This is a genomic window from Synergistes jonesii, from assembly GCF_000712295.1.
GTDB classification, from domain to species: domain Bacteria; phylum Synergistota; class Synergistia; order Synergistales; family Synergistaceae; genus Synergistes; species Synergistes jonesii.
In genome coordinates, this window is the sequence record NZ_JMKI01000008.1 from 1 (window position 1) to 57,671 (window position 57,671).

Below are 57,671 nucleotides of genomic sequence, written 5' to 3' on the forward strand. Positions count from 1 at the left end.
TCTCCCCTTTGTATGATATGGTATTCCCCCCGCCGGCCCTTCTCGTGTCCCTTATGGAGAAAACAAGTCCGAGATCGATGCTTCTGTCAAAAGGCATGCAGGCGCTACCGTCCTCATGCGGCAGCACTGCAAACCTGCGGTTATAGTCGCTGATAAAACCTTCCGCTATCATCTTATTAGCGTCAGCGATGTTTGTGATGGATGAAAACCTCAATTCGGCGATGAGCCTGTCCTGAAATGTATTCCAGAGCCTTTCTATACGTCCCTTGGCCTGAGGGCTGTGCGCCGTTATCTGCTTTATACCAAGCTCATACAGCGCCTTGCCGAAGTTTGACAGCGGCAGCTCCGTTCCGCTCAAAATCTCATCGTCGGTCAACTCCTTGGGCGAACGGAATATAGTATGGCGGTCGCTGTATATGGACAGAGGCAATCCATATGCAAGCATCCCTTGTTCCAGCGCCGCGGCATAGCCGCGCATACATTCAGTTTCAGTAAAGAACGCCCCTGTAACGACCCCTGTCGCATCGTCTATATATGCGTGCAAAGTTGCATATCCGTGTTCTTCACCAAACCACTTGTGTCTGCTTGCATCGGTCTGCCACATAATACCGGCGGTCGTCTTCCTTGGACACGGCCGGTGCTGTTTTGCTTTATGCTTCACTGCCTTCTTGCTCTTTATACCAGCTCCTTTAAGCACACGGAACACCGAAGAACGGCTCACAGACATTCCCTCCGCTTCGTTCAGGCGTTCAGTGAAATGAGAGAAATTATAGTCAAAATACTTCCACTCAAACAGCTCAACAATCCTCGTTTTGACCTCATCTGAAAGAGCGTGCCTTGGCTTCCGTCCCGCGTTTCCATGCACCATCCCCCTTGCACCGTTTCTGGCAAAGCTGGCTTTTAGCCTTATGATTTGTCTTATAGAAATACCAGGCTGTTCAGATGCCTCACCATTAGTCACTAAGCCTGATGACGCGGCTCCTATAATCCTTACCCTTCTCGCTTCATCGTTTGTCATACTCATCATGATCTGCCTCATAGTGACATTATCTCAGAACGATTAGAGGGTGACATTATCACAGAACAACAACAGACTCCAAATATTTTTCTTGCAATTACGCGTCGATGATATTAAACTCTTCTTACTTTACGACGTCGTTACACGGAAGGGACGTGAGACGAAAATTGAAAAAAAGCACTGGTGTCTGGTGTGTCAGACATGGAGCGAAACTCCGAAACTTCTGCATCTCTTTTATTCCCCGAACGACTTCCGGCATGACAGCCTTTGCCGCCAATTACGCGGCTAATTATTCCTGCGGCGGATATCTCCGCAGATGATACGCGCGTCTCTCTTCTTGCATATTTAATAATACGTTGGGGGGAACGTGTCATGAATACTGTAAACAAACCGCTTATTGTAATTGAGAATCTCTGCAAGAGCTACGAGGATGCCGAGGTTCTTAAAAATATCAGCTTCACGATCCGCGAGGGCGACCTTGCGTCGATAATAGGACCTTCCGGCTGCGGAAAGTCAACTTTTCTGCGCTGCATAAACTGCCTTGAGCTGATGGATTCCGGCTCCGTCACGGTGGCCGGCGTCACGGTGTCGCGCACAAAGGGGGAGACTCCGTCCGACTCTTTGATGCAGAAGGTCCACGCGCTTCGCACCGAGGTCGGTATGGTCTTTCAGAGCTACAACTTATTTCCGAACAAGAATCTGCTGCAGAACACGATACTCGCTCCGATGGTCGTTAAGCATATGGACAGGGAAGAAGCTGAGGAGCTGGGATTGAGAATGCTCGAAAAGGTCGGGCTTAAGGGGCTCGCGCTCAAATATCCGTCGACGCTCTCCGGCGGCCAGAGCCAGCGCGCGGCGATAGCGAGGGCGCTCGCGATGAATCCGCGCGTGATGCTATACGACGAGCCGACGTCGGCGCTCGATCCAGAACTCGTCGGCGAAGTCCTGCAGGTAATGAAGGACCTCGACTCGGAGGGTATGACTCAGATAATCGTAACTCACGAGATGAAGTTCGCGAAGGACGCATCCGACTACATAATATTCATGGACAAGGGCGAAATCGTCGAATACGAAGACGGCGACATACTCTTCGCCCATCCGAAAAACGACAGGACGCGCGCGTTCCTGCGCCACTTCGTAAACGCGGGGGTGACGTGCTGATGAAAAAATATATAGTTATTTTCGCGCTTATTGCGGCGATCTTCGCCTCGCCGACGGCGCTCTTCGGCAACGAAGCCGCCGGAGAAAAGATTCTGCGCTGGGGGGGCGACTCCGAGGGCGGTTTCCCCTACATGTTCCCCGACCCGCAGGACCCGAAGAAGCTCATCGGCTTCGAGGTCGACATCGTCGACGCGCTCGCGAAGGAGATGGGGCGCAGACCGATTTACGTCAACAACGCGTGGGACAACCTCATCCCCGGACTCGACCGCAACCTTTACGACATCGCGATAAACGGGCTGGAAGTCACGCCGGAGCACGAGGAACAGATAAACTTCTCTATCCCCTATTACAAGACATACCTGCAGCTCGCGGTGCGACGCAGGGACAACTCCGTAAAAAAGCTTGACGACCTCAAGGGAAAAACGGTCGGCACGCTGAAGGAGAGCTACGCGCAGCAGGTGCTCGAAGAAGTCGGAGATATAAAGATACGCACCTACATCGTAGAGGCGAACACCTACGAGGACCTCGCGAACGGGCGCCTGGACGCCGCCTTCTTCGACCAGCCGATAGCGCTCTACTCCGCCGGCTTCAACCCCGAGATAAAATTCGTTGGGCCTCCCGTCGGAGAGCTCAAATACGCGATCGCGTTGCGCAAGAAGGACAAGGAGCTTCTCGCCGAGGTGAACCGCGCGATAGTGGCTCTGCGCGACAGCGGCAAGCTGCGCGAGATATACGACAGATGGAACCTCTGGACGCCGGTCATGGCGGCCGAATTCAACGACTTCGACCCGCCGAAGGTTGAGCCGGAGCGTTACAACGAGTGGGCCGAATCGCACCGCCCCGCGCTGACCTTCCATAAGCGCATGAACCGCTACATGGAAGTCATGCCGCTCTTCGCGAAGGGCGCTCTCGTCACGATGGAGGTCTCCGTCGTCGCGATGATAATAGCTATCTCGCTCGGCCTCGTGCTCGCGGTAACGCGCGTATTCGCGCCGGCGTGGATCGCGTTCGCCGCCACTCTCTACGTGGAAATAGTGCGGGGCACGCCCGTACTGATACAGCTCTTCTTCATCTTCTACGGGCTGCCCTCCGTCGGAATAAAGTTCTCGCCCTTCTGGGCCGGCGCCATCGGCCTCGGGCTGAACTACGCGGCGTACGAGGCTGAAATATACAGGGCGGGGCTATTCGCCATACCGCGCACTCAGTGGGAGTCGGCGCTCGCTCTCGGCATGACGAGATGGCAGGCGATGCGCGAGGTGATCCTTCCGCAGGCCGTGCGCGTCGTCATACCGCCGATAACGAACGACTTCATCTCTCTGCTGAAGGATTCCTCACTTGTTTCGATAATCACGATGGTCGATCTGACGAAGGTCTACGGCCAGGTATCGGCGACCTATTACGACTACTTCGGGCCGGGCATCATCGTCGCGGTCATCTATCTGCTGCTCGGGCTGCCCTTCGTCCGCTTCGCACATCACACGGAAAAGCGTCTCGCCGAGGTCGAAAAAGAAGGCAGACATGGACGCAGGGAAAATATTTACCGAAGCAGCACAAGATACGTCAGATAGCGCAAATTTATGCGGAATCGGCCGGAGCTTTCAGTCTTCGGCCGCTTTTTCCCGTCAAATCATCGGAAAATAGTTGCGGTCGTTAATAATTCCCTTGCTATCGCTTGTTTTTGTACTTCAATTAAGCTATTTACAAAGCAAGCGGCGCGGAATGGTTTCTACGGAAGGCTAAAAAAATGTATCAGCCGAAATTAAAAGCTAACACGCCGGCTAAGCCTCTTTTTCTCCGGGCACTTTCCTTTTTCAGGCTATTTTACAAGGGGAACTACAGGGCGATCGTTGAAAACAGCGACAGGCTAGTCGGGCACTACTTCATCCAGGAAAAGACCATTCGCCTGCAAAACCGAGCGGCATGGCCCGTCAAAATGCCCAGCGTCATCGCCGATGTACCGGAAAGCCTTGTAAAAAGCGGCGCAATTCTGCCCGAAAGCGCAGAGGATTTTCTCGAATTCTACCGCGGCATACGCGAGGGCAGACCGTGCGGGCAGAGCTTGATAACAAAGAGAAGGGGCTCAGGCGGCACGGCTTACGTCAAAGAGCGCTACGTCATCGTCGACGGCGGAGAGGGAAAGCCGCGCTTGGCGATCATCTACCTTGACGACGTAACGGCTGAACGACAGCAGATGGAACGCCTGAAGGAGTTCGCGGAGCGCGACGGACTGACCGGCGTTTACAACCGCGCGGCCGCCGAGGAAAGGATTCGCGGGGCGCTTGACGAAAGCGAAGCCGGGGCGCTGCTGATATTCGATATAGACAACTTAAAGAGGATAAACGACACGGCCGGGCACGCGGCCGGAGACAGAGCGATAAAGCTGGCGGCGGATTCGCTTTCGTTCCACTTCCGAGGGCGGGGCGTCGTAGGGCGCCTCGGAGGAGACGAATTTATCGTATTCCTCAAAGGTCCGCACGACGACGTCATGATCTGCAATTTGCTCTCTTTCTTGACGGCCGAGCTATCTGGCGCCGGTATGGACGAATATGGAAATTTGCGCGTGACGTGCAGCGCCGGCGCCGCGTTCAAGCGGACGCGCCTCGACGACTTTGAGACGCTATATCATATAGCCGACGCGGCGCTCCGCCAAGCCAAGCGCAACGGCAGTAAACGCTGCGCCGTCTACGCCGGCTCCGGGGAGCTTATATTCTGCTGAAAATATTTTTCAACGAAAAACCCGCCGCCGTAGTCGCAGGAGGCGGTCGTCTGCGGCGAACGTCCTCCGAGACCTTCGCGCCCTGCGCAAGGCAGAGCGACGCCGTCGGCTGCGAGGGATGCGCCGCTCTCAGGTCAGGCCGCCAAAAGTCCGACGGCCTGACATTCTAAACCTGCACGCTTCAGTCGAGAAGCTGCGTCTCTATTATTTGACTCATATTGAAGCCGCGCACGCGCAGCGAATGGCGCACCACCTCTTCGAGCGCGGCGAGCGGAAGGGGCCCGACCAGCTCCGCGTCGGCTATACCAACGCCGTAGCTGTCGGCCAGCGTTTTGACCAGATCATATACCACGGGTATCGGTGTCTTTTCAAAATTGGTGAGGTTCATCGAGACTTGAACCATCTTCCTCTCTTCGAGCGCAAGGCCTATGGCGCGGCAGTAGCGGAGGCCGCCGGAGGAGAAGCGCATGCGCTTGGCGATCTCTTTGGCGACGCCTATATCGTCGGTGCGCAGGTTGACGTTGTAAGCTACAAGCGGAAAACGGACGCCTGTGACGGTCGCTCCCGATTTGGGCACGAAGGCGAAGGGGCCTTCGTCCGGACGCCACTCTTCATCGCGCATCTTTTCCGCAAGAGCTTCGTACTGCCCTTTGCGGATGTCGACGAGGTTCTGCCGCGACGGCTTCGTGGCCGCTTCTTCGTAGTAGTAGACCGGCACTCCGAGCCCGCCGAGGAACTTCCCGTATCTGCGGGATATCTCCAGCGCTTCGTCCTTCTCAACGTTACGCACCGGCACGAAGGGTACGACGTCCACGGCGCCCTGACGCGGATGGCTGCCGTGGTGCTGAGTCATATCTATCTCTTCGACGGCCCGTCTCGTTATGTTCACGGCGCCGGCTAAGACGTCTTCCGGCTCGCCTATCCACGTGTATACGGAACGGTTGTGATCCGCGTCGGAGTCGACGTCCATTATCGTGATGGACGGCGTCGAGGTAAGCGCTTCCGTGATTCTCTTTATCTTAGCCTCGTCGCGCCCTTCGCTGACGTTAAGTTCGCAGAGCAATATTTTTTTAGCCATATTCTCTCTTCCTTTCTTTATCCGCGTTCAACGGAATTTTTAAGTTCGAGGGCCGCGGCGGCAAATTCTGCGTTGACCTCTGCGCTCTTTATCAGCGGCAGGTTGGCCTCGACGTTGAGCGCCGTATCTACCACCGCCATCTTCGCCAGCATCACCCCGGCCTCCATGTCGGAGGCGGCCGCGGCGTTGATTTTTCCTTCAAGCTCGCGGCACAGTTCGAGTATGCGGATCGCGGCGCGCCCGTTTTCCAACGGCACGGAGGCGGCTTTTATCGCAGCCGCCTCCACCGCCGCGCGGCGCGCGCTCTTCTCCGCGTCGGTCGATTTAGGCAGCGCAAAGGCGGCCTTGATGCCGAGGTAAGACTGCGTGTCCTCCACGGCCCCTCGCTTCAGGCGCGCCGCGATATCGTCAAGCTCGTCCGCTATTTCCAGGTATCGGGCGTCGGAAAGCCCGTATCCTTTGCCCGTGGAGAGCCTCGCCACCATGCCGACAAGGCCGGCGGCCATAGCGCCGGCCACCGCCGAAGCGGAACCGCCGCCGGCGGTGACGTCTCTGCTGTCCATTATCTTTTCCATCACTTCGTAAAACATATTTTTTACTCCTCTTATGCGACTATCGCGTTGTTCCGTACGCTTATTTTCCCGCTTTTTATGACCGTCTCCACCGGATTGTCTCCGAGGCGGTAGGCGATGTCTTCGTAGGTCGGTATCCCGAGGATGAGTATATCCGCCTGTTTGGCGACCTCCAGAGAACCGACTTCTTTCTCGCGCCTTAGCGCGCGGGCTCCGCCGTATGTGGCCGCCCGCAGGGCCCTCGCCGGCGACATGCGGTGCTGCCGGCAGGCGAGCGCGATTATGAACGGCATCGAGGTACACCAGCACCCCGGGCAGCAGTTCGTCGCCATGCCGAGCTCGAGGCCCGCCTCATACATAGGGCGCGGATCGAAAAACAGCGGATGGTTCACGGCGAAGTCTATCCCGGGGAGCACGACTCCCGCGACTCCGGATTTTGCAAGTTTCTCCAGCGCTGAAACGGGCGTGTAGTTGAGGTGGTCGGCGGAGTACATCTTCATCTCGGCGGCGAGATCCTCGCCCCCTATATAAGAATAGGCGCCGGCGTGTATCTTAGGCTCCATACCGTGTTCGCGCCCGGCTTCAAGTATTTTCCGACATTCTTCCGCCTCATAATGTCCGGCGTCGCACCAGATGTCGCAGGCTTCGGCGAGGCCGCTTTTCCCCACTTCGGGGATCATATCTTTGATCAGCATGTCCATGTATGATTCTTTAGTCATCTCGGGCGCCCATCCGTGCGCTCCCAGGAATGTCGAGGAGATGTCGATAGGGAACGCCTCCGCAAGGGCTTTGTTGATTCTCAGCTGGCGCATCTCGCCCTCAATGTTGAGGCTGTATCCGCTTTTACTTTCAAGCGTGGTCGTCCCGCTTATAACCATACGGCGCACGCGCTCCGCGGACTGTTCAAAGAGTATGTCCTCCGGGAGCCCGCGCGTCGCGGACAGGGTCACCATGATGCCCATAGGCACCCCGCGGCGCCTCAGCTCTTCAAGGTCGTCCGTCTCCAGCCTGGCGCAGTATTCTTCCGCGCGCGTGCCTCCGAAGACTACGTGAGTGTGACAGTCGACGAAGCCGGGCATGACGACTTTGCCCGCCGCGTCCAATACGGTCGTCCTTTCGGTCATATATGGACGGACGTCCTTTTCTCCGCCTATAGCGACGATTTTATCCTTCCCGACAGCTACCCACCCGTCGGGTATAAGGCCGATCAAATCGCCGGCGTCCCGGGAACAGGTCAAAAGCTGCCCCGCATTCTTTATTATCAGATCCGCCGAAGCTCTGGGATCTTCCATCGCGCACCACTCCCTGCCTGAATGTAAGCGGGCGCGGGAGGACAAAGCTCCGTCCCGCGCCCATTTGTCAGCTTTAGTTAGCCGCCCGCGGCGCGAATCAAACTGACGCTATGTCTTTTAGCTCTTCTCCGCGGAGCACTTTTACTACATTTTCCGCAGTGCGGGTCTTGAGCTCCTTAAAAGACTCAACGGAGAGATAAGAAACGTGCGGCGTCACCGCTATCCCGGGGCAGTGAAATATAGGCTCGTCGAAAGAGGGAGGCTCGACCGCTACGACGTCTACTATCGCGCCGGAAATAATATGATTAGTCACAGCTTCTACAAGGTCTTTTTCTCTGACGATTTTGCCGCGGGCCGTGTTTATGAGGAGCGCGTCCGGCTTCATCCTGCTCAGCTGCTCTATTCCTATCATTCCTTCGGTCTCTGAGGTCAGCCTCGCATGTACGCTTACATAGTCCGCTTCCCCGAGCCCCTCCTCTAAGGAGTCGTATTTCCTTACCCCCATAGAGTCCATGGCCTCCTCGTTTACATACGGGTCATAGGCCGAGACCTCCATTTTGAGCGCTTTAGCTTTAGCGGCCGCCGTCCTGCCTATCCTTCCAAGGCCGATTATGAACAGCCTGCTGCCCTGAATGCGATGGCGCAGCTTCCCGGCCGCAGGGAGCCCCCAAATCCTGTCGTTGAGCGCGCTCCCGTAACTGTCGATCGGTTTGTTGGCCCTGAGTATACAGCTCATGACATAGTCGGCAATATCGTCCGTGCAGTACCCCGGTACGAAGGCGATCGCGATGCCTCTCTTGTTTGCGCTGAGGACGTCGACCCTGTCGTATCCTCCGCCATAAACGGAGATGACTTTACATTTCTCCAGCTTTGAAATGGCGCCGGCGTCCAGTTTCACGTATATCTGGGATATTATCGCGTCGGCCAAGTACCCGAATTTGTCGAGGTCGCCGCGATAATCGTACCCTGATTTTTTGATCGCACAGGAGGGGAAGGCCTGCTCCAGAACCCTAATCTCGTCCTCATAATCCAGCCATTCTTCGTCGATTATCCAAATCAGGGGGCCCATTTTTCCCTCCCCCTGCGCCCTACAGTTTATCGCTTCCGTCAGGCCCGAAGGTCACTTTATCCGCGGGCTGCCACCAGAGGGGGACCTTGATGCTCTCTTTGGTGAGTTTGCCGTTGCCGTTTGCCACCTCTTTGGCGGATTCATAGCCGGCCTGGGCATGGCGGACGACGCCGATCCCCGAGTCCACCGTCATCGCCACTTCGAGGCGCACGTCGGCGTCGGCCGTGCCGTCCGCTATCTGCGTCACGCCGGTGTGGACAGCTTCGCCCATCGAATAGTTGGCCTGTATGGCGATAAGGTCGCACATGCCGCAGGCGTTGAGCAGTCCGTTGAGCATCGGCCAGTCGGAGATAAGGTCGCCGCCGTCCGGCATCCTCTCGGATTCGAATGTCGGATTGACGATCGAGCCTGAGTCGAGGTTGTCGCGTGAGAAGGCCACGGGGCCCTTTATCTCGCCCTTTTTGATGAGCTCGTTTACAGCGAGGGCGAATTTTTTTCTTTGACCGAAGCCCATGTAGCAAATGCGCGCCGGCAGCGCTTCGATGGGAAGATGTTTGCTCGCGAGCGGTATCCAGCGTCCGACGATCGGGTCGTTTCCGAAGAGCTCCATCGCAAGTTCGTCCGTCCTCTTGAGATCCGCGGGGTCGCCGGAGATGCAGGTCCAGCGGAAGGGGCCGCGCCCCTCGCAGAAGAGTGGACGGATGTAGTCGGCCACGAAAGCTGGGAGCCTCATAGCCTCTTTCTCCGGGAAGCCGGCGTCGCGGCACTCCTTGCGGATGCTCGTGCCGTACTCGAAGACGGGAACGCCCTTATCCAAGTACTTGAGCATCACCGCGAGCTGGCGCTTCATCGTCGCGCGGGCCAGCTCCAGGTACTTATCGACGTCGGCGTTGCGGAGTTCTCTGGCCTGCGCGGGCGTATAGCCGGAAGGGATGTACGACACGGGGTCGTGGCAGGGGCACATCTCCGTCACCACGTCGGGCATAAATCCCTTTTCAAAGGCCTCTTCAAAGAGGTCGGCCGCGTTGCCGACGACCCCGAAGGAGTGCGGCGTCTTTTCGGCGACACACTTCTTCGCCCCGGCGATCGCCTCGTCGAGGGAGCCGACTATTTCGTCCAGGTAATTTTTCGCCACGCGGCGCTCAAGCGTCTCGATGTCGGCGTCTACCACGATGGCCACGCCGCCGTGCATCTTCATGGCCCACGTCTGGTTCCCGCCCATTCCGCCGGCGCCGGCGGTGAGAAGTATCCTGTTCTCCATATTTCCGCCGTAATGTTTGATGCCGACGGCGGCAAGCGTCTCAAAGGTACCCTCGATGACGCCCTGCGTCCCGATATATTCCCACGGGGCGGCCGTGTACTGCGCGAAGATAGTGAGGTTCTTCGCTTCAAGGTCGTAGAAGGTCTCCCACGAAGGACGCATGAAATTAGTCGTCGCCATCACCACGACCGGCGCGTATTTGTGCGTCTTGAACACCGCCACCGGCATGCCAGACTGCACGACGAGCGTTTCGTCGTCTTCGAGCTCTTTAAGGCTCTTGACGATCGCGTGGTACGATTCCCAGTTGCGCGCGCATTTTCCGTTGCCTCCGTAGATGATGAGCTTCTCCGGATGTTCCGCGTTCTCCATATTGTTTTCGAGCATGCGGAGGATCGTCTCCTGCCGCCACCCCTTACACCTCAGCGTGTTTCCGCGCTGTGCCTTCACTTCATAGAGAATCTGAGCTTTTCCTGCCATAGAAATGTCTCCTTTTCGTTATTATGTCGCGCCGTGCGGACGCGTTGATTTACGTCCTCATAATAAGGAGGGCGTATCAAAGAATCGTCAGCGGGAAAAAGCGCCACGCGACCGCTTTTGATGATTGAAGAGAGGTTTTTGATAAAAAATTAATGACGAGCGCCTACGATTCTGACGATGTTTGAGTATTCATCAATTTTATTTATGCGGGAGGGGCGCCTCAACATGCCGGAAAAAAGACACAGTCCATTTAGATTTATATGTTTCAGCGCTATAGGGATATTTATGTTCTTCGTGCCGATAAGCTTCATGGGGAAAAACAGCATCCCCGTCGATCATGTGATCAGCCTTATAAGGAAGATTCCCCATCTCGGGCCGTTCTACGTCGTGGCAGTTACGTCTTGGGGAGTCGCACGCGCAATAAAACTCAAGAAGTACGCCGCCTCTGCTACGGAGGCCTTTTTCTTCTTCACAAACCTGATAGGTACGATATTCTGCGCAATGGTCTTCTTCAACATTGGTCCCGACTGGTTTCTGGAAAAGGATATGGCGCCGTACATCTTCAACGCCGTCGCAGTTTCGGTGACTATGCTTATCCCCATAGGCTCCATATTTCTCGCCTTCCTCGTCAACTACGGCCTCATGGAGTGCGTCGGTGAACTGATGGCCCCCATCATGCGCCCCGTATTTCACACGCCTGGACGAGCGGCCATCGACGCGGTCGCTTCCTTCGTCGGAAGCTATTCGGTGGGGTTGATCATCACAAACAACGTCTACAGAAAAGGCGGCTACACGGCGCGCGAGGCCGCTATAATCGGCACCGGTTTTTCCACAGTGTCGGCAACTTTTATGATAATCGTCGCAAAGACACTGGGAATCATCGAGCAGTGGAACATTTATTTCTGGGTGACGCTCGTCGTCTGCTTTGCGGTGACCGCGATCACGCTGCGCATTCCGCCGCTTTCGCGCGTCCCCGACACGCGCTATCCAGGCAGCCACAGCGAAGGGGAGGGCGTCGAACGGACGGGGAACAGATTTGCACGCGCTTGGAGTATAGGTGTGAAGTGCGGAGCCGAGGCGCCTGGCTTCTATGATATAGCGAAGGATAATTTCAAATACGGCATAGTGATGGCCTCCGGCGTAGGCGCGGCTATAATGTTCTTCGGGGTCTCCGCTCTGCTCATTTCAAAGTACACGAATCTTTTCGACTACACAGCCTGGATATACTACCCCTTCTTCAAACTTTTCAGCCTTCCCGACGCCATGCTGGCAGCAAAAGCCGCTTCGACCTCGATAGCGGACATGTTCCTGCCGGCGATACTCTGCCGGGAATCGGAGATAATCACTCGCTTCGTCACCGCCGTCATCTGCATATCCGAAGTGCTGTTCTTCTCCGGGATGCTTCCCTGCCTCACAGGGACCGACATTCCGCTCAGGATGCGCGACATATTCGTTATATGGTTCGAAAGGGTCGTCTTCTCTATAGCGCTAGCGGCGCCGATAGCCTACATGCTGTTCTAACTAGCCGCGCGCTGGAGCTATATCCCGAAAACTTCCTTCAGCATCTTCACCCTGTGCGGGACGGGGATTTTGCTGTAAATCGCCGCGGCCTCATAGGCATATTCTCTTGCGCTCTTCTTCATTATTTTGCTGAACTGCGGCGGCAGCTCCCCCTCTTCAAGCATCTTCGCGAGATAAGCCCTCGTCATGGCCTGCTCGGCCGTCCAGGAGCGCTTCTGTACCGGCTCCGCCAGAAGTTCTCCTATCTCAAACGAACGGTAGGCGTCGTCGTAGCGTCCCCGCTCCGCGTCGGCGATAGCCTTCAGACTGTAGAGCATTGAGCCGCAGCGGCCGCCCTGGCAGCGCTCGAATATCTCCGAGCCGCGGTCGATGTTCTCGAACATCATCTCCCTGTCGCCGAGATCGAAGGCGGCGTCGGCCAGGTGCGCGTGAAAATGGCTGCTGCACCAGAAAAGCTTTTTCCCTTCGCAGACGGATATGCAGTGCTTGAAGCGGGCGACGGCGCGCTCGAAATCTCCCTGCCAGTGGTAATTCTCCCCTATATAACATTCGGCGGCCAGCACGCTCAGCGTATATCTCTTGCCGAGCAGCTCCTGCTCCCTGAATATCTCTATCGAACGGCGCAGCACCTTCTCCGATCTTTCATAATCGCCCATTATCTGGAAGGCTACGCCGATATAGCGCAGAGCGATGCCCATATACTTCTCGCGCTCGTCGTCGCGCGCGGCGCGGAGCATCTCGCGCGCCGTGCGCATAAGCATTTCCGCGTTGTCCGTCTGTAAGAAGAGATGTCCCATGTTTGCAAGGCAGTGTATGTACGTGGTGCCGAAAGAGTGTTCGCGCGATAGCTTCATGGCGCGGTTGAGCAGCACTCGCGCCCTCCCGTATTCGCCCCAGCAGACGAGGTATCCTCCGCAGAGCTCCAGATAGGAAGCCTCCATCGCCAGCACCTCTTCGCGGTTGTCTTCGCGCACATTCGCGCTGATGCCTGCGAGCAGGCGGCTCATCGCCTCCATCTTCTTCTCCGTGTCCGCCCTGTCGTTGTACGGAGACGAACAGGAATAGAGGACGTCGTCCTGCACCAGGGGGAAGAGATCGTGGTTCAGCGTTATATCGAATATCATTTCGCGCAGGTGTTGTTTCAAAACGTTTTCCGGCAGTCCGGCCTTCGTATAGTGATAGCACAGCATCGAACTCAGAGCCGGATTCCACCTCTGCGGCGAATAGCGCTCGTTGAGTATCTCGGCGGCTTTCTTGTGGTACTCGCTGAGTTTGAAGCCGGGGATGGCGTCGTACACGCACTCGCGGAACATCGCATGGCTGAAGGCGACGCGCACTCCGTAGTCGATCGCCGGCACTTCCTTGATCAGCCTTTTGCCGAGCAGCTCCTCCGCTATCGGATAGATGCGTGGAGGAGCTTCTCCCATTATTTTGGCGATGGACTGTATCGATGCACCGTCAGTAAAGACGGAGAGCACCCGTAAAAACTCGCGCTGCTTTTCCGCTATCTCCCCGAAGCGCGCAAGCATCACGCCGCCCAGCCCGCCGCCGGAAAGCTCTGCGCGCGAATTGGCGCGCAGCGTTTTTATTATCTCTGCGACGAGCAGCGGTATGCCCTCGCTCTTTTTATAAAAATAGTCGCTCTCCTTGGATTCGATGAGGTCCCTGTCGAGAAAGCGGCTGCAGAACGAGGCGGTGTCGCTGCGGCTGAGCGGGCCGAGCGGTATGTGGAGGAATTTTACATAGCCCCCGGCCTCTAAGCGGGAGAGCGTGCGCATCACGTAGGCGCTCTTTTCGGGGCGGCTCGTCATAAATATCGTGGAGGGAACGGAAAGGCTGGCGATAAAGACCTCGATCATCTGCAGCGAGTGAGCGTCGAACCAGTGCAGGTCTTCGAGGACTATAACGGGACGGCGTCCGGCGGCGACGCGGCAGACGAGGTCTGCGACGGCCTTGCCTATGGCGACGGGCGTCCGATCCGATACGACGACGGAGTCGGCGTTGTAGACCGTGTGCCTGTCGCTCATAAAGTTAGGAAATACACCGGCGAGCAGCGAAATGTCGGCGCCGCTCTCTTCGATTCTGTCGTCGCCGCAGTAGAGCGCGCCCTGCGACACGAGGTTGCTCCACGAGGAATAGGGATAGTCGAGCCCGGCTTCGTACGATCTGGTCGAGAGCGTCATATATTCCGGGGAATCCGCGGCCTGCATTATCTTGTTAAGCAGCGAGGTCTTGCCCATGCCGGCCTCCCCGTCGATGAAGAGGGCGACCGTGCGCCCGCGCGCTCTCTCGATCTGCTCAATTATCCGCCGCTGCTCATCCTTCCTTCCTACGAAGAAGGCGTCGGGCGAGTCGCTCTCCCCCTCGTCCTCCGCGGAGCCGAGAACGATCATGCGGCGGAAATATTCTTCTGCCCTGGTCGACGGCGCAAGCGCAAGCTCGTCGTGCAGCCGCCGTCTGTACTCGCGGAAGAGGGCGCTCGCCTTCGCGGCGCCGCGCCGTTTGAAGTAGAGATCCATCAACTCAAGCGTGGAATCCTCGTCGAAGGGATCCACGGCGAGCAGCGTCTCCAGCGACGCCTCGAGGTTATCCTCATCCTGAGCGTCGTAGCATAGGGTTATGCGCGCCTTGAGCCGCTCCGTCAGCTTCTCCCTGAACTGCGATCTCGCCGTCAGCAGCCAGTTGCAGAAATCGGCGCACTCCGGCACGTCGAAGCCCTGCAACAGCTCTGCGGAGAGATTCTGCGGCAGGGGTACGAGCGGCCGGCTTACTTTATCGACGACATCCAAATCGCAGCAGCCGTCCGCTATCGAGACGTTCCTGCGGTCCGATTTTATAAAGTCTGTGGGGAAGCAGCGCTTCAGGAGGTATAAGGCGTTGCGGAAGTTGTTGTAGGCGGAATTTTCGTCCTTGGCGCCCCAGAACGTCGAGGCAAGCCTTTCTCTACTGACGCGCCCCTCCACGGCGAGGTAATAAACGATGCCCTCGGCCTTCTTCAGCGGCAGCCGCAGGGGCCTGTCGTCGATCTCAATGGACGGCGTGCCGATTACCTTGATCTTTACACTCATTTATCCTCCTCACACGCGCACCTCGCTGAGGGAACAAGCGGATAGAGACCTCCGGCCGGCGGACGCCTCTGCCCGCGCGCTCCTCAGCCATTATTATAAACTACCTTCTAAACCGCTTTACGTCGGTCTTTATTTCAGTTCTCCCACCGCGGCTTCCGCAGCCTCCACCAGTGTGCCGTCGGCTATGAGCTGCGCGGCCGCCTTCTGATCTTTATAGAGGATGCGATCCTCCTCCATGAAGTCCACTACGGCTCGGATCACGTCATACGCCGCCTGTGTGCCGGCGCCGAGGCGCCTCTTCTCCTGCAGATCCAGCGCCTGCGCCGCGCAGATGAGCTCAATGCCCAGCACCGCCCTCACGTTTTCGAGTATCTGCGCCGCTTTACGCGCGCCTATGGTACCCATGCTGACGTGGTCCTCCTGCCCGGCGGAGGTCGGAATAGAATCGACGCTCGACGGATGGGCAAGCACCTTGTTCTCGGATACGAGCGCGGCCGCTGCATACTGCGGGACCATGAAGCCGCAGTTGATTCCGCCGTGCTTGACTAAAAACGCCGGGAGGCCGTGGTTGAGCGCAGGGTCGATCAGCTTCGCGATGCGCCGCTCGGAGACATTGGCGAACTCGCAGAGGGCGACGGAGAGCGTGTCGGAGGCTATCGCCATCGGCTCTCCGTGGAAATTTCCTCCCGAGAAAACGTCGCCCGTATCGACGAAGACTATGGGATTGTCGGTCACGGCGTTCATCTCGTTCTCGGCCACCGAAGCCACGTAATCTATCGCGAGGCGGCTTGCGCCGTGTATCTGCGGGATGCAGCGCAGAGAGTAAGAATCCTGCATGCGGAGTTCGCCCTGCGAGGTGACGTAGCCGCTGCCGGCGAGCAGGCGGCGCATATTCTCCGCGACGTCCCGCTGTCCGGAATGCCTGCGGACCTCATGTATGCGCGGGTCGTAGGCGTTTTTGATGCCGCGCAGAGATTCGACGGTCAGCGCGCCGACGATGTCCGCGGCCTTTTTGAGCATCTGCGCGTCGGCAAGGGCATGAGCGGCGACCGAAGTCATACACTGCGTGCCGTTGATTAGGGCGAGCCCCTCCTTCGCTTTGAGTTCGATCGTGGGAATGCCGGCTTTCGCCATGGCTTCGGTGCCCTCCATCACACGGCCGCCGAACTCCGCTTCGCCGAGGCCGATCATCGGCAGCACCATGTGCGCAAGCGGGCAGAGATCGCCGCTTGCGCCGACGGAGCCTTTCTGCGGAATCACAGGGTGGAGGCCTCTGTTCAGCATCATAATCATCGTCTCGACGACCACGGGGCGCACGCCGGAAAATCCGTTGAGCAGAGAATTCGCGCGCATCGCAAGCATCCCGCGCACGATATCCGCAGCGAACGGGTCGCCCACCCCGACCGCGTCCGCGAGTATCAGCTTTATCTGCAGGAGGTTTATCTCCTCTTCCGGAATGGCGACGTCGGAAAATTTACCGAAACCGGTGTTGATGCCATACATCGGTCTGCCGCCGGCGACAAGCTCCTCCACGAGCGCGCGGGAGCGCTTTACCTCCTCCATCGCCGCGGGACAGGCCTTGACGCGAGCGCCTTCTCTCGTGATCCGCATGAGAGCGTCGACGGTCAGGCTCTTGCCGTTCAACAATATATCGTTCACAAAAACCGCTCCTTTTCGTCTTTTTCGCCTCCCCGCGAAGCAGACGACGTCTTCATACGACCGCCGAGTACAACGATTCCGCCGTGGTACGCGGCGTACAACACAAAGGCTGCTAAGCAATGTTATCATTTTATTATAGTTACATCAAATTTACATCAAATGGGATTTATTTTTTTTATTGCAATTTGATAAATAAATAATAAATAAAGGATATACTTTACCCATAAAATTTCCGCCTCCCCGTGAACTGCCTAAGCTGCAGTTAGTTTTTTTGTACCTTTTACTCAAAAAATATTCTTCGGAGGTAGCAGAAATGTTATTATTGAATCCTGTGGTAATTTCGGTAATCGTCATGATAGGGCTCTGCCTTGTCAACCTTAATATTGTGCTCGCGCTGCTCTTTGCGGCGATAGCCGGCGGGTTGGCCGCCGGGATGTCCATCCCTGATACGATGGGCGTACTCATCAACGGCATGGGGGGAAATTCCGAAATGGCGCTCGCCTACTTCCTGCTGGGGTCGTTCGCCGTCGCGATAAACAAGACGGGGCTCGCGTCCGTCGCGTGCAAAAAGATAGCCGGCCTCGTCGGCGAACGCAAAATGCTGCTTATGTTCCTGCTGGCCTTCATCGCCTGCATCTCAGGAACGGTGGTGCCCGTCCACATCGCCTTCATCCCGATACTGATTCCCCCGCTGCTCTTCCTTTTCAACAGATTGAAAGCGGACCGCCGGCAGGCCGCCTGCGCCCTCGCCTTCGGGCTCAAGTGCCCATATATCACGCTGCCCATCGGATACGGCCTTATATTCCAGGGGATAATCGCAGCTGAGATGGGGCGCAACGGCGTAGAAATAGCAAAGGGCTCCGTCCCAGCCTTCACCTGGATAATAGGTATAGGCATGATAATAGGACTGCTCATCGCCCTCTTCGTCTCCTACAACAGGCCGAGAAACTATGAGGATAGACCCATAATAGGCGGCACTAACGAAGATATTCCCGACGTATTCACAAAGACCCATTACCTGACGATGGTAGCCGTAGCCGCCGCCTTCGCCGCGCAGCTGTGGTCCGGCTCCATGCCGCTTGGCGCGCTTGTCGCGCTCACCGTCATGATAGTAACGGGAGTCTTGAAATTAAAGGACATCGACGACACCTTCCTCGGCGGCCTTGAGATCATGGGGCTCATCGCTTTCGTCATGCTTATTGCGGCGGGCTACGGCAACGTGCTCCGCGAGACGAAGTCAGTGGAACATCTCGTGAACGGCGTCGTGGGGATGGTCGGCGGCAGCAGATTCTGGGGGGCGCTTCTCATGCTTGCGGTCGGGCTGCTGGTTACGATGGGGATAGGCACGTCCTTCGGCACGGTGCCCGTCATTGCGGCTATATATTGTCCGCTGGCGATACAGCTCGGCTTCTCCGCTGGGGCGACTGCGTGCCTTATCGCGGCCGCCGGAGCTCTCGGCGACGCCGGCTCCCCAGCCTCGGATACGACGCTCGGCCCGACGGCTGGACTGAACGCGGACGGCCAGCACAATCACATCTGGGACACGTGCGTGCCGACGTTCATCCACTACAACATCCCCATATTCATCGCGGCGATGATCGGCGCGCTGATGATCTACTAAAAACACAGGCATCTCAAATAGAAGAGGCGAGGCGCCTTCAACAAAGGGCCTCGCCTTTATTTTTATCGCATGATGCAAAAAAACATCAAAAAAAATCTATAATCAACGATAATCCATACTTCGCAATTTGACAAATTAATTACGCTGACAGTCTAAGCTCATAAGCGTTACATAGCATACGGACATAAATAAGTAACGAAAGCAGGTAATAAATATGTATTTGACAAAAGAACAGCTCGGCATGCTACACGGCGAAGAAGGGGAAGCCGTCGCATATTCCATGCGCATTCAGGAGGGGTTGGGGCGCGTATTCGGCGCAAAGCGCATGGTCCCGATAACGCGCGCGCACGTAGCACTATCGGCGCAGGACGCGGATCTCTGGTTCGTCGAGAAGCTCGTGAACATGGGCGGCAGATGCAGGATAGCGCCGACGGTGAACCCCAGCATCGACATCGACTACCTGAACCGCCACCTGGCGGAAGTACCAGATACCGGCAAAGAAATCGTCTCAAAGACGAACGTCGCCTACAGAAAGATAGGGGCGCAGCTCACATTCGACTGTACCCCCTATCTGCAGCAAAACGTGCCGGCCTACGGCGAAGTCATCGCTTTCTCTGAGTCGAGCGCCACACCCTATGTGAATTCCGTCATCGGCGCACGCACAAACAGAGAATCTTCGCAGAGCGCCCTCTGCGCGGCCATCACCGGCCTCGTGCCGGAATACGGCCTCCTGCTCGACGAGAAGCGCAAAGCGGAAATATTCGTCGACGTAAGGGCCGACATAAAGGACGATTTTGACTATCAGCTGCTCGGATGGTGCTACCCTTTGATCTACAAAGGGCCTGAGGTCCCCGCCTTCGTCGGCATAGCGGAACGCGCGACGCCGGAAGGGTTCATGAACTTCGGCGCGCAGCTGAACACCTCTGGGGCGACCGGGCTCTATCACATAGTGGGAATCACTCCTGAGGCGCCCGATATCAAGCACGCCTTCGCAGGCAAAGAGCCGAAGAAAAAAGTCATCATAGAGCGCAGGGACCTTGACGCGGTGCGTGAGCGAATATGTGGGAAGCCGGGAAGGATAGATTTCGCGATGTTCGGCTGTCCGCACCTCTCCATACGTCAGGTGGCCGACATCGCGCGCATCTGCCGCGGCAGACGTTTCTCCGTCGACGTATGGGTGCTGACAAGCTCCCTCACGAAAGAGTTAGCGGCGCGTATGGGCTTTCTCGACATAATAAATCGCGCCGGCGGTCACATAGTCGCCGATACATGCATAGACGTGCCTCCGTGTTGGTGGCCATATTATGGCAAAAGCGCCGTAACAGATTCTCCCAAGTGCGCCTATTACAATGAAATAAGAAAAATCGACTTTAAGATCCGTCCGCTGGAACAGGCTGTCGAGGCGGCGCTGATAGGGGAGGTAAGGATATGAGCGTGAAAACATTCAAATGCGAAGCGATCGCCGTCGGCAAGGGAGAGGGGCCCGCACTCGTTTCGGACGAAGCTATATGCTTTTACCTCGTGGAACCCGACACTGGAACGATGATCGAACAAAGGCACGTTCTTGAGGGACGCTCGCTGGCGCATACGGCGCTCGTAGCGCACGCCGGAAAAGGCAGTTCGGTCGTACAGATGGACGGGCTCTTTAAAATCGCCATGAAAGGCAAGGCGCCGGCGGCAGTAATCCTGAGAAATCCAGATCCGGTATTCGTCTCCGCGCTCTTAGTAATGGAAATTCCATCCGTCTACAATGTGGACGAGGAATTCTATTCGTATGTGCGAGACGGCGATTCAGTAGTCGTAGACGCTGATGGCGGAACTATAACCGTCGAAAGGCGCTAATCTCAGATATTCGAAAGAGGGAAAGGAGGGATCGGAAAGAAGGTAACAGCATAATCTGAGCGACGGACGTATGCGCATTTTGCACTAACGATCAGCTTACTGACCTACTAAGAAGGAGAGAAATATTTATCATGAGAAAACTTATTGCTCTAACGGTGTTTATTGCAGTCATGGCGGCGGGCGCAGCGTCCGCCGCTCCGGAGTACACGATCAAGGTCGGCTCAATAGTATCCGAAACCCATGCCGACATGCTCGCTATGAATAAGATATTTAAGCCGCAGGTCGAGGAGCTCTCAAAGGGCAAGATCAAGGTGGAACTTTACCCCAACGCGCAGCTCGGCGGCGACCGCGAGCTCTGCGAGGGCGTGCAGATGGGAACGATTCAGATGGCCTTGCCTGCGAGCTCCGCCCTTGCCGGCTTCGACAAGAGAGTTCAAGTCCTTGACCTGCCCTATCTTTTTACCAGTAGAAAAACAGCGTTCGAAGCTCTTGACGGCATTCTCGGGAACAAACTGAATCAGTATCTGTTGTCCAAGGGCTTCGTCGTCCTCGGTTATCAGGAAAACGGCATGCGCCACGTGACCAACAGCAAGCGCCCCATCAAGAGCCCGGCGGACCTCAAGGGGCTGAAGATCCGCACGATGGAAAACCCGATGCACATCGCCTTCTTCAAAGAGCTGGGAGCCAACCCCACTCCGATGAGCTGGGGCGAGCTTTACACCGCTCTGCAGCAGGGCACGGTCGACGCGCAGGAGAACCCCTATGCGATGATAGTGGACGGTAAATTTTACGAGGTGCAGAAATACGTATCAGAGACGGGACATGTCTTCTCGGTGACGATGCTTATCGCCAATAAAAAATTCATGGACAAGCTTCCCCCCGACCTGCGCGAGATCATAGTAAAGGCCTCTCACGATTTCGCCGTCGAGCAGCGCAAAACAATAGCCGGGATGGAAAACGGCTTCAAAAACGAATGTATCAAAGCCGGAATGCAGGTCAACCCGCTCACGCCGGAAGAGAAAAAGCCCTTCGTAGAAGCCACGAAGAAAGTCTACGGGCAGTTTGAAAAAGACCTCGGCAAAGAAATCATGGACATAGCGAGAAAAGTCCAGAAATAACACTTTAGCGTCAGCGGCCTATATGCGCGTCCTCCGTCAGGGGGGCGCGCGTAAGGCGTTATGGGAGGTTCGTCTTATGACCGTTAAGAAATTCCTTGACAACTTTGAAGAATATTTTTGCGTGTGGACGATGGCAATAATGACCGTTCTCGTCTTTATCCAAGTCGTTATGAGATATATTTTCTCGAACTCCCTCTCGTGGAGCGAAGAGCTTGCGCGCTTTATCTTCCTCTGGCTCTCCTGGATAGGCGCGAGCTACGCGGTAAAGGAGCGCAGCCATTTCCGCGTCGAAATGTTCGCCAATATGATGAAGGGCGAAAAGCGCAGGATTTTTGAATACTTCATACTGATAATATGGTTCGCCTTCAGCTTCGTTCTGGCGTGGCTGGGCAGCGAGCTCGTCCTCTTCATCCACGAATCCGAGCAGGCGTCGGCCGCTATGGACATCCCCATGACGTGGCCCTACGCCTCAGTGCCGGTAGGCTGCGCGCTGATGTGCGTCCGCCTGATGATCGAAATGTACAAGATATATAAGGGAGCGCCTGTAGGCGCCGAAGCGAAGCGGCAGGAACTCGAGGAGATGGTATAAATGGAAGCGCTTATTCTTTTCTCTCTGCTCATCATAACGATAGGGCTCAGCATCCCCATCGGCATCACCCTCGGCCTCTCCACCGGCGTCGCTATGTGGCTCACGTCGGACATACCGATGACGATGCTCGCGCAGAAATCGGTGACCGGTCTCGACTCCTTCCCGCTCCTTGCGATCCCCTTCTTCATCTTAGCCGGAGCGCTGATGTGCAACGGAGGCATCTCGCGCCGCTTAGTCAACCTGGCGGAGAGCTTAGTCGGCTACATCACCGGCGGGCTGGCGATGGTGACGGTGCTCGCCTGCATGTTCTTCGCGGCGATCTCCGGCTCCGGCCCGGCGACGGTCTCCGCTATCGGCTCCTTCATGATCCCCTCGATGAAAGAGCGCAAATACGACGCCGGCTTCGCCGCGGCCATCACGGCGGCGGCGGGGACGATAGGCGTCATCATACCGCCCTCCATCCCCTTCGTCATCTACTGCATAGTCGCCCAGTGCTCGATCGGCGACATGTTCATCGCCGGCATCGTCCCGGGCGTCATTATAGGCGCCGCGCTGATGCTCGTATGCTACTGCACGGCGAAAAAACACAACTACCTGAGCGTCTCCGAACGCCCGAAATTCTCTACCGTCGTCAAGGCCTTCAGAGAAGCCTTCTGGGCGCTGCTCGTCCCCGTGATAATCCTGGGCGGCATCTACGGGGGGATATTCACGCCGACGGAAGCGGCGGTCGTAGCCGTCGTCTACTCCGTAGTCATAGGCAAATTCGTCTACAAAGAACTCGACGGCAAAACCCTCTACGAATGCCTGCGCACGACGGGGCTGATAAACGGCGCCACGGAATTTATGATAGGGCTCTCGATGGCCTTCGCGAGCTACCTTGCGATGGCCCAGATCCCGGCCCACATAGCCGCCTGGATGACCGGCCTCGCGCACAGCCCGATCATACTGATGATGGTGATAAACGTATTCCTGCTGATACTGGGCTGCTTCGTCGACAACATAGCGGCCGTGATAATCCTCACGCCGATACTGCTGCCTGTCGTCAAGACGATAGGCATGGACCCGATACACTTCGGGCTCATCATCACGGTCAACCTGGCGTGCGGCTTCATCTCGCCGCCGTACGGAATAAACCTTTTCGTCGCGTCCGCGATATCGGGCGAAAGCATAGAGGACATCTCGAAGGCCATCCTGCCGTCCTTCATCGCGATGGTCCTCTGCCTGCTGCTATTCACATACTTCCCGATATTCACGATGGGGCTGCTGGACCTGCTGAGATAGCCGCCCACAAGAGGAGCTGCCGCGCCAGACAAAAGATGGGCCTGTAACGGCCCCTATTCCTACGTAAATTTTGTGGAAAAAGGATCACAGTATACAGCCGCACCTTCCGCCTTGCAAGCGATTAGGATTTTCGCAAAAGCATAGTGGACAACGTACGTAATTTAAAGGGCACTGGATCCGAGTGCAAGGCGGCCGCCTTAATAGATGTCATTAGAAGCGACCCTTTTCAGTAGCCGCCACGAAAGGCTCGTCGGCGATATTCGGGGAGCTTATTGCAGGCGCGTTAACATCAAACACCGCCTGGCGTACGAAGTAAATGGTGGGCGCAAAGCTGTAAAAATCATCAGTATGTGCTCCCATTACGGTTTCTGATCCATACAGCCTCGTGGCGGACGAGCCGGAGCGCGATGCGAATTTTCTTTCTCTCCATCCTCCGCCTCTTCGAACATGCGTTCAAGCTCGTCGTCGTCGGGGGCGAAGTCGAAGGGAGGCTTTTCCGGCGCTCGGCTGCGGTTTTTCAGACGCTCGGCGAGGCGCGTGTATCTCGTCCGCGTTTTGTCGTTTTCGACCGCTATGCGCAGCGCTTTTTTCTGCCCGACTATCACGACTAATTTTTTGCCGCGCGTTATAGCCGTGTAAAGCAGGTTTCTTTGAAGCATTACGTAGTGCTGAGTGAGCAGCGGGATGACGACGGCCGGATACTCGGAGCCCTGCGATTTGTGTATCGAAACGGCGTAAGCGTGGACGAGCTCTTCGAGTTCGGCGAATTCGTAGTTCACGAAGCCGGAGTCCATTTTCACGGTGACGCGCGCTTCCTCGCCGTCCACCTTCGTTATCGTACCGATGTCGCCGTTGTAGACGTCTTTGTCGTAGTTGTTTTTTATCTGCATCACCTTGTCGCCCTCTTTGAAGACACGCTCAAGGCGCTGCACCGATGCCCCCCGCCCCCTGTTCAGGATTTTCTGCAGTTCTATGTTGAGACGTTTCGTTCCAAGCATTCCGTTGTGCATCGGAGCCAGCACCTGTATGTCGTCCACGGGGTCGAAGTTGAAACGTTTTGGGATGTTTTCGGAGACAAGTTTTTTTATCGTCCGCAGCACCTTCGCGTCGAGCAGCTCTTTGTACTCCTCTTCGCCGAGGCTTTTATCGACCGCTGGCTCTATGAAATAAAAATCTGAAATCTCGCCTCGCTGATTCTCCGGCAGAAGGGGCATGAGCCCGCTGTTGACGCGGTGGGCGTTGACTATTATGCGGCTCTCGCGCCCCTGACGGAATATCTCGCGCAGTTCTACGACGGGGCAGACGCCGGAATCGATGAGGTCTTTCAGCACATTGCCCGGCGAAACCGACGGCAGTTGGTTGACGTCGCCGACGAATATCAGAGACGCCCCTTTCGGCACGGCCTTCAGCAAATGGTGGAAGAGTATCTGATCCACCATCGACGCCTCGTCGACGATCAAAAGGTCGCAGGAGAGAGGGTTGCCCTCGTTGCGCATGAAGAAGCCGTTCGCACCCGGCGAGGAAGCGCTCTCGAACGGATGCGAGCCGCTGCCGGTGTATTCGAGAAGCCTATGGATAGTTTTCGCCTCGTGTCCGGTCGCCTCGGCCATCCTCTTCGCGGCGCGTCCGGTAGGCGCGGCAAGCATCACGTTGAAGCCGCCCTCCTCGCGCAGGCGGAGCACGGCGCGGATTATCGTCGTTTTGCCGGTTCCGGGGCCGCCCGTTATGACCATAACTTTCGAGCCTACCGCCGTCCTTATCGCTTCGCGCTGCGCTTCGGCGAGAGTTATCCCCATCTCGCGCTCAAGCCACGGCAGAGCCTCGTCGCAGTTGACGAATTGGCCGTTGTAAGGCTCGTCTATCAGCGAAAGCAGTTTTTTCGCCGACGCCGTCTCGGCGTAATGAAATGCCGGCAGATAGACGGCATCCCGCTCCATGCCGCTCTCGTCGGTGTATTTTTCTACCGTGATATGCCCCGCGATCCTCGCCTGCTCTATCCCCTCGCGCGCCATTTCGGCGCCGACGAGCAGAGTCTGAGCGGTATGGGTCGCGAGCATTTCGGCCGGCACGAAGACGTGTCCCTCCGCCGTGAGCTGGTTAAGCGCGTAGTGGACTCCGGCGCGGACGCGAAGCGGCGAGTCCTGCGCGATGCCTAATTTGCGCGCTATCTTGTCCGCTATCGTGAAGCCTATACCGGCGACGTCCTGCGCCATGCGGTAGGGATTTTCCTTCAGCGCCGCTATCGTGCCCTCTCCATACTGGCGGAATATGCGCATCGCGTAGCCCGCCCCTATGCCGTAGCCCTGCAGGAAGACCATCACTTCCCTTATCTCGCGTCGCTCGCGCCAGGACTGGGCGATCTCTTGGGCTTTTTTCGCGCTTATACCGCGGATATGCGTAAGGCGTTCAGGCTCCTCGTCGAGCACGGAAATGGTGTCCCCGCCGAACTCTTCGACGATTTTTTTCGCGGTCGACGGGCCTATGCCGCGTATCAGCCCCGAGGCGAGGAATTTTTCTATCCCCTCCGTCGTCGCCGGAATGGCCGGCTCGCATTTCGTCGCGTGCAGCTGCATGCCGTAGCGCGGATTTTTCTCCCAGCGTCCCGTGACCGAGAGCATCTCTCCCGGCGCCGGCTCGGCCATACAGCCGACAACGGTGATAAGGTCCGCGTGGTCGCGCACACTCAAGCGGAGAACGGTATAGCCGTTCTCCGCATTGTGGTATGTAAGGCGCTCCACCTGCCCATTCAACTCTATTTCGGGAAGGGGAGCTGATTTGACAGTGTTTTCTTTATCGGACAAGCTTTATCCTATTTTATGAATCTGATCCTGCCGTCGACCACCGTAAGGCCGTTTTCCACGTTCAGCAGGTCGTTCTCCGACACCGTGAACGGATCGTTCATGAACGCAGCCATGTCCGCGGCCTTGCCGGGTTCGAGCGTGCCGCGCCACGGCAGTTCCCCGCAGATGTTCGCTCCGCCGCTCGTGTAGAGCGAAAAGGCTTCCACCCTGTCGAGGCGCTGCGACGGCATCCAGCCGTGCTCCGGCTTGTCGTTCAGATCCTGGCGCAGTATCGCTGCGCGTATGCCGATGAACGGGTCGAGCGACTCCGAAGGAGCGTCCGAGCCTGCGCCGACCGGAATGCCCGCGTTGATCAGAGACTTCCACGCATAGCTCCAGCGTGCGCGCTCGGCGTCGAGGCGATGCATTACGATCGGCCAGTCGGAGGTGACGAACGCCGGCTGTATGTCGGCCATCACGCCGAGAGAAGCCATACGCGCGTAAAGGTCCGCGCCTCCGACCTGACAGTGGACTATCCTGTGCGCCATATCGGCGTTATCCGCGTCCTTCGCCGCTTCGACCGCGTTCAGACAGCGCTCTATCGCTCCGTCGCCGATCGCGTAAAACGCGACCTGCATGCCCGCCTCCTGCGCCCTTCTGACGAGTTTGTTCATCTCTCCCTGAGAGTGGGAGTAGACTCCGCGGTTTCCCGGGTCGTCGGAGTATTCTTCGCGAAGCGCCGCCGTGCGCGCGCCGAGCGTGCCGTCGACATGTATCTTTAACGGGCCGGAACGGAAGTAGCGCCCGCTTCTTTTATTGTTTCCGCTTTCGATGAAGGAGGCGAGCTCGTCGCCGTCGCGGAGGCACCACTGATGGGATATGCGCAGCGGAATCTTTTCCTCCGATTCGATGGACTCGTAGAGATCGAAAATTTCCTGAACGCTGCCGGCTATCTCGAGGTCGTCCGTCTGCACGGAGGTTATCCCGTGGCTGACGAGCTTGTCGGCCGCTATCGAATACCAGCGGCGCAGCGATTCTTTCGAATGGGGCGGGAGTTTCATCCTGACCCAGTTCACCGCGGTTTCGCTGATTATCCCGTTCGGTACGCCCTTCGCATCCGTCTCGATGACGCCTCCGGCGATACGGAAGCCCGGCACTATGTTCAGCGTTTCCAGCGCCCTGCTGTTCAGCGCCGCGATGTGGCCGCAGGAACGTTCAAAAAAGAGCGGCAGCTCCGTCGAGATTCCGTCAAGGTCGCCTCTGTCGGGGAAGCGGTTCTCGTCCATGTTGTTCTGATTCCAGCCGCGGGCGTAGAACCAGCCGTTCTGAGGCACTGGATTTTCGCTGAGGAATTTTTTAGCGGACGAGACGAGTTCGTCGATCGAACGCGCGCCGCTGAGGTCGAGCGTCTCGAGGCTGCGCCCCGCCGCGATCAGGTGGATATGCGTGTCGGTGAAGCCGGGCAGCACATAGCGCCCCTTCATGTCGAGCACTACGGTCTTCGTATCGCAGCGCGCAAGAATCTCTTTGTCGGTGCCGAGCGCCTCTACCACTCCACCGCGCGAGAAAACCGCCTGCGCGCGGCCGGGATAGGCCATCGGATAGATGACTCCGTTTATAAGCGCAAGTGAATCTCTTCTTCTGTTCTCTGCCATCTTTTACAATTCCGCTACAAGCTCCGCAAGCGTTCGCGCTCCATATCCAGATTCCCCTTTAACGTAGTAACTGTACGGCGATTTTACGAAATCGACGGCGGCCATGTCTATATGAGCCCATGGAATGCCCTTCTCGACGAACTCTTCGAGAAACATCGCCGCCGTTATCGCCCCGCCGTAACGTCCCGCGCCGTTGACGAGGTCGGCTACAGGCGATTTGAGCAGTTTGCGGAGGTTCGGGTCGTCCATCGGCAGCTTCCACATACGTTCCCCGCAGGCCTTAGCCGCGCCTAGGACCTTACCGCCGAATTCTTCGTCGTTGGTGAAAAGCCCCGCCGAGGTCGAGCCGAGCGCCACGGCGCAGGCCCCCGTCAGCGTCGCTATGTCGACTATCATGTCCGGCTTCAGCTCCGACGCATAGCTCAGCGCGTCGGCCAAGGTCATCCTTCCTTCGCAGTCCGTGTTGAAGACTTCTATCGTTTTGCCGTTGCGCGCGCGGACTATGTCGTCCGGCCTGTACGAAGAGCCGCCGGGCATATTCTCCGCCGCGGCAACGATGGCGCTGACCTTCCAAGGAAGAGCGAGCTTCACTATCGCGCGCATGGCGCCGAGCACGGCGCAGGCGCCGCTCTTGTCGCCCTTCATCGTCAGCATGTATTCCGCGGGCTTGATATCGAGCCCGCCGCTGTCGAAGGTGAGCCCCTTGCCTACGAGGACGATGTGCCCCTTGGCGCCGTCTTTCGGCGCGTATGTGAGACGGACGAAGCGCGGCGGATTCGCCGACCCCTTGCCTACCGCGTAATAAGCGCCCATCCTTTCCTCCTCTATTCTTTTTTCGTCCCATATCTCGCAGTCGATGCCGAGCTCCTCCGCGAGCGCCTTCGCCCTTTCGGCAAAGGCGACGGGGGTTATCACGTTGCCCGGCTCGTTCGCCAGGTCGCGAGCCCACATCTGAGCCTCGGCCATCGCCGCGCCGAGCGCCGCGCCCTTTTCGCTGCCGCCCGCTATCACGATATCTTCGACGGGAGCGAACTTGTCTTTTTCGTCCTTTTTGATGTACTTGTCGAAGCGGTAAGAGGCGAGAGAGGCTCCTTCGGCGACGGCGCGCGATCGGCTCTCGTCGGAGGCGTCCGCCATCGTTATCGACAGCGACGGCAGCCCTTTGCCGGCCGCGGCGCGCGCGATGCGGAAGGAAGCTTCGCGAAGGGCGTCGAGAGTGCTTTCTTCCTCGTTGCCAGTGCCGGCGAGCACGACGCAGCGGACGTTCTTCTCCGCCACAGGGATCACGAGGGTAGAGCCGGCTTCCGCTTTAAATTTTTCGTTTACCGCTACGCGGCGGCAGAAATCGCGCGTATCCCCGCGCAGCGGGTCGAGAGGGAGCGTCTCCGCTTCTCCCTGCTGAAGGATTATGCCTATCGCGGCGAGCGCCTCTGCGTCGAAATCTTCGTTTTGAATTCTTATCGTCATCCAATTTCCTCCAAATCCGTCAAGTCCATGATTCATCCGCTCAAACCAAATTCACATTTAATTATCTCACATTTCTGGCCTTTTTTGCACGTTATCCGAAGAATTTTTAAAATTTACGGCAATAAAATCCAGTCTTTTTACGCACTTTCGATTCGACGCGAACGAGCCTTGCAAACTTCTCTGGGAAAGCGCGCTTCGGCGCCCCTTTATAAAAAATTTGCAGCAGCCCGCAGGCTTTACCATAAAAAGTATATTTTTATGGTAATATTATTAAACAAACCAAAGCGTTATGGAGGCGAAGCGATGGATAAACTTCCCTTTGACCCGACCATCACCGACGTGCTCAAGGCCTATAAGTTTTTAAAAGAGCGCGTGAGGCACACGCCTGCCGAATATTCGCGACAGCTCAGCGAAAGGGCGGGCGCGCCGGTCTATTTGAAGCTTGAGAACCTTCAGATCTGCGGATCGTTCAAGGTGCGCGGGGCCCTTTACAAGATGAACACGTTGACGCCGTCCGAGCGCGCGCTCGGCGTCGTGACCTGTTCGAGCGGCAACCACGGACAGGGCGTCGCGATGGCTGCGAAGGAACTCGGCGTCAAGACGAAGATCTTCGTGCCGAAGGATTGTCCCGAAACAAAAAAGGCCGCGATAAAATGGCTCGGCGGAGAATTCGTCGAGCTGATAGTCACCGAGGGCGATTACGATTTCGCCGAGAAGGAGTCGCACGAATATTCGGCGAAGCAGGGCATGACGTACGTATCGTCGTTCGAAGATCCTACCGTCATCGCAGGCCAGGGCACGGCGGCGTTCGAAATGTTCACGGACGTCCCGGATATAGAGCTGCTTCTCGTTCCGGCCGGCGGCGGCGGGCTGCTGAACGGAACGGCGATAGCGGCGAAGGCCCTCAATCCGAACGTCGAAATCTGGGGCGTTCAAAGCGAAGCGTCGAACCCCTGGGTCGTCTCGTGGCGGGACGGAATAGTCAAGGAAGTGACCTACGCGGAATCGATCGCGGACGGGCTGTACGGCGGAATCCCGCAGAGCACGCTCACTCTCGCCAAGACGCGCGTGAAGGGGATACTCGAAGTGACGGAAAAAGATTTGGCGCGCGCGATAGCGTTCATGTTCCGCGAACAGCGCTACGTCATCGAGGGCGCCGGCATAGCCGGGATCGCGGCCGCGCTAGCCGGCAGGGCTCCGATAAACGGAAGGAAGACCGGCATAGTCGTCTCCGGAGGCAATATCGACGACGCCAAGCTGTCGAAGATTCTCGCCGAATACAAATAGGGAAACGTTCTGCGGAAAAATTTTTGCGGGGCGCGCCGATGAAGCGCGTCCCGCAGCTTTTATCCGCTATCTGTCGGCCTTTTCGATCCCCATCGCGGGAAGCGGAGGGACCTTCAGCTCCGGAGCCGGGCCGAGGACTTCCTTGGTCGCGTCGAGCTCCATATCGAAGAGCGCCTGCGTCACTCGCATCTGAGTAAGGTCGTCGGTCTCGTAGCTTATCGAGCAGCGCCTGTAGCCGAACTTCTCGGCGAAAAACGAAATGTTCGACTTTTCAAGCCCGCAGTGTCTCTGAAACGCGCGGTGAAGCGACTGGATGAAATCCGCTTCGTTGAAGAAGGGATCCTCGTCGATCAGCATAAGCACCTTGCATTCGTCGACGAGCACGTCTCCGTCCCAGATGTCGCAAAGCGTCAGGCCGGCCATCAGCCCGGGGAATTTACGAAGCAGAGGGAGCACCGAATGCTCTAACTGTTCCGAATAGGCGAAGACCATCGTAAAGCCCAGCTCCGTCGTCTCGTTGCGCTGGGGGTCGATCATGTTCTGCCTCGCCATCGTCCCGATGTTGCCGCTCTTGAAGCTGCGAAGATATAAAAATTCGCTCTTCATCTCGAACGCGAGCCCGGCGACCCCCCCGAGCAGCGGATTGTAGAGCCCGTTGACGGAGACCGGCGAAAAATCTCTGCCGTAAGGAACCCACGGCGCTATGTCAAGGTCGATGTTTTGATCCCAGTAAGGAAGTATCGAAGAAATCATCCCTGCCGCAGCCTCCTTTTCGTTTTGTGAAATTATAGCATCACAGCGCGGCCAGGTAAACAGCAAGCGGCGCCGCGTCAGCGCCCCCTGCCGCAGTGCCACTTTTCGAAGAGCTCTTCCACCGTCATCTCTTCGCGAATGCCGTAACGCGTCAGAGAAAAATCATATTTCACCGGATCCTCCGCGCAGAGCTCCCTGAAATTTTCCGTTATCTCGGCGGCCGCCCTGCCGTTCGCGCTCTTCAGCGAGCAGAGGCCGAGCGTCGACGCTATGTTGAAGAGGTGCGTATCGAGCGGGACGATCAGGTCGGCGGGAGAGATTTCCCGCCAGCCGCCCGGGTCGACGTCGTCGTGCCGCACCATCCAGCGCAGATAGAGCGCCATGCGCTTACAGGCGCTGCCCTTCGACGGACGAGGCAGGAGGAAGGAATTCTCGCAGCCGGCGTAGGCGTTCATCGCGCCGGCGAAATTTTCCATCGCACCGTAAATATCGCCGCGCCACCCCGAGAGAAACAGTTTTTCCAGGGAGCCGTATTCGCGCAGTGCGCCGCCTATCGCGCCCAGAAAGCCGCAGATGGAAGCGCAGTCGGTGAACCTGTGCACGAAGCCTGCGAGTTTCTCTTCGTATTCGCCGCGCCCGCTCCGCTTCAGATATTCGGCGGGATGCTCTCCTAAAGCCTCAAGGACGCGCCGCACGCTCCTCAATATCTGCGCCACCCTGCCGTAGGCGAGGGCCGAGGCGATCAGCCCGACGACTTCGCGGTCCGCCGCGCTTTCGTAGCCGTACAGGAATTGCAGCGGGTCCGGCGAAACATAGATACGCCTGTTGTAATCCCCGTAAATTTTTTCAAATATCGGCCTGCTCGCCGCCCTCGCCTCGGCGCTCTCCAGAGGCCTCATGACTATTTGAGCGCGTTGAAGCCGAAAGTAGGCGCCGTCTTTGGCGACTTGCCCTTCTTGATGCTGTGGTATTCGCCGTAGGTCAGAAGAGGCGCTTCTTTGAAGAATACCGACTCGCGCACCTCGCCGACGAAAAGGATGTGGCTCGGCATGTCGACCGTGCGCACGACTTTCGCGTCGAACGCCGCGGCGCACCAGTCTTCGACGAGCGGTGTGCCTCCCTCGGACATCCTGTATTTGACGTTCGCGAATTTGTCTATGTCGCGCCCCGATTTGAAGCCGAACTGGCCGATGAAAGTCATCGGCACGTCGCGCTCAAGCACGGAAACGGAAAAGACCCCGCTCTTCGAGATCAGCTCCGTCGTAAGGTTAGCCTTGTTGAGGCAGGTAGCTACGCACAGAGGCTCCGAGGTTATCTGCATCACAGTGTTTGCGATCTGCCCGTTCAGCCTGCCGTCAAGGTTAGTGCTGACTACATACATGCCGTAGGTCAGCGAAAACATTGCCTTCATATCGATGTTCGCCATATCGCCCACTCCTTTGTCATGTTATAGAGATATTTTATTTAAAGTCGCTATAAGCATCATAACCAAATCGGCGCGGTTGTCAAGCGGAAGTTATTGCAATATTGCAGGGCGCAGAAGGCCGGGAAATTACACTGGGGCCGCCGCGGCGGCCCCAGTGCGTTTAGGGCTTCTCAGCAGAAAAGCCAGGCGAAGGGCGCGAGCAGGAAGACGCTGAGCACGGCCCTTATGACATAGATTCCCGTCAGCTTCCAGAAGGAAAGGGGAATCGAAGACTGAAGGATAAGCACTCCGACTTCGGTCATGTAGATGAGGCCGGTGCCGGAGATGCAGGCGCACATGAATTTCGCGGCCACCGCCGTGCGCCCCGAGCCGACGACCGCCGCGAGGAACTGGTCGGCGTACGCGAGGATGAAGGCCGGAGCGACTTCCTTCGCCTCGGGTATCTTCATGAGCTGCAGGCACCAGGCGAACGGCGCCGAGAGTATCTGGAAGACTGGCGTGTTGTTGGCGATGATCAAAACGATAGTCCCCCAAGATACTACGAGCGGCATCGTGCTGACGACGAGCGAGACGAAGGTCTTGACTCCGGAATCGATCGTCATGGAGGCCGTCTGCTTCGCCGAGCGCTCGACCGCTAGCCTTAGGGCCCAGTCGCCGAGCGAATAGCCTTCGGGGATGTCGTCGCCGACGCGGCGCTTGCCGGCCTTGCCGGAGAAGGTGTCGGGCATAGACGAAAGCGGCCAGATGCGCGGCATGATTAGCGCAAGAATAAATGTCACCGCGTAAATTGCGGCCATGATCTGGAAGTACATGTTCGGCAGGCCGACGAAATCGGCCATTACGTAGATGTAGGCGATGCTGATTACCGAGAATGCCGTCGTGATTATCGAGGCTTCCCTGTCCGAGTAATAGCCCTCGTCGTGCACCTTAGTCGTTATGACGACCGCGACGGAGCAGCTTCCGACCCACGACGCGAGGCAGTCGACCGCGGCGCGCCCGGGGAGCCTGAAGAGCGGCTTCATGATCGGACGCGCGTAGGTGCCGACGTATTCCATGAGCCCGTAGTCTGTGAGCAGAGGCACGACCCCGGCCAGGACGATGAATATGACGAGCAGCGCCGGCGCCAGCAGGATGCCGGGCGTCCCGCCGTTGTCCATGTTCCATATGACTTCAGGGCCGATCTTGAAGTATATCAGGATGTAAAGCGCCGCGCCGAGCAGGCGGGAAATAAGCCAGAATGGTTTGACTATCAGCAGTCCCCCCCAGAACGGATCCTTAACTATTTTTTCCGGCTTCGCGACCGTCGCCCAGAGCGAAACGAGCGCGGATATCACGACGAGGACCATCGCGATGCCCGGCAGGACCGGCTTCAATACCGCCTTGCCCCAGTCGATGACGATGCCCAAGATCGTGTTGAGGCTGCCCTTCATCGGTATGGGCAGCAGGAACACGAGCGCGCCGATGAGGGATGGGATCAAAAAGTGCATGACCTGCGCCGATGTGTAACTCTCTTTTTTTGCCATTTCAGCAGATTCCTTTCGTATTGGATTTTGTTTATAATTGACGCGGCCGGAGATTTTTTCCTCCTTTCACTTCCGCCGCATTTTATAAATCGAATATTTTTCCCGGGTTCATGATGTTGTTCGGATCCAGCGCCTTCTTTATCTTCTTCATAAGTTCAAGATTTTCGCGGGGGCAGAGCTCTGCGAAATATTTTTTGCGCTTGCTGCCTATCCCGTGCTCGCCGCTTATCACGCCGCCGAGCTCGGCCGTCATCCGGAAGAGCTCCCACTCTATCTCCGTCTCAACGCTCTGCCAGCGCTCCATCATCATATCGGTCGGCTTCAGAAAGGTCGGATGTAGGTTGCCGTCTCCGGCGTGACCGAAGTTAGCCGCGCGGACGCCGAAGCGGCGCTCCATTTCTTTGAGGCCGCGCGCTATGTCGGGGATCTTGGATATCGGCACGACTATGTCCTCGTCTGTCTGCACGGGGTCCGTCACGCGCAGGGCCTCGTCGATGTTCCTGCGGACGGCCCATATCCTTTCGCGCGTGAAGCGCGTGTCCGCGACGTATATCTCCGACGCGCCGCCTGCCTTCAGCAGTTCGCCGGCGCGTTCGATATCGTTGTCGAGCGCGTCCTGGTCGCTCCCGTCCACTTCGACGAGCAGCACCGCGCCGACGCCTTCCGTAGGCAGCTCCTCGTTCAGAAATTCGCAGGCTTTGACGTAGCAGTACGCATCTATGTACTCTATCGACGACGGGATGAGCCCTCCGCGCGCCATCATACGCGGCACGGCCGCGATCGCGCCCGCCGTGTCGGCAAAGAGCGCGAGCAGCGCCGCGCGGTTTCTCATCAGAGGCTGAAGGCGCAGGATTATCTTCGTGACGTAGCCGAGCGTGCCCTCGGAGCCGACGAAGAGCTCCTTCAGCGAGTAGCCGGAGACGTCCTTCATCAGCTTGCCTCCGAGCGTCAGTATCTCGCCCGTCGGCAGCACGACCTCCAGCCCCAGCACGTAGCGCATCGTTACGCCGTACTTGACCGCATTGCCGCCCCCGGCGTTTTCGGCGACGTTGCCGCCTATGTGGCAAGAGAGCACGCTCATCGGATAGCCGGTATAGGCGAGCCCCTTCTCCGCCGCCGCGGCGTTTATTTCGCTCGTTATCACGCCGGGCTCCGTCACGACGGCCATATTCTCTTCGTCTATCTCTATTATGCGGTTGAGCCTCTCGTCCGATATCACGATGCCGCCGCGCAGCGCGAGGGCGCCGCCAGAGAGCCCCGTGCCGCCGCCGCGCGGCGTGACGGGAATCTTGTATTTGTTCGCGGTTTGCAAAATCTCCGACACTTCGCGGGCCGACGAGGGAGCGACGACGACGTCCGGCATGAAGCGCTCCTCCGGCCTGAGGGTCGTCGTCTCGTCGCGCGAACAGGCTTCGCGCTTCTCCTCCGTCGTCCAGACGTGGGAGGCGCCCGCTATCTCCGCGAGCTCCAAGATTATTTTTTCCGTTACCGCGCCGTAGCCCATGAAAAAGCCACCCTTCTTTTCATAGTTTAACATTTCGGCGTTTTCATCTGTTAGATTATATTATAATATTCGCAGTTTGAATTAGTGATTTTGCGAGGTCGTTGCCTTTATGAACGGATTTTTTGAAATATCGAAGCTCTCTCTGATCTTTCTCTGCTTTCTCGTCTTCGTCGCGGGCTTCGTAGACGCGTCGGCCGGAGGCGGAGGGCTCATTTCGCTTCCGGCGTACTTCTTCACGGGCATGCCGGCACACCTCGCGCTCGGCTGTAATAAATTTTCCGGCTTCTGCGGCGGCGTCTTTTCCGTAATGAAATTCTGGCGCGGCGGGGCCGTAAGGCTGCGCGCGGCCCTCGTGGCCGCGGCCGGCTCCTTCATCGGTTCCGTGGGCGGCTCGATGACCGCCCTCGTGCTGCCGGAGCACGTTATAAAGACGATGGTGCTGACCATTCTACCCTGCGCGGCGGCGATAATATTACTTAAGAGGGAGATGGGCGACGAGGACCGCTCGCGTTCGCTCGGGCGCGGCAAAGCCGACGCGCTTTCGCTGGCGATCGGGCTTCTGATAGGCTTTTACGACGGAGTCTTCGGCCCCGGCACAGGGACCTTCGCGATAATGGCCTTCTCCGCCCTGATGGGCTTCGACCTGAGGACGGCGTCGGGCAACGCGAAAATTTTAAATCTCGCCTCCAACGCCGCGTCGGCGATCACTTTCGCGGCCGCGGGAAATATTTTGTACGGCATCGCTCTTCCCGCCGCGCTCTGCGGCATAGCGGGGAATTTCGCCGGCGCCCATATGGCTCTGACGAAAGGCTCGAAGTTCATCCGCCCGATGATGCTCTGCGTGCTTGCGCTGCTGATGCTCAAAATCCTCTGGGACCTGCTGTCGTAGGACAAGAAACAGGCGCCGAAAGGAGCGCGGCGCTCCCCTTCGGCGCTTCGGCCAAAGAAAGATTTTTACAGGCTCTCGACGGCCTTTTTGATTCTCGCAAGCCCTTCTTCAACGTAATCGTAAGCGCGGCAGTAGGCGATGCGGATGTGCCCAGGCATCCCGAAGACTTCGCCGGGGACGGTCGAAACTCCGGCTTCCTCAAGCAGCCACGAGCAGAATTTAAAGCCGTCCATGCCGAGCGCCGCGATCTTCGGGAAGGCGTAGAACGCCCCGGCCGGCGTCGCGGCTTCGAAGCCTTTTATATCGTTCAGCCATCTGACTACCATATCGCGGCGGCGGCGGTACTCCGCTATCATCGCTTCGACGTCGGCGTCCGCGCCCGCGAAGGCCTCGACTACGCCGGCCTGAGCGAAGGAGTTGGCGCAGGTCGTAAGATTCTGGTGGCACTTGTTCACGTACGGGCGCATATCCTCGGGGGCAACGACCCAGCCGATGCGCCAGCCCGTCATCGACCACGTCTTCGACGCGGCCGAGATCGTGACTGTGCGCTCGGCCATGCCGGGCAGGCTCGCGATGCTGACGTGCCCGCCGTCGTAGACGAATTTTTCATAGCATTCGTCGGAGATTACCCAGATGTCTCTTTCTACGGCCACGGCGGCGATCTCTTCGAGATCCTCTTTAGTGAGCACGGCGCCGCTCGGGTTGTTGGGCGAATTTAAAAGGACGGCCGAGGTCTTCGGCGTGATCGCGGCGGCGATATCGTCGACACGGACACGGAAGCCGTTCTCCATCTTCGTAGGCACGGCGACGAGCTTCGCGTTCGATATCGCTATCTCGTCGGCGTAGGCCGAGAAGTAGGGGGCGGGGACGATGACCTCGTCCCCCGGCTCGAAGAGCGTCAGAAAGGAGGCTGTAAGGGCTTCCATCGCACCGTTCGTGATAACGACATTTTTATCGGCGTCGACGTCCATACCGTTCTCGCGGCGGTATTTCTCGGCGACCGCACAGCGAAGGTCGTAGGCCCCCGCCATGTCCGTGTAATGGACGTTGCCCTCTTCGATCGCCTTTATCGCCGCGTCCTTCGCGCACTTAGGCGAATCGAAATCCGGCCGGCCTATCTCCATATGGATTATGCTCCTCCCCTCCTCCTCCATCTCGCCGGCGCGCGTCAAAATCTCGCGTATGCCGCCAGACATCTTTATCGAAGCCATGCGGCCGTTGGGAAACTTTTTCTTTGTCGCCATCTATTTTTCCTCCTGTTCGGATATTGTTTCCGCTTCGCCGCTCACAAATATCAGAAAGCCGAGCGGCGGCAGCGTCATCTCCGCCGAATAATCCCTGCCGTGGAAGGGAACTTTTTCCGCCCGCACTCCGCCCATGTTGCCGCAGCCGGAGCCTCCGTAGATTTCCGCGTCGCTGTTCAGCGCCTCGCGCCAGAAGCCTCCGCGCGGCAGCCCGATTCTGTAGCCGACGCGCACGACCGGCGTAAAATTCGCGGCGGCGACGATAAGCTCCCCTTCGCTTTCGCCGCGGCGTATAAATGATACCACTCCGGAGTCTCTGTCGCTGCAGTCGATCCACTCGAAGCCCTCCGGCCGCTGGTCGAACCGCCACAACGCCGCGTGAGCTTTGTAAAAATTGTTTGCGTCGGAAAACCATTTGGCAATGCCCGCGTGGCGCGCGTCCCCGAGCTGCTGCCAGTCAAGCGCCCTGTCGTGGCACCATTCGCGGCTCTGCCCGAACTCGCCGCCCATGAAGAGCAGCTTTTTGCCCGGATGGCAGAGCATCCAGCCGAGCGCGAGGCGCAGATTAGCGGCCTTCTGCCATTCGTCGCCGGGCATCTTCTCGAAGAGGGAGCGCTTGCCGTAGACGACCTCGTCGTGCGAAAAGGGCAGCACGAAATTTTCCGAGTAGGCGTACCACATGCCGAACGTGAGCTTGTCGTGCGCATATTTTCTGTAGACGGGATCCTGCGAGATGTACGAGATAAAGTCGTTCATCCAGCCCATGTTCCATTTATAGCCGAAGCCCAAACCGCCGAGCCACACGGGCTTAGTGACGGCCGGCCACGACGTCGACTCCTCCGCGGTGACCGATATTCCTTCAAAATCTTCGTAAAGCGCGCTGTTGAGCTCGTGCAGGAAGTCTATCGCTTCGAGGTTTTCCTTGCCGCCGTATCTATTGGGCAGCCATTCGCCGCCGCGGCGCGAATAATCGAGATAGAGCATCGAAGCGACGGCGTCGACCCGTATGCCGTCGGCGTGATAGCGCTCCAGCCAGTAGTGGGCCGAGGATATCAGAAAGCAGCGCACCTCGCTGCGTCCGTAGTTGAATATAGCGCTCTTCCAGTCGGGATGGAAGCCGCGGCGGCCGTCCTCGTGCTCGTAGAGGGCCGTGCCGTCGAATCTGTAGAGCCCGAACGAATCCGTCGGGAAGTGCGACGGCACCCAGTCGAGAATCACGCCGACGCCGCGCCTGTGCAGCGCGTCGATGAGGCACATGAGCTCCTCGGGGCTTCCGTAGCGCGAAGTCGGCGCAAAATATCCCGTCGTCTGGTAGCCCCACGAGCCGTAAAAGGGATGCTCCATCACGGGCATGAATTCAACGTGAGTGAAGCCGTTCGCGGCGAGATAATCCGGCAGCTGTTCCGCCAACTCCCGCCACGATAAAAAAGAATCGTCCGCCCTTCTCCGCCACGAACCGGCGTGCATCTCGTATATCGACTGGGGCGCGTCGACCGAGTTCTTGGCGGCGCGCATCATCATCCATTCGGCGTCGCGCCACTCATACGAAGGAGAGGCGACGACGGACGCCGTAGCCGGCATCTTCTCCGACGCGAAAGCCAAGGGGTCGCTTTTTTCAATGAGATCGCCGGAGGCCGTCCTTATCACGAATTTATAGCGGCAGCCCTCCGCGACGTTCGGCACGAAGCCTTCCCAAATCCCTGAGGAATCCCAGCGCGGAGAGAGCGGATGGCTTTCGCGGCGCCACGAATTGAAGTCTCCCATAATGAAGGCCGCGGCCGCGGCCGGCGCCCAAACGGCGAAGAGCGTCCCAGACGCGCCTTCGTGCTTCGCGAGGTGCGCGCCGAGAAACTCGTATATCCTCCTGTGCGTGCCCTCGCGGAAAAGATAAATGTCTTCCTCGCCGGCGAGAGAAACTCCGTGTATAATCTTCTCCGTCATCTTATCGCCTCCCGCAATAATATGATATTATAGGCGATAGCTGCTTTCGGAGGAAAGAAAATGACCGATCTCTTTTCATACAATAAAATAACCGCGGAAATCGCGGAGGAAATAAGAAAAAAAATAGGCGCAAACAACGTCAGCACCGACGAAGAAAAGCTTGAAAGCTATTCTCACGACGAAGTGCCGCAGAGCAACTACGGCAGAAAATATATAGCCGAGCTCCTCGTATTCCCGGAAAGCACGCAGCACGTCTCGGAAATCATGAAAATAGCGCACGACGAAAGGATACCGGTGACGCCGCGCGGCGCCGGAACGGGGCTGTCGAGCGGAGCTCTTCCCGTTTTCGGCGGCATCGTGATGAGCTTCGAGAAGATGAACCGCATAATAGAGCTCGACGAGGACAACCTTACGATAACCGTCGAGCCCGGCGTCGTCACCGCCGAGATAAGCAGGATGGCCTCACGTCACGATCTGCTGTACGCCGGGGACCCGTGCAGCGGCGACGCCTCCTTCATCGGGGGCAACATCGCGGAAAACGCCGGCGGCAACAAGGTGATAAAATACGGAGCGACAGGGGCTCAGCTGCTCGCGCTGGAAGCAGTACTCGCGGACGGCAGCGTGACGTGGTTCGGCGGCAAAAGGCGCAAGGACGTCACGGGGCTGGACTTCGTGCACCTTATGGCCGGCTCCGAAGGGATACTCGCCGTGATAACCAAAGCTGTGCTGAAGCTCCTGCCTCTGCCGCGCCATTCGGTCGACCTTCTTGCGGCCTTCCCCGACGCGCGGAGCGCTATAAATTTCGTCCCGCGCATCGTGACCGAGGGCGGATTGATACCGGCGTCCGTTGAATTCATGGACGACAAGGCGCTGAAGCTCGTTGAAAAATATCTGAACGCCAGCGTGCCGGCGGGAGACGCCGGCGCGGCTCTGATAATCCAGCTCGAGGGCAACGACGAGGAGCGCCTCGAAGAGCAGTTCGAAGCGATAGGCAAACTGTCGCAGAGGCACGGCGCCTACGAGGTCTACGTCGCCGACACGCGCAGCACGAAGGAGCGCATCTGGCAGGCGCGCAAAGGCGTGCCTGAGGCCCTCTCCGCCTTCTACAGCCGCTACACGAAGGAGGACCTCGTCGTCCCGACCGCCTCGGTGCCGAAGCTGCTGGAAATGTTGCGCGGCGAAACCGAACCCTACGGCCTTGAATATATAACCTACGGGCACGCCGGCGACGGAAACATGCACTGCACGATAGTCTGCCCCGAATGCGACAACTGGCACGACCGCCTGCACGCCGCGCAGCAGCGCATCTATGCGAAGCTGATAAAGATGGGCGGCACCTTATCAGGGGAGCACGGCATAGGCTACAAGCGCAGGGGCTATATGAAATTCTTCCTTGACGACGCGCAGATAGAGCTCATAAAAAGGGTGAAGCTCGCCTTCGACCCGCAGAACATTTTAAACCCCGGCAAGCTCGTAGATTGGGGGAAATGACACGGGAAATAAAATTTAGAAGCCATAAATAAAATAAACCGTTTCCTCACGCGACGAAAAACGCGCCGCGGGAGATTTTCCGACCGGCGGCCTAAACCAGCGCGAGGCGCTCCTTCAGCGCGAGCAGCGCTTCGGTCTTCCCGGTTGTGACCATAAGCGTGTCCCCCTCTTTGATCAGCGTCTTTCCCGTCGGCGCTATAGTGCTCTCGCCGCGCTTTATAAGCATTATGCGCACGCTCTCGGGGAATTTCATATCGCTGACCGCCATCCCTACCGCTTTCGAGCCCCTTACCACGCGCAGCTCGTAGAGAGTGCCCTGTATATCCTCCTCGTAGTCGGTAAAGCTGCGCGAGACGAGGGTCTTGTCCTCCTTGTCGAGCTGTCCGAGCATCGACGCGACGGGCGTCAGCATCGAGCCCTGTATGATGACCGAGGTCAGGGAGATGAAAAAGACCATGTTGAAGATCGTGTCCGCGTTCTGAATCCCCTCCGTCAGAGCGTAGGTCGCAAATACTATCGACGACGCCCCGCGCAGCCCGACCCACGAGACGAAGAGTTTCGCCTTCAGCGGATATTTGAAGCCGGAGAGCGTTATGAAGACCGCCGCCGGGCGGATCAGGAACATCAGCGCGGCGGACATGACAAGCGCCGGCAGCCAGACCGCGCGCAGCTGCGAGGGAAATACGAGAAGGCCGAGCGTCACGAACACGAGTATCTGCATCAGCCACGAAAAGCCGTCGAAGAAGCGCACAAGCGACGTCTTATGGACGAGCTTGACGTTTCCCATGACCATCGCCGCGATGTAGACGCCGAGCAGCCCGTTGCCGCGCATAAGCTGCACCGCCGCGAAGACGAACGAGGCGATCGTCGCCGCGACGACGGGATAAAGGCCGTCGCTGTTGAGCCTGATGCGGTTTATAAGCAGCGCTCCGGCAAAGCCGAAGGCGAAGCCGAGCCCGGCGCCTACAGCGAGTTGCATCACGAACATCAGCGCGTATCCAAAAAAGCCGCCGCCGTCGGACTTCATAAGGCTGATTATCGTTATCGTCAGCATGTAGGCCGCGGGGTCGTTGCTGCTGCTCTCAAGCTCGAGCAGCGGCGCAAGCGGCGCTTTTAGGTTCATGTTGTTGGAGCGCAGTATGGAAAAGACCGAGGCCGCGTCCGTGCAGGAAACGACGGAGCCCAGCAAAAGCCCTTGCATAAGAGTGAGCCCGAGAAGGAAATGTGCCGCAACGCCGACGAGAATGGCCGTTATCATCACGCCGGCCGTCGAGAGCAGCGCGCCAGGCAGCAACACCTCTCTCGCCGACTTCCAACTCGTCGCCATGCCTCCGGCAAAAATGATATAGCAGAGCGCGAAATTCCCTATCGAGCTCGCTGCGCTGGCGTTGTCGAAATAAATTCCGCCAGCGCCCTCTGAGCCCATTATCATGCCGGCAAAAATGAAAAAGACGAGGACGGGGATGCCGGCCTTAGTGATAAGACGGCTGAAGGCGATGCAGAAGAGCAGTATCGCGGAAACAAAAACTATAAGGACGTTTGCGTTCTCCAAAAAAATCGGCCTCCTTTTACGAAATCGTGACGACGGACGTTGCGCAGAAGCACGCGCCGAGCTACCGCTGCAATTTGTGCGGCAAAAGCTTGTGCCGCGCGATCCATCTGAAGCAGAGCACGTGGGCGCCGGCCGTAAGCATCCAGGAGACGGGATAAGAAAGATAGACCGTCGTGACGCTGCGGAAGGCGTCGATCTGGAAGGCGGCCGCGACCCAGGCGATGCGCAGCACGCAGGAGCCGATCAGCGAAACGGTCATAGGCAGCACCGAGTAGCCGACGCCGCGGATCGCGCCGACCATATCGTCCATAACGCCGCAGAGCGTATAGGTGCCGCAGAGTATCCAGATACGCGACATGCCGGCCTCTATCACATTTTCGCTCGTCGAATATATACCGAGCAGCGTCCTGCCAAAAATGATGCAGAGCGCGCCCATTACCCCGCCGACGGTCACGCTGCAGAGCAGTCCGCGCTTCAGCACCTTGTAAATCCTTCCGATGCGCCCAGCTCCGTAGTTCTGGCTCGTGAAGGAGAGAATCGCCTGATAAAAAGCGTTCTGCGCGAAATAAACGTAAAGCTCTATGTTCATAGCGGCCGAATTCCCCGCCATCACGACGGCGCCGAAGGAATTCACCGACGACTGGATCACCACGTTCGATATGGAAAAGACGACGCCCTGCAGCCCGGCCGGAACGCCTATCTTCATTATCTGGATCAACTTGTCGGGGCTCACCTTCAGCTCGGAGGGCACGAGGCGGATCGCGCCCTTCTCGCGCAGCAGGCAGCGCACGACGAGCAGCGCGGAAACGCACTGCGATATGACGGTCGCTATCGCCACACCGGCGACGTCGAGGCGCAGGTTGATGACGAAGAAAAGATTCAAAAGCACGTTGACCGCCCCGGCGGCGACAAGATAAAAGAGGGGGCGCCTCGTGTCCCCCACCGCGCGCAGCACGGCGCTGCCGAAGTTGTAGACCATCAGCGCCGGCATGCTGAGAAAATAAATGACGAGGTAGAGCGTAGCAAGCCCGAGCACCTCCTCCGGAGTCCGCATCAGGATGAGCAGGCTGCGCGCGCAGGACATGCCGACGACCATCAAGATAAGGCCGCCGCCGAGCCCGAGGAGCATCGACGTGTGGACGGTGCGTTTGAGCTCCTCTTCATCCTTGGCTCCGTAATAGCGCGCGGCCAGCACGTTGGTCCCTATCGAGAGCCCGATGAAAAGGTTCGTAAGCATACCTACCAGCGAACCGTTGGAGCCGACCGCGGCGAGAGAATTGTCTCCAGCGAAGCGCCCCACGACGACGACGTCCGCCGTGTTGAAGAGCAGCTGCAGCACTCCAGAAAAGACCAGCGGGATCGCGAAAAGCAGCATCTTCGGCAGTATAAGGCCTTTGCACATGTCTATCTCATACTTTTTGTTACTCTGCGTCAACATGGCGCCGCCTGTCAGCTCCTCTCCGCAGCCTTCGCAAAATTTGCCTCCGTCCATTCTAACATACGCCGGCGTTATCACAAAAAGCTTGACGCCGCGTCAGGGCACGAAAGAATTGCGCGCTAATCGGCGCGGAGGCGAGGCGGCGCATTTCAGCGGGCGAAAGGCACGAAGGAGCGCCGCCTTCATTTTCCCGCCTCAGCGCGCGCTCCCTTGTCTGAATCAGAAGGTCTGTTGTATTTGTTCCGCTTGGGCGGCCTCATCGTTCCGCCGGAGGGGGGAGCCGCATCGATCGCGCTCCTCTCCGCGCGTCGACCGGCAAGCGCTTGTTGGCGTTATCGAAAAAACGCCGCCACAGCGCCTTCCTCGGCCGGTGAAGCGCCCGCCTGGATAAGAAAAATTCCAATCAAAAACGCCGCGGCGAATGCGCTGTAAGCAGCACTGCTGCACGCGGCGGCGATCATAAGCTTTTTATTTTTCATAGCCGAGTTCTTTTTTAGTCTTCTCTATATCAGCCCTCGTTTCCTTGATCCAGCGATCGAGAGTCTCCGGCTTGATCCTTTTCGATTTCGGGTCGTTGAGCAGCGTGTCGAGCTTCTTTTCCTGAATCTTCAGCCATTCGACCTTCGCCTCGCGGAACTGTATGTCGGCCACGGCGTTGCCGCGCTCGCCGTCGTCTTCTTTGATAAAGGCCCTGCTCATCAGATCGTCTCCTTCGAGAAGGGGATGCCGTCCCCTTCGACGATCACCAGCTTCATCTTCGGCTTGACGTAAGTGACGAGCTCGTTGATATCCCTGTTCTTCAGGCGGATGCAGCCGTGCGTCGCCCTGCGCCCGACGGAGCCGGGGTTGTTCGTGCCGTGTATCGCTATCTGCCATTTGTTGTAGAAGGATATCAGCTTCGAGCCGTAAACTCCATCGGAGGGCTCCCCCTCTTCGTTGAACCACGCGGGATCGTATATGAGCTTGCTGGCGTCCTGTATCACGCGGTAGATGGTGAAGGTCCCGGTCGGTGTGATGAGGTCCATGCGCGACGTCTTGACCTTGCCGAGCCCGCGGCCGATCGACACCGGCCAGCTCTTCACCGTCTCCCCGCCGCGGTAAAGCGTCAGCTTCAGCTTCTCTTTATTGATTCTGATCCAGTATTCGCCGTTCTGCGGAGACCAAGCGGCGAAAGAGGGCGCCGCGCAGAGCAGCAATGCAAGGAGCGGCAGCACAAAAATCTTTTTCATAAGGAACACTCCAATTTCTGTGTAACTCGGTATATTATAATACAAAGAGTTCGTATTTGTACTATATACTTTTTTAAAAATACGAATATCCCAACGCGCGGTAAAACGACAAATTTTGAAAAGGCCGACATATTCGGCAACAACGGCTACGCGCAGTACTTCCGCGCGCTTCCTTATGGAGCTGGAGGGGAGGAGTTAAGCCGAAGCTTGCTTCGAATCGACAAGGGCGGGGCTCAATCAAGGTGCCCCGCCCTCACGATGCTGCTTTCACTTTCTTTAGATTTTCCTGCTACTCTGTGTCGAAAGGGGGCGGTTTCTTTTCGCAAGACCTGCCGCCGCCCTTTATCCGAGGAGCTTTGACGCGACAAGCGCCGCCGCCAGCGCGACGCTCAGAGAGAGGAGCAGCGCGCGGCTGAAGCTCTCGGCTTTCCTGACGTCGCTCTCGGAGTACTCCGCCGCGGCGCTCTCGTATCCGTTCCGCACCCTGCTTTCGCGAAGGTCCTGCTCATAGCGGCAGCTTCTAATTTCGATCGGCGTCCTTAATCTCAGTTCCATTTTTACTTCCTCCTTTGTTTTATTATCTTTTACAGCTATAATTTTACAGAGCTTCGCCAAAATGCAAAGCTCAGAGTCTTTTTACTTTGCGCTTTTTGCTTGAGAAATAGAAGTAAACGGGCGAATTCGCTTCAGTTTTTATTTTTGGATTTCCGATGATTTTTGGTACAATATCCTGCAAATTATCTGACTGAGAAAGGAAGGGTATCAATGCAGACGCCGGACGAGACAAACGTAAAAATACTTGAAGAGCTCTTTGGGAACGCGAGAGCCACCTTCACGGAAATAGGGAGAAAGGTCGGTCTCACCGGCACCGCGGTGCGGGACCGCGTAAGGCAGATGGAAGAGGACGATATAATCTGCGGCTACAGGCCGGTGATAAACTACGCGAACATCGGATACCCGATAAGGGCCCTCGTAATAATAAGGCAGAATCCCGCGCGCCCCGTCTCCGAAGAACAGTGCCACAGGGTCATCAGCATCAGCGGCGGCATAGCGCGCACCTATGAAGTAACTGGAGAGACCGACTTCATCGTCGAGGCGGTATTCAAATCGATGGAGGATATCAAAAAAATGCTGATGGATTTCGTCAAGATAGATCTGATTACAGTGACCTACATAGTTCTCAGCACATCCGAAAGCATGCCGCGGCTTATAAGAAAAAAATAAGGACGGAACTCCGCACCCCGCAAATGTAGGGCGGCGCAGCATATCCTCCTGCGCCGCCTTTTGAATCGATTTTTCGATTTTCAAAAAATCTTAAGCTACGCTTTGCCCTGAGAACGAAGATATTCCAGACTGTGGCTGAACATATAATCGATCGGCGGTTCGACGCCGAGCCACAGCCGCATCTGCTCCGCCGCCTGGTACGCGTTCATCCAGAGGCCCGAGAGCGTCGTACAGCCGCGCGCCGCCGCTTCGCGCAGCAGCTTCGTCTCCGCGGGCACGTAGACGACGTCGGCCACTATGTGCCGCGGGTCGAGCATTCCCGGGTCGAACAGCGTCTCATCGGCGTTCGGATACATGCCGACTTTCGTCGCGTGTATCACGACGTCGTACTTTTCAAGCGCCGACGCTATGCTCTTTTCCGTCATCTCTCCGATCGTGCAGACCGACGGGAAATGTCTGTCAACGCGGCTGAAAAGGGTTTCCGCGCAGAAGTAATCTCTGGCGATACAGAGCGACTTTATATCTTTGGCTCCCTCCATTGCGAGAGCGCAGGCTATTGCGGTACCGGCCCCACCCGCGCCGAGAAGCAGGTAGCGGTGTTCCGGTATGCTCAGCCTGAGCTGATTTTTCAGCGAAAGGACGAAGCCGGTCCCGTCGGTGTTGTAACCTATCTTTCTGCCGTTTTCGAAGACTATGGTGTTGACCACTTCGGTAAATCGCGCGGAATCGGCCAGCCCGTCGAGGTACTTGTGCACCTGGGTCTTGAAGGGCATCGTCACACCGGAGCCCGCGTAGTGGAAGTTCTCAAGGTTCGCTACGACGGGCTCGAGCTGATCCATTTCAAGCTCGAGCGGAACGTACAGCGCGTCTATGCCGAGCTTCTGATAGACGCTGTTTTGCATGAATGGCGCAGCGCTCTGCGAAAGAGGCTTTCCGAGCAGCCCGAAAAATTTTGTGTCTACCGTCGTATTGAACATACGGAAACTCCTTTCTTCCGACGCGGCGCACGCGGGACGCGCTTCTTCAAGCCGCAATTATTTACCCTCGAGCGCCTTGATCAGGGCATCGACGACGTCCTTCCCTATATCGCCGCTTATCTTGGCGTAAACGGGCTGCGAGGCCTTGATCACGTCGTCGTAGAACGCGTTGTTGTAGGTGAGATTCGTCATGCCTCCCTTGACGAGCTTGTCGCGGCATTCAGAGTCTATCTTGGCGAGGCTCGGCGCTATTTCCTCCGTGGCGGCCTTCACAGCGTCGCGAATCGCTTTCTGATAGGCTGGGGCGAGCGATTCGAATTTTTTCCTGTTCATCAGGAACTGATTCATATATAGTAGCTGCTTGACGTTGACGAGATACTTCTGGACTTCCTGGAAGTTCGAGCTGAGGTTCGTGTCGTTCGCGTTTTCCTGAGCCTGCACGACGCCCTGCTGAAGACTCATGTAAAGCTCCGTGAAGGGCAGAGGCGTCGGGTTGGCTCCGAGGCCCTTCCAAAAGGCAAGGTGATTCGGGGAATTCATCGTACGAATTTTGATTCCCTTAAAATCGCCTACCTTATCGATCTTCTTGTTGGAGGTCATAACGCGGTACGTGGCGCCCTGCAGCACGCCGAGGCAGATCATTCTTGAAGCGGCGTACTTCTTGTCCATGAGTTTGGTAAATTCCGAGGCGTTAAGCGCCCTGTCGATCGTCTTTGCGTCGTACTTGGCGAAGACGAGCGGCAGGTCGTAGACGGCCACCGCGGGGACGATCGTCGTGGTCTGTCCCGGCTGGCAGGAGACTATGTCGATGTCGCCGGCGAGCATCTGAGTCTGAAGCTCGCTGTCGACGCCGAGCTGGCTGTTGCCGAAATAATCGATTTTAAGCTTACCGCCGGTGATCTTCTCCACCTGCTTGCAGAAAGCTATGCCCCAGAGGTCGCCGGCAGCTCCGAGCGCGGCTCCATTGCCATAGCGCAGCGTCTCCGGCTTCAGATCGTCGTAGGCCCCGGCCGAGGCAACGCCGGAGATGGCGAATGCCAACAGCAGTGCGTAAATTATGACGGACAGTTTTTTCATTATTATTCCTCCTGATTCAATATGATTTTTTTGTTTATCAAAACCCGCGCTGTAGCAGCGCAAGGCTCAGCCACGGAACATAAGTGATGCCGAACAGCGCGATCGCGAAAGCGATGATGAACGGCATCGCTTTTTTTGCGACGGTCATGGGCGGCGTATCCGCCAGAGTGCCGGCGACGAAGAGATCGAGCCCGAACGGCGGGGTCGCGAGCCCTATCGAGAGACAGCAGACCATCACGACTCCGAAATGCACCGGATGAATGCCGAGCGTCTTGACTATCGGCAGAAGGATGGGCGCGAGGATGACGATCGCCGGCCCCGTATCCATCACCATCCCCATCAGCAGGAAGACGATGACTATTATGAACATCACCGTGCCCGCCGAGCTGAAATTGCCGAGCACGAAGTCGGATACAATTGCCGGGGCCTTCAGCAGCGTCAGCACGCGCCCGAAGGCTATCGCGAAGGCGAGGACGAAGCAAAGCGGCGCGTAGGTCTTCACGGCGCCCTTAAGGAAGGGAAGAATCGAAGAAAAAGTTATCGTTTTATAAACGAATAGAGAGACGATCAGCGAGTAAAAGACGGATATGCAGGCCGCCTCAGTCGGCGTAACGACGCCGCCATAGATGCCGCCCAGAACTATGATCGGCGACATAAGCGCGGGAAAGCTGTCTTTGGCGAGCTTCCAAAACCCCTGCCCTCTAAGCTCCGCCAGCTTGAAGTTGATCTTTTTCCTGTCCTCCCCCCTCCTACCGCAGTAATAGACAGCGTAGGCCATGAGCGCTAAGCCGATAGCGAAGCCCGGCAGGACTCCGCCGAGGAAGAGTGCGCTCGTCGAGACCCCGGTCGCGAGAGAATAGAGGACGAAGGGGATGGACGGCGGGATGATCACGCCGAGCCCTCCGGCCGTCGCCACCATGCCGGCGGAAAAAGTTTTGTCGTAGCCGAGCTCTACGAGAAAGGGGATCGCCATGGCGCCTACGGCCGCGGTCGTCGCCGGCCCCGAGCCTGAGATCGCCCCGTAAAAGAGGCAGGTCAGTATGACGGCGCAGGGAAGACCGCCGGTAAACCCTCCGACAAAATACGCGAAGACGTTGAAGAGCTTGCGCGAAATGCCGCCCTCAGCCATGATGACGCCTGCCAGGATGAAGAGCGGCACCGCTATGATGGGCGTGGTGTCGGCTCCGGAAAAGCTGTTGGTGATGAGCTGGTTGACCGAGCTGCCCATCGTCGTTCCCAGCAGACGCGGAATCACCGTGCTCAGCACCATGCTCATCGCGATGGGCATGCCGAGGACGAGCGCAGCTGCGAAAACTATAAATATCAACGCGGACATTATTCCCTCTCCTCCCTTACGGCAGCGCCGTAATTTTTGTTATCCTGCGCGGCCAGCTCTACCTCCGCCCGCGCCTCCTTGATCGTGGCTTCGATCGTCGTTTCTCCCTTGTCTTTAAAATGACGCACGCCGTTGACGAGCGACTGCACGGTGCGGACGGCTGCCAGCGCGAAGCCGATCACCGCGCACATATACATGATCCACATCGGTATCTGCATCGCGGAAGATATTTCGCCGGTAACGTTTTTAATGTTGTCGACGACCAGCAGCGAATGGCGGAAAAAGACCGCGAAGAGGGCGAGCATGACGGCGTCGCAGAGTATCTTCACAGAATTGCTGATAGCGGCGGGAAGCATATCCATCACTATGCCGACGCGCAACATGCTGCCCCTCCTGATCGTATAGCCGAGAGAAATAAAGACGCTCCATACGTAGCAGTAGCGGCAGAACTCTTCCGGCCAGCTCATGGAACTGTTGAATACGTAGCGCGCGAATATCTGCGCGAGCATGACCGCCGATATTGCCACAAGCAAAACGACCATTATGGATTCTTCAAGACTTTCATCCAGCCACTTCAATACCTTCAAAAAAATCCCTCCTGACTGCTAAACAACTGCTTGAGCGCAGGGCTCCTTTTAATTTGTTAATTCGAATGGCGACAGTCCCGGCGAAAAATTCCCATATTTGCTTCCGCCGCTTTTTGTACAATGTCAACTCCTTTTTATAATTCAAAAATTTTATTCCGCTATACGGAATTAATATCTAATTACCGGAAACATCTATACAATAACCGCGAATTGGAAGTCTGTCAATATACCAAATACAAAAGAATATATTTTTATTCATTCAAAAATATGAATCTGATAATAAAACGTTTATGTTTCGCTTTCAAATGAGCAGAAAAGAGCGCCGCTCCTTTGCTAAACGGGGGAAAATATTCATTATCCGTTTTTCTGACGTTTTAGAAGTTTTAGAAAAAAAGGAGGCAGTCAAAGCTAAGGCAAAAGTTTACAATAAATATATTTTCTCCAATGCCATATTTCAAGGAGGTGAAAAAAATGATCGTAATATATGGAAGCGCGCAGTGCCCAAAGACGCTGAAGCTCCTCGGCGGATGCAAAGAAAAAAACATCGGCGCCGAATTCAGGGACATCTCGGCGTCGCTGAAAGATCTTGCGGAATTCATCGCGATACGCGACGGCGACGCGGCTTTCGCGGCCGCGAAGAAGGCGGGGCGGCTCGGCATCCCCTGCGTGCTGCTTGAAGACGGCGGGATATTCGACGGAGGGGAAGAGCCCTTCAGCCTTCCGGCCGTAATGAAAAAAATAACGGGGGAAAAATAAAAAAGCCGGTTATGTTGTTTTCCGCGCGGCGGCCAATTTTGGTGTCAGAAATTTTCCCGCTTCTGCTTGAACATGTCGACGATCACGGAGAAATGGCCGCGGATGCATTCGAGCGCCTTTTTAGCATCCGAGTTCCATAGGGCGTCGATCAGTTCCTTATGTTCGTGCAAAATGACGGCGGTATCGCGCCGCGGGTAGACGGAGTGCATGACAAGGCGCATCATGTCGTCGCTTATCTTCTGCCACATCATATTAATGGAGAGCAACTTCATCGAGTGGACTATCGCGGCGTGGAACTCCATGTCGTGCTTCATGAAATCCACCGGCGAATCCTTCGAAGCCTCCATATCTTCGTAGGCCGCGGCCAGCTGGCCGGCAAGAATCTGCGTATGCCCCCCTTCTATCGCTTTTTTTATCGCGAAGGGTTCCATCATCTCGCGAAGCGTGAAGAGTTCGAGTATTTTCGAAATGGTTATCTCGGAGACCACCGCACGGCGGCGCTCCTCCCAATCTACCCACCCTTCTTGAGAGAGCCGTTTCAAAGCTTCGCGCACGGGCGTGCGGCTGACTCCGAATTCATCGGCGATCGTGCGCTCCATCAGGATGCTTGCCGGCATTAATTCGCCGTTTATTATTTTGTTTTTTATCGCTTCGTAGACAGAGCTGGAGAGATTCTGTTCCCTCTTTTGCCCGTTATTGAACGGAAGCGATTCCATCATAACAACACACCCTCGTCAGCAAGATTCGCACGGCGGACGCGCAAAAGAAGAGCACGCCGCCGAGTTATGCTGATAATTGCGGTCGTATAGCGCCCGCTGAAATATATTATCATAATTTTCACATTTTTGCGGCGCACGGCAAGCCGTCGCCGGCGCTGAGAATTTACGCCGAGGCTTCCTTCCCGGCGGCCGCGCAGGCTACTGCTGCCATTACGATAGCACAGCCGGCGATCTCGAAGCCTGTTGGGGACAGCCCGAGAGAGAGCGGCGTTATTACCAGCGCAAAAGCAATTTCGAGCGTTAAAACGAGGCTCACGAGAGGCGCCGGGATAACTCTCAGCGCGCCGAGCAACAGGCCGAAACCGCATAGCCCAGCCCCGAAAGCGGAGTACTGCATCAGTGCAAAAACCGCGCAGTTCATCGCAGCGAGGTCGTCCCAACCAACAAAAACAGATTTTGCTATGATAAGCATAGCGCCGCCGAAGAGATAGACGTAAAAGAGCTGCAGGGACGGATTGCTATCTCCGTCTCTCAATACCTTGCGCGATAGCAGCATCTGTCCGGAGAGCCCCAAAAGGGAGACAATACCCCACAGCAGCCCTGGCACGGAGAGCGGCGGCGTTTCGCCGCCTGAAGCGAAAAATCCGACATAGAGACCTCCTATTATCAGAAAGCCGGCCGCGAGTTGCTTCCGTGATGGTTTTTCTCCTGTTATGAAATACGAGCCGGTCATAACAGCGATAGGAAACGTATAGTTAAGCATCAGAGCCTGCGGCACAGAGAGATATTGACAGGAGAGCATGAACCCCCAGGCGTTCATTACAACGGTCAGAAAGCCGAGCAGCAGGTACACGCGCATGAGCGGCCGCCCGATCCTGTACCACCCGTGACCGACCCTGTACCTGAGCCACAGGGACATTAGCAATACAATGACGACCGCGCGGTAGCACATCACAGAAGTCATGCTGACTCCCTGTGTGCCGACGAACTTAGCGAGCGGCCCCATGCCGCCCCACAGCATCGCCGTACCAAGTGCCATTAAAACGCCGCGCGCATAGTTGTTTTTCATTTCAGCATTCCTTCAGCCGTTACATCGCTGCTCAGCGGTGTTCTCCAAAGCTAAGAACTCCTTCTGAGTATTTTGTCTGCAAACTTCGTCCCGCCGTATTCTGACTGCTGTTTTAAATTTTTCAGCGCCATTTCGGTCGCCGTTTTTTTGCAAATCCGCCGCGCCGCCGTCAAGGTAATTCTTCACGGCCCTTGAAAAGCACATAACCGGCCTTTTCGCCCTTTCGGCGCAGCTCACCGCCGCAACTTCTCTTCCAAAGCGGAAAGCGCGGCGTCGTAATATGATTTCGTCCTCTCATCGAAGAGCACCCAGAGCACCTCGTCGAACGCGTCCGGCTCTTCGCTCAGAAACGAACTGACCGCGTCCACCGCCGTTTCGGCCGCCTTGCCGACCGGATAGGAGTAGACTCCGGTCGATATCGAAGGAAAAGCTATCGAGCGGACGCCGTTTTCCATCGCGACTTTAAGCGAGTTGCGGTAGCACGACGCAAGGAGCTCCGGCTCGCCGTGCGTCCCGCCGTGCCACACTGGACCGACCGTGTGTATGACGTATTTGCATGGCAGCCTGTAAGCGCCCGTGATCTTCGCCTCTCCGGTCTCGCAGCCGTTCAGCGTGCGGCACTCGGCAAGCAGCTCCTCCCCCGCCGCCCTGTGTATCGCGCCGTCGACGCCGCCCCCTCCGAGCAGCGTCCTGTTCGCCGCGTTGACGATCGCGTCGACCGAATCGATCTTTGTGATGTCTCCAAGAAGCGTCCTGATTATCGTATTCTTCTGCTTCATGATGCCGTACCTCCTTCGACGGACCACTAACGGCCCGTACCATTAATGTATTCGCGCCGCGCCTCTTCTGAGCGCTCCCTCGCCGATTTAAATGGAAAACTATACAAACGGCGGCGCTTAAGCGTACTTTTATCAGTCGGGTCCCCCGAAAGGGAAACCGCTATTCCAGCCGCTGGCCCCTCGCCGCGGCCGCGCGCGTCAGGCAATCCGCATACTGCGGCAGACGCCGCCGGGGAAGCTCTTTTCCTTATAAAGTATACAGCGCCGCCGGCAATTTTTCCGCGACGTTTTGCGAAATTTCCGCGACGCTTTTTGCCGATGGGAAGTTGAAAGGCGAGCGGTGCGTCGGATGATCCCGACGTGCGCCCCGCTCATTTCCTACTATACGACCGGGTTGGCCCAGCCGTCATATGCTGCTACAATTTGTTATCATCCCCCGCTCAAAGAACGCTGTGTGAATCTCGAACTCTCCATAATTACTGCGCACCGTTTTCGCCTTGGTTCCATTTCGGTAGTTATCCGAATCTGAACGTTCAGATTTATCGGACTTGCCCCCGCTTGTGCGAGAGAGAGTGCGCGATCGGCGTAAATACAAAACCATATAAATAAAAGCCTTGATTTCTCAAGGCTTTTAAGTTACATCACTCCAGCGGCTTCATCGTCGGGAAGAGTATCACATCGCGGATGCTCTTTGAGTCGGTCAGAAGCATCACGCAGCGGTCGACGCCGATTCCCATGCCGCCGGTCGGCGGAAGGCCGTATTCGAGCGCGTTGACGAAGTCTTCATCGAAGGGGTGCGATTCTTCGTCGCCTTCTTCCTTCTTGCGCGCCTGCTCCATGAAGCGCTCGCGCTGGTCGAGCGGGTCGTTGAGCTCGCTGAAGGCGTTGGCGAATTCCCATCCGTTGATGTAGAGCTCGAAGCGGTCGGTGAGCTCCGGATTTTCCCTGTTGCGCTTCGAAAGCGGCGATATGACCGTCGGATGGCCAAGGACGAACGTCGGCTGTATTAGCTTTTCTTCGACGTACTCTTCGAAAAAGAGCGGCATGATCTCAAAGCGCGACATCTTCGGCGTCACTTCGAGCCCGCGCAGCGCGGCCTGGCGGCGCGCCTCTTCGTCGGTTATATTCATGAAGTCTACGCCCGTTTCCTCGCTGACGAGCTCCGCCATCGTCGCGCGGCGGAAGGGCGGCGTCAGGTCTATCTCCGTCCCCTGATAATTTATCACGCGGCTGCCGAGCTCGTCGGCGCACGCGACGAGTATCTCTTCTGCAAGGTCCATCATGTCGGCGTAGTTGGCGTAGGCCCAGTAGACCTCCATCGACGTGAATTCCGGGTTATGGCGCTGGTCCATGCCCTCGTTGCGAAACTGCTGCCCTATCTCGTAGACGCGCCCGAGCATGCCGACGATGAGGCGCTTCAGGTGCAGCTCGGTAGCGATGCGCAGGTACATGTCTATATCGAGCGCGTTGTGGTGCGTGACGAAGGGGCGCGCGTTCGCTCCGCCGGCTATCGTCGAGAGTATCGGCGTCGCCACTTCCAGCGAGCCGTGCGCGTCGAGCACTCGGCGGAAGGTCTGTATTATCTTAGTGCGCCTGCGGAAGACCTCGCGCACTTCGGGGTTGGCGATAAGGTCCGCGTAACGGCGGCGGTAGCGCACCTCCATGTCCTTGAGGCCGTGATATTTTTCCGGCATCGGGCGCAGGGCCTTCGAAAGAAGCGTGTAGCCGCGGACGGAGAGCGTGAGCTCGCCGCGCTGCGTGCGGAAGGGGATTCCGACAATGCCGATGAAGTCGCCGGCGTCGACCCATTTTTTGAAGAAGTTGTAATCCTTTTCGCCGAGCACGTCGAACTGGAAGCAGAGCTGCAGGCGGTCGCGTTCGTCCTCGAAGGTCGCGAAGGCGGTCTTTCCATGTCGGCGCAGCACGATTATGCGCCCCGCGGTCTGAATCTCTTCCGTCGCCCACTCCTCAGGCTTCAGATAATCGAAATGCTCCCTTACGTAGCCGAGCGTCCGCTTCACTTCATAGCGATCCTGCTCGTAGGGGTCGTACCCCTCTTCGCTGCGCAGACGCAGCAGTTTATCTTTGCGCTGACGGAAAATTTCTTCCTCCGGCATCGTATTCTGTTCCTTTGCGTTGTTCTTCTGTTCCTCTGCCAACTTGATCACATCCTGCGTTAATTTAATTCAAAGACGCATCGGCGCCGTTAATCTCTTCTTCTTTTTCCCCGCCCTGCGGCGAACTTTCAAAACTGAATCCGGCAAGCAGCGCCTCCATTTCGCCCCAGCTCGCCGCCGCGGCTCCGGCCCTGCGCAGCCGCGGGGCCCCTTCGAAGCCCCTGAAAAGTGCGCCGAGCATCCTCCTCGCCGTCATAAGCGCTAGCCTTTCCCCCTCTGTTCCGCATATGCCTCCGCATAGCCTCAGCAGAAGCTCCTTCTGGGCTTCCGGCGAAGGACTTCGCAGCTCCTCCGGAACCTCCGCGCCGAGCGCCGCGAGCGTGCGCGGGATGAGCAGGGCGTCGCGAAGCGCTCCGCGGGCGGCGAGCGCCGCCGCACAGCCCCCGTCAAGATAGGCGGTAAGGTCCTCCGGCGCGTAGCAGTCGCCGCTGCCGCCTATCCGCCCGGGAAAGGCCCGCGCCGCTCCGCATACCTCCGCGCACGACGCTCTGCCTTCATACCTCTGCGCCGGCGTGCGCCCGTGGACGAATATGAAATCCGCTCCAGCTTCGAAGAGCCTCGCGCAGAAATCTTCGGTAGTATCGCCGGAATCCCTCGGTATAAGGCGCACCTTCGCCCACACCGGGATTCCGAATCGCTTAAGCCCCTTTACAATCGCCGCGGCCTCCCCGGCTTTTTCGAGCAGCTTCGCGCCGGCGCCCTTTTTCGTCACCTTCGGCATCGGGCAGGCCATGTTTACCTCGAGCGCGGCGAACTCTCTCATTTCCAGCGCTATCTCGGCGCCGGCGGAGAGGTCGTCCGCCGAGGAACCGAAAAGCTGCAGCGCGCAGGGAGCCTCGTCGTCGCCGCCGTAGAGCAGCTCCTTAGTCTTGCGCCCTTTGTATTTCAGCCCCAGCGCGCTCACCATCTCAGTGTGGACGAGCCCGGCTCCGAGGGCGCGGTGAAAGCGTCTAAAAGACGCGAAGGTTATGCCGGCGAGAGGCGCCAGCCATATCTGATTGTCGACCTCCACGCCGCCGACCATGCGCGGGAAGCCGGGCGGCGCGAAAAATCCCCTCCCGCTACTTTCCGGCACAGTTTCTCTCGTAGTAAATGCGCAGCCCGTCGAGCGTCAGCCATTGGTCGACGCTGTCGATGCAGCCGGAGTGCTTCGCGATTATCGGAGCGTGCCCGCCGGTCGCGACGACGCGGCACTTCGTACCGAGCTCTTTCGATATGCCCTCTATAACTTTCTCGACCATGCCGACAGTGCCGTAGACGATACCGGACTGTATAGCCTCTATAGTGTTCCCGCCTATGACGCTCGCGGGCGCCGCGAGCTCTATCTGGGGCAGTTTCGCGGTGCGCGCGAAGAGCGATTCCATGCCGAGTTCCATACCGGGCGCTATGACGCCGCCCACATACGCGCCCTCCTGCGATATGACGTCGAAGGTTATCGCGGTGCCGAG

The 57,671-nt window shown here is 57.4% G+C and carries 49 protein-coding genes (1 of these 49 running past the window's edge); 15 read left to right on the plus strand and 34 right to left on the minus strand.

Translation table 11 applies throughout. The annotated features are described in order from the left end of the window. Nucleotides 1-1,027, minus strand: a 1,027-nt coding sequence (locus EH55_RS02990; protein ID WP_051682592.1) for an ISNCY family transposase, incomplete at its 3' end; no start/stop codon positions are given. A gap of 363 nt (nt 1,028-1,390) precedes the next feature. On the opposite strand from EH55_RS02990, the gene EH55_RS02995 reads away from it, so the two are divergent. The 3 genes from EH55_RS02995 (at nt 1,391) to EH55_RS13315 (ending at nt 4,895) form a co-directional block, all read left to right on the plus strand. Then, complete coding sequence (locus EH55_RS02995) at nt 1,391-2,179, plus strand: amino acid ABC transporter ATP-binding protein (RefSeq protein WP_037974635.1); 789 nt, start codon at nt 1,391-1,393, stop codon at nt 2,177-2,179. Then, nucleotides 2,179-3,747 (plus strand): ABC transporter substrate-binding protein/permease, encoded by a 1,569-nt coding sequence (locus tag EH55_RS03000; RefSeq protein ID WP_037974637.1) that lies wholly within the window; start codon nt 2,179-2,181, stop codon nt 3,745-3,747. The genes EH55_RS02995 and EH55_RS03000 overlap by 1 nt, the downstream gene beginning before the upstream one ends. A gap of 176 nt (nt 3,748-3,923) precedes the next feature. Further along, complete coding sequence (locus EH55_RS13315; RefSeq protein ID WP_051682593.1) at nt 3,924-4,895, plus strand: GGDEF domain-containing protein; 972 nt, start codon at nt 3,924-3,926, stop codon at nt 4,893-4,895. Between the two features lie 181 nt (nt 4,896-5,076). Here the strand turns inward: EH55_RS13315 and ftcD are convergent, their stop codons facing one another. From ftcD to EH55_RS03030, 5 genes are all read right to left on the minus strand, one after another. After that, a complete protein-coding gene (gene ftcD / locus EH55_RS03010; protein WP_037974639.1) occupies nt 5,077-5,973 on the minus strand; it encodes a glutamate formimidoyltransferase in 897 nt (298 codons plus the stop codon). 17 nt (nt 5,974-5,990) lie between these two features. Then, a complete protein-coding gene (locus EH55_RS03015) occupies nt 5,991-6,563 on the minus strand; it encodes a cyclodeaminase/cyclohydrolase family protein (RefSeq protein ID WP_037974642.1) in 573 nt (190 codons plus the stop codon). A 14-nt stretch (nt 6,564-6,577) separates the two neighbouring features. After that, a complete protein-coding gene (gene hutI, locus EH55_RS03020; RefSeq protein WP_037974643.1) occupies nt 6,578-7,837 on the minus strand; it encodes an imidazolonepropionase in 1,260 nt (419 codons plus the stop codon). A gap of 97 nt (nt 7,838-7,934) precedes the next feature. Beyond that, on the minus strand, nt 7,935-8,906 hold the full coding sequence (locus EH55_RS03025) for a C-terminal binding protein (RefSeq protein ID WP_037974645.1): 972 nt from the start codon (nt 8,904-8,906) through the stop codon (nt 7,935-7,937). Nucleotides 8,907-8,925: 19 nt separating this feature from the next. Further along, entirely contained in the window at nt 8,926-10,644 is a 1,719-nt protein-coding gene (locus EH55_RS03030; protein ID WP_037974647.1) for a urocanate hydratase, read from the minus strand. A gap of 225 nt (nt 10,645-10,869) precedes the next feature. On the opposite strand from EH55_RS03030, the gene EH55_RS03035 reads away from it, so the two are divergent. Further along, nucleotides 10,870-12,165, plus strand: a complete 1,296-nt coding sequence (locus tag EH55_RS03035; RefSeq protein WP_037974649.1) for a YjiH family protein — start codon at nt 10,870-10,872, stop codon at nt 12,163-12,165. A 17-nt stretch (nt 12,166-12,182) separates the two neighbouring features. Here EH55_RS03035 and EH55_RS03040 read toward each other — a convergent pair whose 3' ends face one another. Both EH55_RS03040 and hutH read right to left on the minus strand, forming a co-directional pair. After that, a complete protein-coding gene (locus tag EH55_RS03040; RefSeq protein ID WP_037974651.1) occupies nt 12,183-15,233 on the minus strand; it encodes an AAA family ATPase in 3,051 nt (1,016 codons plus the stop codon). Nucleotides 15,234-15,362: 129 nt separating this feature from the next. Beyond that, the gene (gene hutH, locus EH55_RS03045) at nt 15,363-16,892 is read right to left on the minus strand and encodes a histidine ammonia-lyase (RefSeq protein ID WP_037974652.1); all 1,530 of its coding nucleotides are present in this window, start codon (nt 16,890-16,892) and stop codon (nt 15,363-15,365) included. Between the two features lie 313 nt (nt 16,893-17,205). Here hutH and EH55_RS03050 point away from each other — a divergent pair, with 313 nt between their 5' ends. The 6 genes from EH55_RS03050 (at nt 17,206) to EH55_RS03075 (ending at nt 23,343) form a co-directional block, all read left to right on the plus strand. Further along, nucleotides 17,206-18,513: a Na+/H+ antiporter NhaC family protein gene (locus EH55_RS03050; protein ID WP_037974654.1), complete on the plus strand. Its 1,308-nt coding sequence runs from the start codon at nt 17,206-17,208 to the stop codon at nt 18,511-18,513. A 214-nt stretch (nt 18,514-18,727) separates the two neighbouring features. Further along, entirely contained in the window at nt 18,728-19,945 is a 1,218-nt protein-coding gene (locus EH55_RS03055) for an aconitase X catalytic domain-containing protein (RefSeq protein ID WP_037974656.1), read from the plus strand. Next, nucleotides 19,942-20,355: an aconitase X swivel domain-containing protein gene (locus tag EH55_RS03060; RefSeq protein ID WP_037974657.1), complete on the plus strand. Its 414-nt coding sequence runs from the start codon at nt 19,942-19,944 to the stop codon at nt 20,353-20,355. Before EH55_RS03055 ends, EH55_RS03060 begins: the two co-directional genes overlap by 4 nt. A 131-nt stretch (nt 20,356-20,486) precedes the next feature. Beyond that, nucleotides 20,487-21,473: a TRAP transporter substrate-binding protein gene (locus tag EH55_RS03065; protein ID WP_037974659.1), complete on the plus strand. Its 987-nt coding sequence runs from the start codon at nt 20,487-20,489 to the stop codon at nt 21,471-21,473. Between the two features lie 76 nt (nt 21,474-21,549). After that, nucleotides 21,550-22,062 (plus strand): TRAP transporter small permease, encoded by a 513-nt coding sequence (locus EH55_RS03070; RefSeq protein WP_037974661.1) that lies wholly within the window; start codon nt 21,550-21,552, stop codon nt 22,060-22,062. Next, the gene (locus tag EH55_RS03075; protein ID WP_037974664.1) at nt 22,063-23,343 is read left to right on the plus strand and encodes a TRAP transporter large permease; all 1,281 of its coding nucleotides are present in this window, start codon (nt 22,063-22,065) and stop codon (nt 23,341-23,343) included. Nucleotides 23,344-23,702: 359 nt separating this feature from the next. On the opposite strand, the gene recD2 is transcribed toward EH55_RS03075, so the two are convergent. Genes recD2 through EH55_RS03090 form a run of 3 tightly spaced genes read right to left on the minus strand, consistent with a single transcriptional unit; the run spans nt 23,703 to nt 29,245 of the window. After that, nucleotides 23,703-26,144 (minus strand): SF1B family DNA helicase RecD2, encoded by a 2,442-nt coding sequence (gene recD2 / locus EH55_RS03080; protein ID WP_051682595.1) that lies wholly within the window; start codon nt 26,142-26,144, stop codon nt 23,703-23,705. A gap of 8 nt (nt 26,145-26,152) precedes the next feature. Then, complete coding sequence (locus tag EH55_RS03085; RefSeq protein WP_037974667.1) at nt 26,153-27,778, minus strand: amidohydrolase; 1,626 nt, start codon at nt 27,776-27,778, stop codon at nt 26,153-26,155. Nucleotides 27,779-27,781: 3 nt separating this feature from the next. Then, entirely contained in the window at nt 27,782-29,245 is a 1,464-nt protein-coding gene (locus tag EH55_RS03090; RefSeq protein ID WP_037974668.1) for a leucyl aminopeptidase, read from the minus strand. Nucleotides 29,246-29,548: 303 nt separating this feature from the next. Here EH55_RS03090 and EH55_RS03095 point away from each other — a divergent pair, with 303 nt between their 5' ends. After that, a complete protein-coding gene (locus tag EH55_RS03095) occupies nt 29,549-30,532 on the plus strand; it encodes a threonine ammonia-lyase (RefSeq protein WP_037974669.1) in 984 nt (327 codons plus the stop codon). A 66-nt stretch (nt 30,533-30,598) separates the two neighbouring features. Here the strand turns inward: EH55_RS03095 and EH55_RS03100 are convergent, their stop codons facing one another. From EH55_RS03100 to EH55_RS03120, 5 genes are all read right to left on the minus strand, one after another. Then, a complete protein-coding gene (locus EH55_RS03100) occupies nt 30,599-31,285 on the minus strand; it encodes a hypothetical protein (protein WP_037974670.1) in 687 nt (228 codons plus the stop codon). A gap of 77 nt (nt 31,286-31,362) precedes the next feature. Continuing rightward, nucleotides 31,363-32,184 carry a TIGR02757 family protein gene (locus tag EH55_RS03105; protein ID WP_037974672.1) on the minus strand — a complete coding sequence of 274 codons (822 nt, stop codon included), beginning with the start codon at nt 32,182-32,184 and terminating at the stop codon, nt 31,363-31,365. A 2-nt stretch (nt 32,185-32,186) separates the two neighbouring features. Next, nucleotides 32,187-32,711, minus strand: coding sequence for a flavin reductase family protein (locus EH55_RS03110; RefSeq protein WP_037974674.1), 525 nt, complete (start codon nt 32,709-32,711; stop codon nt 32,187-32,189). Nucleotides 32,712-32,881: 170 nt separating this feature from the next. After that, nucleotides 32,882-34,234: a YjiH family protein gene (locus EH55_RS03115; RefSeq protein WP_037974676.1), complete on the minus strand. Its 1,353-nt coding sequence runs from the start codon at nt 34,232-34,234 to the stop codon at nt 32,882-32,884. A gap of 82 nt (nt 34,235-34,316) precedes the next feature. Continuing rightward, a complete protein-coding gene (locus tag EH55_RS03120) occupies nt 34,317-35,771 on the minus strand; it encodes an FAD-binding oxidoreductase (protein WP_236617060.1) in 1,455 nt (484 codons plus the stop codon). Between the two features lie 76 nt (nt 35,772-35,847). Here EH55_RS03120 and EH55_RS03125 point away from each other — a divergent pair, with 76 nt between their 5' ends. Further along, the gene (locus tag EH55_RS03125; RefSeq protein WP_037974682.1) at nt 35,848-36,627 is read left to right on the plus strand and encodes a sulfite exporter TauE/SafE family protein; all 780 of its coding nucleotides are present in this window, start codon (nt 35,848-35,850) and stop codon (nt 36,625-36,627) included. Between the two features lie 65 nt (nt 36,628-36,692). Here EH55_RS03125 and EH55_RS03130 read toward each other — a convergent pair whose 3' ends face one another. After that, the gene (locus tag EH55_RS03130) at nt 36,693-37,871 is read right to left on the minus strand and encodes a pyridoxal phosphate-dependent aminotransferase (protein ID WP_037974685.1); all 1,179 of its coding nucleotides are present in this window, start codon (nt 37,869-37,871) and stop codon (nt 36,693-36,695) included. Continuing rightward, the gene (gene glgB / locus EH55_RS03135; protein ID WP_037974686.1) at nt 37,872-39,812 is read right to left on the minus strand and encodes a 1,4-alpha-glucan branching protein GlgB; all 1,941 of its coding nucleotides are present in this window, start codon (nt 39,810-39,812) and stop codon (nt 37,872-37,874) included. Nucleotides 39,813-39,872: 60 nt separating this feature from the next. Here glgB and EH55_RS03140 point away from each other — a divergent pair, with 60 nt between their 5' ends. After that, on the plus strand, nt 39,873-41,303 hold the full coding sequence (locus EH55_RS03140) for an FAD-binding oxidoreductase (protein WP_037974687.1): 1,431 nt from the start codon (nt 39,873-39,875) through the stop codon (nt 41,301-41,303). Between the two features lie 91 nt (nt 41,304-41,394). Here EH55_RS03140 and EH55_RS03145 read toward each other — a convergent pair whose 3' ends face one another. The 6 genes from EH55_RS03145 to EH55_RS03165 all read right to left on the minus strand — a co-directional run bounded on the left by EH55_RS03145 (nt 41,395) and on the right by EH55_RS03165 (nt 46,077). Continuing rightward, nucleotides 41,395-42,855: a potassium/proton antiporter gene (locus EH55_RS03145; RefSeq protein WP_037974688.1), complete on the minus strand. Its 1,461-nt coding sequence runs from the start codon at nt 42,853-42,855 to the stop codon at nt 41,395-41,397. A gap of 61 nt (nt 42,856-42,916) precedes the next feature. Further along, nucleotides 42,917-44,347 carry an MATE family efflux transporter gene (locus tag EH55_RS03150; RefSeq protein ID WP_236617061.1) on the minus strand — a complete coding sequence of 477 codons (1,431 nt, stop codon included), beginning with the start codon at nt 44,345-44,347 and terminating at the stop codon, nt 42,917-42,919. Between the two features lie 278 nt (nt 44,348-44,625). Then, nucleotides 44,626-44,772, minus strand: coding sequence for a hypothetical protein (locus EH55_RS14380; protein WP_160170720.1), 147 nt, complete (start codon nt 44,770-44,772; stop codon nt 44,626-44,628). Next, entirely contained in the window at nt 44,762-44,992 is a 231-nt protein-coding gene (locus EH55_RS03155; protein ID WP_037974690.1) for a hypothetical protein, read from the minus strand. Before EH55_RS03155 ends, EH55_RS14380 begins: the two co-directional genes overlap by 11 nt. Further along, the gene (locus EH55_RS03160) at nt 44,992-45,522 is read right to left on the minus strand and encodes a L,D-transpeptidase (protein WP_051682596.1); all 531 of its coding nucleotides are present in this window, start codon (nt 45,520-45,522) and stop codon (nt 44,992-44,994) included. The genes EH55_RS03155 and EH55_RS03160 overlap by 1 nt, the downstream gene beginning before the upstream one ends. A gap of 342 nt (nt 45,523-45,864) precedes the next feature. Next, entirely contained in the window at nt 45,865-46,077 is a 213-nt protein-coding gene (locus EH55_RS03165) for a hypothetical protein (RefSeq protein ID WP_037974692.1), read from the minus strand. A 210-nt stretch (nt 46,078-46,287) separates the two neighbouring features. On the opposite strand from EH55_RS03165, the gene EH55_RS03170 reads away from it, so the two are divergent. After that, nucleotides 46,288-46,746, plus strand: coding sequence for an Lrp/AsnC family transcriptional regulator (locus tag EH55_RS03170; RefSeq protein WP_051682597.1), 459 nt, complete (start codon nt 46,288-46,290; stop codon nt 46,744-46,746). Nucleotides 46,747-46,841: 95 nt separating this feature from the next. Here EH55_RS03170 and aroE read toward each other — a convergent pair whose 3' ends face one another. Genes aroE through EH55_RS03190 form a run of 4 tightly spaced genes read right to left on the minus strand, consistent with a single transcriptional unit; the run spans nt 46,842 to nt 50,723 of the window. Next, nucleotides 46,842-47,723: a shikimate dehydrogenase gene (gene aroE, locus EH55_RS03175; RefSeq protein WP_141730484.1), complete on the minus strand. Its 882-nt coding sequence runs from the start codon at nt 47,721-47,723 to the stop codon at nt 46,842-46,844. Nucleotides 47,724-47,780: 57 nt separating this feature from the next. Further along, the gene (locus EH55_RS03180; RefSeq protein ID WP_051682599.1) at nt 47,781-48,800 is read right to left on the minus strand and encodes a TRAP transporter substrate-binding protein; all 1,020 of its coding nucleotides are present in this window, start codon (nt 48,798-48,800) and stop codon (nt 47,781-47,783) included. 37 nt (nt 48,801-48,837) lie between these two features. Then, nucleotides 48,838-50,136: a TRAP transporter large permease gene (locus EH55_RS03185; protein ID WP_201769329.1), complete on the minus strand. Its 1,299-nt coding sequence runs from the start codon at nt 50,134-50,136 to the stop codon at nt 48,838-48,840. Continuing rightward, nucleotides 50,136-50,723 carry a TRAP transporter small permease gene (locus EH55_RS03190; RefSeq protein WP_051682600.1) on the minus strand — a complete coding sequence of 196 codons (588 nt, stop codon included), beginning with the start codon at nt 50,721-50,723 and terminating at the stop codon, nt 50,136-50,138. Before EH55_RS03190 ends, EH55_RS03185 begins: the two co-directional genes overlap by 1 nt. Before the next feature lie 471 nt (nt 50,724-51,194). On the opposite strand from EH55_RS03190, the gene EH55_RS03195 reads away from it, so the two are divergent. Then, nucleotides 51,195-51,479, plus strand: coding sequence for a hypothetical protein (locus EH55_RS03195; protein ID WP_037974696.1), 285 nt, complete (start codon nt 51,195-51,197; stop codon nt 51,477-51,479). A 44-nt stretch (nt 51,480-51,523) separates the two neighbouring features. On the opposite strand, the gene EH55_RS13320 is transcribed toward EH55_RS03195, so the two are convergent. From EH55_RS13320 to EH55_RS03230, 6 genes are all read right to left on the minus strand, one after another. Then, the gene (locus EH55_RS13320; protein WP_051682601.1) at nt 51,524-52,198 is read right to left on the minus strand and encodes a GntR family transcriptional regulator; all 675 of its coding nucleotides are present in this window, start codon (nt 52,196-52,198) and stop codon (nt 51,524-51,526) included. A gap of 163 nt (nt 52,199-52,361) precedes the next feature. Next, entirely contained in the window at nt 52,362-53,267 is a 906-nt protein-coding gene (locus EH55_RS03205; RefSeq protein WP_037974698.1) for a DMT family transporter, read from the minus strand. A gap of 233 nt (nt 53,268-53,500) precedes the next feature. Continuing rightward, nucleotides 53,501-54,046 (minus strand): O-acetyl-ADP-ribose deacetylase, encoded by a 546-nt coding sequence (locus EH55_RS03215; protein ID WP_037974702.1) that lies wholly within the window; start codon nt 54,044-54,046, stop codon nt 53,501-53,503. Between the two features lie 641 nt (nt 54,047-54,687). Further along, on the minus strand, nt 54,688-56,163 hold the full coding sequence (lysS, locus tag EH55_RS03220; protein WP_051682605.1) for a lysine--tRNA ligase: 1,476 nt from the start codon (nt 56,161-56,163) through the stop codon (nt 54,688-54,690). Nucleotides 56,164-56,227: 64 nt separating this feature from the next. Next, a complete protein-coding gene (locus EH55_RS03225; RefSeq protein ID WP_141730486.1) occupies nt 56,228-57,298 on the minus strand; it encodes a tRNA dihydrouridine synthase in 1,071 nt (356 codons plus the stop codon). After that, on the minus strand, nt 57,285-57,671 hold the 3' portion of the coding sequence (locus tag EH55_RS03230) for a type III pantothenate kinase (protein ID WP_037974705.1). Its footprint extends 384 nt past the window's final position; only the last 387 of its 771 coding nucleotides appear in the window; its start codon lies off the right edge, out of view; the stop codon is at nt 57,285-57,287. The genes EH55_RS03225 and EH55_RS03230 overlap by 14 nt, the downstream gene beginning before the upstream one ends.

What these genes read in the sequence shown, in the direction of transcription:
- EH55_RS02995 (WP_037974635.1), top strand. Translation starts at nt 1,391, where the DNA reads ATGAATACTGTAAACAAACCGCTTATTGTAATTGAGAATCTCTGCAAG.
- EH55_RS03000 (WP_037974637.1), top strand. Translation starts at nt 2,179, where the DNA reads ATGAAAAAATATATAGTTATTTTCGCGCTTATTGCGGCGATCTTCGCC.
- EH55_RS13315 (WP_051682593.1), top strand. Translation starts at nt 3,924, where the DNA reads ATGTATCAGCCGAAATTAAAAGCTAACACGCCGGCTAAGCCTCTTTTT.
- ftcD (WP_037974639.1), bottom strand. Translation starts at nt 5,973, where the DNA reads ATGGCTAAAAAAATATTGCTCTGCGAACTTAACGTCAGCGAAGGGCGC.
- EH55_RS03015 (WP_037974642.1), bottom strand. Translation starts at nt 6,563, where the DNA reads ATGTTTTACGAAGTGATGGAAAAGATAATGGACAGCAGAGACGTCACC.
- hutI (WP_037974643.1), bottom strand. Translation starts at nt 7,837, where the DNA reads ATGGAAGATCCCAGAGCTTCGGCGGATCTGATAATAAAGAATGCGGGG.
- EH55_RS03025 (WP_037974645.1), bottom strand. Translation starts at nt 8,906, where the DNA reads ATGGGCCCCCTGATTTGGATAATCGACGAAGAATGGCTGGATTATGAG.
- EH55_RS03030 (WP_037974647.1), bottom strand. Translation starts at nt 10,644, where the DNA reads ATGGCAGGAAAAGCTCAGATTCTCTATGAAGTGAAGGCACAGCGCGGA.
- EH55_RS03035 (WP_037974649.1), top strand. Translation starts at nt 10,870, where the DNA reads ATGCCGGAAAAAAGACACAGTCCATTTAGATTTATATGTTTCAGCGCT.
- EH55_RS03040 (WP_037974651.1), bottom strand. Translation starts at nt 15,233, where the DNA reads ATGAGTGTAAAGATCAAGGTAATCGGCACGCCGTCCATTGAGATCGAC.
- EH55_RS03050 (WP_037974654.1), top strand. Translation starts at nt 17,206, where the DNA reads ATGTTATTATTGAATCCTGTGGTAATTTCGGTAATCGTCATGATAGGG.
- EH55_RS03055 (WP_037974656.1), top strand. Translation starts at nt 18,728, where the DNA reads ATGTATTTGACAAAAGAACAGCTCGGCATGCTACACGGCGAAGAAGGG.
- EH55_RS03060 (WP_037974657.1), top strand. Translation starts at nt 19,942, where the DNA reads ATGAGCGTGAAAACATTCAAATGCGAAGCGATCGCCGTCGGCAAGGGA.
- EH55_RS03065 (WP_037974659.1), top strand. Translation starts at nt 20,487, where the DNA reads ATGAGAAAACTTATTGCTCTAACGGTGTTTATTGCAGTCATGGCGGCG.
- EH55_RS03070 (WP_037974661.1), top strand. Translation starts at nt 21,550, where the DNA reads ATGACCGTTAAGAAATTCCTTGACAACTTTGAAGAATATTTTTGCGTG.
- EH55_RS03075 (WP_037974664.1), top strand. Translation starts at nt 22,063, where the DNA reads ATGGAAGCGCTTATTCTTTTCTCTCTGCTCATCATAACGATAGGGCTC.
- EH55_RS03085 (WP_037974667.1), bottom strand. Translation starts at nt 27,778, where the DNA reads ATGGCAGAGAACAGAAGAAGAGATTCACTTGCGCTTATAAACGGAGTC.
- EH55_RS03090 (WP_037974668.1), bottom strand. Translation starts at nt 29,245, where the DNA reads ATGACGATAAGAATTCAAAACGAAGATTTCGACGCAGAGGCGCTCGCC.
- EH55_RS03095 (WP_037974669.1), top strand. Translation starts at nt 29,549, where the DNA reads ATGGATAAACTTCCCTTTGACCCGACCATCACCGACGTGCTCAAGGCC.
- EH55_RS03100 (WP_037974670.1), bottom strand. Translation starts at nt 31,285, where the DNA reads ATGATTTCTTCGATACTTCCTTACTGGGATCAAAACATCGACCTTGAC.
- EH55_RS03105 (WP_037974672.1), bottom strand. Translation starts at nt 32,184, where the DNA reads ATGAGGCCTCTGGAGAGCGCCGAGGCGAGGGCGGCGAGCAGGCCGATA.
- EH55_RS03110 (WP_037974674.1), bottom strand. Translation starts at nt 32,711, where the DNA reads ATGGCGAACATCGATATGAAGGCAATGTTTTCGCTGACCTACGGCATG.
- EH55_RS03115 (WP_037974676.1), bottom strand. Translation starts at nt 34,234, where the DNA reads ATGGCAAAAAAAGAGAGTTACACATCGGCGCAGGTCATGCACTTTTTG.
- EH55_RS03120 (WP_236617060.1), bottom strand. Translation starts at nt 35,771, where the DNA reads ATGTTAAACTATGAAAAGAAGGGTGGCTTTTTCATGGGCTACGGCGCG.
- EH55_RS03125 (WP_037974682.1), top strand. Translation starts at nt 35,848, where the DNA reads ATGAACGGATTTTTTGAAATATCGAAGCTCTCTCTGATCTTTCTCTGC.
- EH55_RS03130 (WP_037974685.1), bottom strand. Translation starts at nt 37,871, where the DNA reads ATGGCGACAAAGAAAAAGTTTCCCAACGGCCGCATGGCTTCGATAAAG.
- glgB (WP_037974686.1), bottom strand. Translation starts at nt 39,812, where the DNA reads ATGACGGAGAAGATTATACACGGAGTTTCTCTCGCCGGCGAGGAAGAC.
- EH55_RS03140 (WP_037974687.1), top strand. Translation starts at nt 39,873, where the DNA reads ATGACCGATCTCTTTTCATACAATAAAATAACCGCGGAAATCGCGGAG.
- EH55_RS03150 (WP_236617061.1), bottom strand. Translation starts at nt 44,347, where the DNA reads ATGGACGGAGGCAAATTTTGCGAAGGCTGCGGAGAGGAGCTGACAGGC.
- EH55_RS14380 (WP_160170720.1), bottom strand. Translation starts at nt 44,772, where the DNA reads ATGAAAAATAAAAAGCTTATGATCGCCGCCGCGTGCAGCAGTGCTGCT.
- EH55_RS03155 (WP_037974690.1), bottom strand. Translation starts at nt 44,992, where the DNA reads ATGAGCAGGGCCTTTATCAAAGAAGACGACGGCGAGCGCGGCAACGCC.
- EH55_RS03160 (WP_051682596.1), bottom strand. Translation starts at nt 45,522, where the DNA reads ATGAAAAAGATTTTTGTGCTGCCGCTCCTTGCATTGCTGCTCTGCGCG.
- EH55_RS03165 (WP_037974692.1), bottom strand. Translation starts at nt 46,077, where the DNA reads ATGGAACTGAGATTAAGGACGCCGATCGAAATTAGAAGCTGCCGCTAT.
- EH55_RS03170 (WP_051682597.1), top strand. Translation starts at nt 46,288, where the DNA reads ATGCAGACGCCGGACGAGACAAACGTAAAAATACTTGAAGAGCTCTTT.
- aroE (WP_141730484.1), bottom strand. Translation starts at nt 47,723, where the DNA reads ATGTTCAATACGACGGTAGACACAAAATTTTTCGGGCTGCTCGGAAAG.
- EH55_RS03180 (WP_051682599.1), bottom strand. Translation starts at nt 48,800, where the DNA reads ATGAAAAAACTGTCCGTCATAATTTACGCACTGCTGTTGGCATTCGCC.
- EH55_RS03185 (WP_201769329.1), bottom strand. Translation starts at nt 50,136, where the DNA reads ATGTCCGCGTTGATATTTATAGTTTTCGCAGCTGCGCTCGTCCTCGGC.
- EH55_RS03195 (WP_037974696.1), top strand. Translation starts at nt 51,195, where the DNA reads ATGATCGTAATATATGGAAGCGCGCAGTGCCCAAAGACGCTGAAGCTC.
- EH55_RS13320 (WP_051682601.1), bottom strand. Translation starts at nt 52,198, where the DNA reads ATGATGGAATCGCTTCCGTTCAATAACGGGCAAAAGAGGGAACAGAAT.
- EH55_RS03205 (WP_037974698.1), bottom strand. Translation starts at nt 53,267, where the DNA reads ATGAAAAACAACTATGCGCGCGGCGTTTTAATGGCACTTGGTACGGCG.
- EH55_RS03215 (WP_037974702.1), bottom strand. Translation starts at nt 54,046, where the DNA reads ATGAAGCAGAAGAATACGATAATCAGGACGCTTCTTGGAGACATCACA.
- lysS (WP_051682605.1), bottom strand. Translation starts at nt 56,163, where the DNA reads ATGCCGGAGGAAGAAATTTTCCGTCAGCGCAAAGATAAACTGCTGCGT.